The sequence below is a fragment of the Blautia sp. MSK20_18 genome, assembly GCF_020553125.1.
Taxonomy (GTDB): Bacteria; Bacillota; Clostridia; order Lachnospirales; family Lachnospiraceae; genus Blautia_A; species Blautia_A fusiformis.
In genome coordinates, this window is sequence record NZ_JAJCGR010000007.1 from 57672 (window position 1) to 115342 (window position 57671).

General features: G+C 44.8%; 52 protein-coding genes and 1 other RNA gene (2 of these 53 cut by a window edge). 7 read left to right on the forward strand and 46 right to left on the reverse strand.

The genetic code is table 11. From position 1 onward, the window contains the following. The 19 genes from LI091_RS06200 to LI091_RS06290 form a co-directional block, all read right to left on the reverse strand. A protein-coding gene (locus tag LI091_RS06200; protein ID WP_021650696.1) for a stage III sporulation protein AG crosses the window boundary here: on the reverse strand, positions 1-102 show its beginning. 213 nt of this gene lie to the left of the window's left edge; the window shows 102 of its 315 coding nt (coding positions 1-102); its start codon is at positions 100-102; its stop codon lies beyond the left edge, outside the window. Next, positions 71-640, reverse strand: coding sequence for a stage III sporulation protein AF (locus tag LI091_RS06205; RefSeq protein WP_059085479.1), 570 nt, complete (start codon positions 638-640; stop codon positions 71-73). Before LI091_RS06205 ends, LI091_RS06200 begins: the two co-directional genes overlap by 32 nt. Continuing rightward, complete coding sequence (locus LI091_RS06210; protein WP_265190940.1) at positions 637-1779, reverse strand: stage III sporulation protein AE; 1143 nt, start codon at positions 1777-1779, stop codon at positions 637-639. Before LI091_RS06210 ends, LI091_RS06205 begins: the two co-directional genes overlap by 4 nt. After that, positions 1776-2162, reverse strand: coding sequence for a SpoIIIAC/SpoIIIAD family protein (locus tag LI091_RS06215; protein WP_021650699.1), 387 nt, complete (start codon positions 2160-2162; stop codon positions 1776-1778). The genes LI091_RS06210 and LI091_RS06215 overlap by 4 nt, the downstream gene beginning before the upstream one ends. A gap of 15 nt (positions 2163-2177) precedes the next feature. After that, positions 2178-2372: a stage III sporulation protein AC gene (gene spoIIIAC / locus LI091_RS06220; RefSeq protein WP_021650700.1), complete on the reverse strand. Its 195-nt coding sequence runs from the start codon at positions 2370-2372 to the stop codon at positions 2178-2180. A gap of 58 nt (positions 2373-2430) precedes the next feature. After that, on the reverse strand, positions 2431-2949 hold the full coding sequence (locus LI091_RS06225) for a stage III sporulation protein AB (protein WP_021650701.1): 519 nt from the start codon (positions 2947-2949) through the stop codon (positions 2431-2433). Next, positions 2934-3866 (reverse strand): stage III sporulation protein AA, encoded by a 933-nt coding sequence (gene spoIIIAA, locus LI091_RS06230; RefSeq protein ID WP_015524435.1) that lies wholly within the window; start codon positions 3864-3866, stop codon positions 2934-2936. The genes LI091_RS06225 and spoIIIAA overlap by 16 nt, the downstream gene beginning before the upstream one ends. An 84-nt stretch (positions 3867-3950) precedes the next feature. Continuing rightward, positions 3951-5099 carry a YncE family protein gene (locus LI091_RS06235; protein ID WP_022426373.1) on the reverse strand — a complete coding sequence of 383 codons (1149 nt, stop codon included), beginning with the start codon at positions 5097-5099 and terminating at the stop codon, positions 3951-3953. A 17-nt stretch (positions 5100-5116) separates the two neighbouring features. After that, entirely contained in the window at positions 5117-5665 is a 549-nt protein-coding gene (locus LI091_RS06240) for a 4'-phosphopantetheinyl transferase family protein (protein ID WP_022426374.1), read from the reverse strand. Then, positions 5662-7488, reverse strand: coding sequence for an ATP-dependent helicase (locus tag LI091_RS06245; protein ID WP_059086858.1), 1827 nt, complete (start codon positions 7486-7488; stop codon positions 5662-5664). The genes LI091_RS06240 and LI091_RS06245 overlap by 4 nt, the downstream gene beginning before the upstream one ends. 22 nt (positions 7489-7510) lie before the next feature. Then, positions 7511-8965 (reverse strand): glutamate--tRNA ligase, encoded by a 1455-nt coding sequence (gene gltX, locus LI091_RS06250; RefSeq protein WP_015524432.1) that lies wholly within the window; start codon positions 8963-8965, stop codon positions 7511-7513. Positions 8966-9138: 173 nt separating this feature from the next. Then, the gene (gene acpP, locus LI091_RS06255; protein WP_015524431.1) at positions 9139-9372 is read right to left on the reverse strand and encodes an acyl carrier protein; all 234 of its coding nucleotides are present in this window, start codon (positions 9370-9372) and stop codon (positions 9139-9141) included. A 141-nt stretch (positions 9373-9513) separates the two neighbouring features. Then, positions 9514-10674 carry an FtsW/RodA/SpoVE family cell cycle protein gene (locus LI091_RS06260; protein WP_265190941.1) on the reverse strand — a complete coding sequence of 387 codons (1161 nt, stop codon included), beginning with the start codon at positions 10672-10674 and terminating at the stop codon, positions 9514-9516. Positions 10675-10790: 116 nt separating this feature from the next. After that, positions 10791-11136, reverse strand: a transfer-messenger RNA (tmRNA) gene (gene ssrA, locus LI091_RS06265). Between the two features lie 260 nt (positions 11137-11396). Continuing rightward, the gene (gene efp / locus LI091_RS06270) at positions 11397-11954 is read right to left on the reverse strand and encodes an elongation factor P (protein WP_015524430.1); all 558 of its coding nucleotides are present in this window, start codon (positions 11952-11954) and stop codon (positions 11397-11399) included. A gap of 86 nt (positions 11955-12040) precedes the next feature. Next, the gene (locus tag LI091_RS06275) at positions 12041-12550 is read right to left on the reverse strand and encodes a shikimate kinase (RefSeq protein ID WP_015524429.1); all 510 of its coding nucleotides are present in this window, start codon (positions 12548-12550) and stop codon (positions 12041-12043) included. Next, the gene (locus LI091_RS06280) at positions 12547-13053 is read right to left on the reverse strand and encodes a YqeG family HAD IIIA-type phosphatase (protein WP_265190942.1); all 507 of its coding nucleotides are present in this window, start codon (positions 13051-13053) and stop codon (positions 12547-12549) included. The genes LI091_RS06275 and LI091_RS06280 overlap by 4 nt, the downstream gene beginning before the upstream one ends. 21 nt (positions 13054-13074) lie before the next feature. Then, positions 13075-14436 carry a citrate/2-methylcitrate synthase gene (locus LI091_RS06285; protein WP_129974431.1) on the reverse strand — a complete coding sequence of 454 codons (1362 nt, stop codon included), beginning with the start codon at positions 14434-14436 and terminating at the stop codon, positions 13075-13077. A gap of 247 nt (positions 14437-14683) precedes the next feature. Next, entirely contained in the window at positions 14684-15901 is a 1218-nt protein-coding gene (locus LI091_RS06290) for an aminotransferase class I/II-fold pyridoxal phosphate-dependent enzyme (RefSeq protein ID WP_129974430.1), read from the reverse strand. A gap of 220 nt (positions 15902-16121) precedes the next feature. Here LI091_RS06290 and gdhA point away from each other — a divergent pair, with 220 nt between their 5' ends. Continuing rightward, positions 16122-17456 carry an NADP-specific glutamate dehydrogenase gene (gene gdhA / locus LI091_RS06295; protein ID WP_021650707.1) on the forward strand — a complete coding sequence of 445 codons (1335 nt, stop codon included), beginning with the start codon at positions 16122-16124 and terminating at the stop codon, positions 17454-17456. A gap of 191 nt (positions 17457-17647) precedes the next feature. Here gdhA and nrdR read toward each other — a convergent pair whose 3' ends face one another. Further along, positions 17648-18097, reverse strand: coding sequence for a transcriptional regulator NrdR (gene nrdR / locus LI091_RS06300; protein WP_021976805.1), 450 nt, complete (start codon positions 18095-18097; stop codon positions 17648-17650). 138 nt (positions 18098-18235) lie between these two features. On the opposite strand from nrdR, the gene LI091_RS06305 reads away from it, so the two are divergent. Both LI091_RS06305 and sigG read left to right on the forward strand, forming a co-directional pair. Beyond that, on the forward strand, positions 18236-18490 hold the full coding sequence (locus LI091_RS06305) for a YlmC/YmxH family sporulation protein (protein ID WP_015524424.1): 255 nt from the start codon (positions 18236-18238) through the stop codon (positions 18488-18490). Between the two features lie 113 nt (positions 18491-18603). Next, complete coding sequence (gene sigG, locus LI091_RS06310) at positions 18604-19383, forward strand: RNA polymerase sporulation sigma factor SigG (RefSeq protein WP_015524423.1); 780 nt, start codon at positions 18604-18606, stop codon at positions 19381-19383. A 64-nt stretch (positions 19384-19447) separates the two neighbouring features. On the opposite strand, the gene pap is transcribed toward sigG, so the two are convergent. Continuing rightward, a complete protein-coding gene (pap, locus tag LI091_RS06315; RefSeq protein WP_178016266.1) occupies positions 19448-20920 on the reverse strand; it encodes a polyphosphate:AMP phosphotransferase in 1473 nt (490 codons plus the stop codon). Between the two features lie 269 nt (positions 20921-21189). On the opposite strand from pap, the gene LI091_RS06320 reads away from it, so the two are divergent. Continuing rightward, positions 21190-21558 carry a hypothetical protein gene (locus LI091_RS06320; RefSeq protein ID WP_015524421.1) on the forward strand — a complete coding sequence of 123 codons (369 nt, stop codon included), beginning with the start codon at positions 21190-21192 and terminating at the stop codon, positions 21556-21558. A gap of 20 nt (positions 21559-21578) precedes the next feature. Here LI091_RS06320 and LI091_RS06325 read toward each other — a convergent pair whose 3' ends face one another. Further along, positions 21579-22760 carry an ATP-binding protein gene (locus tag LI091_RS06325; protein WP_110103008.1) on the reverse strand — a complete coding sequence of 394 codons (1182 nt, stop codon included), beginning with the start codon at positions 22758-22760 and terminating at the stop codon, positions 21579-21581. Between the two features lie 214 nt (positions 22761-22974). On the opposite strand from LI091_RS06325, the gene LI091_RS06330 reads away from it, so the two are divergent. Both LI091_RS06330 and eutJ read left to right on the forward strand, forming a co-directional pair. Further along, positions 22975-25107 (forward strand): glycogen debranching protein, encoded by a 2133-nt coding sequence (locus LI091_RS06330; RefSeq protein WP_118368423.1) that lies wholly within the window; start codon positions 22975-22977, stop codon positions 25105-25107. 59 nt (positions 25108-25166) lie between these two features. After that, positions 25167-25991 carry an ethanolamine utilization protein EutJ gene (gene eutJ, locus LI091_RS06335; protein WP_059085472.1) on the forward strand — a complete coding sequence of 275 codons (825 nt, stop codon included), beginning with the start codon at positions 25167-25169 and terminating at the stop codon, positions 25989-25991. Here eutJ and rlmD read toward each other — a convergent pair. The 19 genes from rlmD to eno form a co-directional block, all read right to left on the reverse strand. Beyond that, a complete protein-coding gene (rlmD, locus tag LI091_RS06340; protein WP_265190944.1) occupies positions 25988-27160 on the reverse strand; it encodes a 23S rRNA (uracil(1939)-C(5))-methyltransferase RlmD in 1173 nt (390 codons plus the stop codon). The genes eutJ and rlmD overlap by 4 nt on opposite strands. A gap of 102 nt (positions 27161-27262) precedes the next feature. Continuing rightward, positions 27263-28108 carry a class II fructose-bisphosphate aldolase gene (locus LI091_RS06345; protein WP_265190945.1) on the reverse strand — a complete coding sequence of 282 codons (846 nt, stop codon included), beginning with the start codon at positions 28106-28108 and terminating at the stop codon, positions 27263-27265. A gap of 160 nt (positions 28109-28268) precedes the next feature. Beyond that, positions 28269-29168 carry a myo-inosose-2 dehydratase gene (iolE, locus tag LI091_RS06350; RefSeq protein ID WP_015524415.1) on the reverse strand — a complete coding sequence of 300 codons (900 nt, stop codon included), beginning with the start codon at positions 29166-29168 and terminating at the stop codon, positions 28269-28271. A 25-nt stretch (positions 29169-29193) separates the two neighbouring features. Next, positions 29194-30207 carry an inositol 2-dehydrogenase gene (gene iolG / locus LI091_RS06355; RefSeq protein ID WP_015524414.1) on the reverse strand — a complete coding sequence of 338 codons (1014 nt, stop codon included), beginning with the start codon at positions 30205-30207 and terminating at the stop codon, positions 29194-29196. 785 nt (positions 30208-30992) lie between these two features. Then, positions 30993-32036, reverse strand: a complete 1044-nt coding sequence (locus tag LI091_RS06360; protein ID WP_237971435.1) for a LacI family DNA-binding transcriptional regulator — start codon at positions 32034-32036, stop codon at positions 30993-30995. A gap of 15 nt (positions 32037-32051) precedes the next feature. Beyond that, complete coding sequence (locus tag LI091_RS06365) at positions 32052-33638, reverse strand: response regulator transcription factor (RefSeq protein WP_265190946.1); 1587 nt, start codon at positions 33636-33638, stop codon at positions 32052-32054. Further along, positions 33638-35377: a cache domain-containing sensor histidine kinase gene (locus LI091_RS06370; RefSeq protein ID WP_265190948.1), complete on the reverse strand. Its 1740-nt coding sequence runs from the start codon at positions 35375-35377 to the stop codon at positions 33638-33640. The genes LI091_RS06365 and LI091_RS06370 overlap by 1 nt, the downstream gene beginning before the upstream one ends. Before the next feature lie 134 nt (positions 35378-35511). Continuing rightward, positions 35512-36879 (reverse strand): MFS transporter, encoded by a 1368-nt coding sequence (locus LI091_RS06375; RefSeq protein ID WP_015524410.1) that lies wholly within the window; start codon positions 36877-36879, stop codon positions 35512-35514. A 304-nt stretch (positions 36880-37183) separates the two neighbouring features. Beyond that, positions 37184-38131, reverse strand: a complete 948-nt coding sequence (locus tag LI091_RS06380) for a substrate-binding domain-containing protein (protein WP_015524409.1) — start codon at positions 38129-38131, stop codon at positions 37184-37186. Between the two features lie 119 nt (positions 38132-38250). Further along, on the reverse strand, positions 38251-39402 hold the full coding sequence (locus tag LI091_RS06385) for an iron-containing alcohol dehydrogenase (RefSeq protein ID WP_265190949.1): 1152 nt from the start codon (positions 39400-39402) through the stop codon (positions 38251-38253). A gap of 138 nt (positions 39403-39540) precedes the next feature. Beyond that, the gene (locus LI091_RS06390; protein ID WP_015524407.1) at positions 39541-40326 is read right to left on the reverse strand and encodes a 5-deoxy-glucuronate isomerase; all 786 of its coding nucleotides are present in this window, start codon (positions 40324-40326) and stop codon (positions 39541-39543) included. 16 nt (positions 40327-40342) lie between these two features. Continuing rightward, on the reverse strand, positions 40343-42274 hold the full coding sequence (gene iolD, locus LI091_RS06395) for a 3D-(3,5/4)-trihydroxycyclohexane-1,2-dione acylhydrolase (decyclizing) (protein ID WP_118608902.1): 1932 nt from the start codon (positions 42272-42274) through the stop codon (positions 40343-40345). A gap of 18 nt (positions 42275-42292) precedes the next feature. Beyond that, positions 42293-43327, reverse strand: a complete 1035-nt coding sequence (gene iolC / locus LI091_RS06400) for a 5-dehydro-2-deoxygluconokinase (RefSeq protein ID WP_015524405.1) — start codon at positions 43325-43327, stop codon at positions 42293-42295. 408 nt (positions 43328-43735) lie between these two features. Continuing rightward, a complete protein-coding gene (locus tag LI091_RS06405; protein ID WP_022426319.1) occupies positions 43736-44764 on the reverse strand; it encodes a LacI family DNA-binding transcriptional regulator in 1029 nt (342 codons plus the stop codon). Positions 44765-44902: 138 nt separating this feature from the next. Continuing rightward, complete coding sequence (gene larC, locus LI091_RS06410) at positions 44903-46279, reverse strand: nickel pincer cofactor biosynthesis protein LarC (protein ID WP_129974426.1); 1377 nt, start codon at positions 46277-46279, stop codon at positions 44903-44905. Then, a complete protein-coding gene (larB, locus tag LI091_RS06415; RefSeq protein ID WP_022426321.1) occupies positions 46280-47023 on the reverse strand; it encodes a nickel pincer cofactor biosynthesis protein LarB in 744 nt (247 codons plus the stop codon). A 149-nt stretch (positions 47024-47172) separates the two neighbouring features. Continuing rightward, on the reverse strand, positions 47173-47910 hold the full coding sequence (locus LI091_RS06420) for an ABC transporter ATP-binding protein (RefSeq protein ID WP_021651749.1): 738 nt from the start codon (positions 47908-47910) through the stop codon (positions 47173-47175). A gap of 12 nt (positions 47911-47922) precedes the next feature. Next, positions 47923-48699: an ABC transporter permease gene (locus LI091_RS06425; RefSeq protein ID WP_044961662.1), complete on the reverse strand. Its 777-nt coding sequence runs from the start codon at positions 48697-48699 to the stop codon at positions 47923-47925. Between the two features lie 139 nt (positions 48700-48838). Continuing rightward, on the reverse strand, positions 48839-50134 hold the full coding sequence (gene eno / locus LI091_RS06430) for a phosphopyruvate hydratase (protein ID WP_044961624.1): 1296 nt from the start codon (positions 50132-50134) through the stop codon (positions 48839-48841). Positions 50135-50622: 488 nt separating this feature from the next. Here eno and LI091_RS06435 point away from each other — a divergent pair, with 488 nt between their 5' ends. Then, positions 50623-51114 (forward strand): DUF2798 domain-containing protein, encoded by a 492-nt coding sequence (locus tag LI091_RS06435; protein ID WP_110103019.1) that lies wholly within the window; start codon positions 50623-50625, stop codon positions 51112-51114. Positions 51115-51238: 124 nt separating this feature from the next. Here LI091_RS06435 and LI091_RS06440 read toward each other — a convergent pair whose 3' ends face one another. The 5 genes from LI091_RS06440 to gnpA form a co-directional block, all read right to left on the reverse strand. Then, positions 51239-52570 carry an MATE family efflux transporter gene (locus LI091_RS06440; protein ID WP_173739544.1) on the reverse strand — a complete coding sequence of 444 codons (1332 nt, stop codon included), beginning with the start codon at positions 52568-52570 and terminating at the stop codon, positions 51239-51241. 11 nt (positions 52571-52581) lie between these two features. Beyond that, complete coding sequence (locus LI091_RS06445) at positions 52582-53571, reverse strand: guanosine polyphosphate pyrophosphohydrolase/synthetase (RefSeq protein ID WP_022426324.1); 990 nt, start codon at positions 53569-53571, stop codon at positions 52582-52584. 83 nt (positions 53572-53654) lie between these two features. After that, complete coding sequence (locus tag LI091_RS06450) at positions 53655-54515, reverse strand: alpha/beta hydrolase (protein WP_015524395.1); 861 nt, start codon at positions 54513-54515, stop codon at positions 53655-53657. Between the two features lie 152 nt (positions 54516-54667). Beyond that, on the reverse strand, positions 54668-55504 hold the full coding sequence (locus tag LI091_RS06455; protein WP_022426325.1) for a YitT family protein: 837 nt from the start codon (positions 55502-55504) through the stop codon (positions 54668-54670). A 193-nt stretch (positions 55505-55697) separates the two neighbouring features. After that, positions 55698-57671: the 3' portion of a 1,3-beta-galactosyl-N-acetylhexosamine phosphorylase gene (gene gnpA / locus LI091_RS06460; protein WP_022426326.1), read on the reverse strand. Its footprint extends 189 nt past the window's final position; only the last 1974 of its 2163 coding nucleotides appear in the window; its start codon lies beyond the right edge, outside the window; its stop codon occupies positions 55698-55700.

Here is a 57671-nt window from a genome sequence, read left to right on the forward strand (position 1 = left end):
ATTGGAAAGCAGTTCCTCAAGGCGGCTCTCCAGGCGGGTTTTCTCCGCATTCTGATCCTCTGCCGTTTTACTATTCTTTCGGGTTACCGGAAGTCCTGCCACCAGAAGAAGGATTCCCAGAAGAAGGAAAACTCCCCACTCCTTCCATCCCATCCTCAGAAGCCAGGATCTGATACTGTCCTTTCCTGAGTCCGCAGATTCTTTCGAGCTCATTTTTCACCGCCTCCCTCTGTTTTTCTGTGACTGTTCCATAAAGTGTTATGGTCAGCTGAAGCTCTTTCTCCATATCTACTTCTGTTTTTGCCGAAAAAACCCCTTCTTTCCTGAGGATACCCTGAACCTGATCCTTCAGTTCCTGTTCATATGCTCCTTTAAGAAATGTTTCCCTTATTCCTTCTGCTTCTGTCTCCATACGTACCTGTTCTTCTCTCCCATAATTATTGCTGAATCCGGACAGAAGTTCTTCACTTTTTCCCACTACGGCAAATATAGGTGTACAGATCAAAAGCACCAACAGAAGCCCCATAAACAGCCGTATATACTGCTCATAACGCTTATCAGGCAGAATATGCAGAAGTGCTGTAGTAAGTACATGAAAAAAAGCCAGGCTTTTCATCCACTGATAAAGTTCTGTTCTCATCCCAAGCCTCCTCCTGCCATCAGGATCAGAAATGTAAGCATACATAAAATTTCCGCAGCAAACAGGATTCTCATCAGAAGTGCACATCCCTCTGCCATGGTGCCAAAGGCTTCTACCAGCCGTTTGTCTGATACAGGCTGCGCCGCAGCCGCCAGAAAGCGATAGGTCAGTGACAAAAGTCCATATCGGACCAACGGCCCCGCCCCCACCGCCAGGATCACCAGTAAAAGCGCAATGCCCAGACTGTTTCTTACAAGAACAGCTGTGGTAAGGACCAGTTCCGTAACTGCATTTACCGCGCTCCCGATCCCAGGAAGAGCACCTGCAGTTTTTCCTACAGCACTCCGCTTCAGAGAATCCATTACCGGAGCTACAAGCCCACGCACCACCTGCAGTCCTGCTGCCCCTCCAAGTAATGTCCGAAGCCCCCAGGAGATCACCGTCTCGATCAGCTCAGCCATTTTTCCCAGCATTTCTTCCCTGGAAAGATGATTTACAAATTTCAGAAGAATATATAAACTCACTCCGGGAAGCAGTACTCGTTCCAGGATCCATTGAAAAAGCCACACCAGAAGCAGTACTCCCTGATAAAAAGCAGCTGCACTGGATGCACCTGACGCTGCTGCCACTGCCATAAAATACACCGGTGAGAGTTCCTTCATAAACTCCGTGATCCACGCAAGCATTGAAAGCAGTGATGCACTCAAACCGGAAAAACTGTTCATCAGAAGAGTAAAAACAAGAAGATACACCACATAAAAACTGATTTCTCCCACCTGCCCGTTATCAAAGGCACCGGCAAACCCGGAAAAAACGGCAGCGAACAACAGCAGAAGCAGCAACTTCACGATCAGCTCTTTTTCTCTTTCAATACCATAAAAAAGGAGACTGTGCAAAAATTCCCGCACACTCTCCTCCGAAAGCACCTCTTCCCCTGACAACAGTCTGTGAAACGCTTCTGTAACAGAAAATGTTTTTTCTCCAAGCATCTCATCTACCATGGACTGCAGGTCGGTAAGCTCCATCTGATCTGTGATCTGTTGTTCCGCCGAAGAAGCATAAACGATCACACCGCCAAAACAGTTTATAACTACAGCCAGAAACAGGGCTGCACAAATCTCTGACCAATATCTTTTCATGCAAGAAATCCCTGTATGGTATCCAGCAGTGCCAGAAGAACCGGCATACTTAAGACCATTACAGATAACCGGCAGAACAATTCGATCTGTGCACCAGTGGAGGAATATCCTGCATCTCTGCATATACCGGATGAAAATTGTCCGATATAGGTGATCCCGATCATCTTCAGCAAAGTAGTGATATAGCTTCCATCAATCGGGAGACTCTGTTTCAGTCTCTCCAGGGACTGGAACAGATAGCTGATCTTCCCTACCGCTAATCCCAGTATCACAAGACCTATTCCCATCGTAACAAGGCTTACATACTCCGGTGCGCGGTCTTTCAGAAGAATCCCCAGAAGAACCCCTGCCGCTCCCAGAACAGAAATCTTCAGAATATCCACGGTTCTTTCCCTCCCCTACAGTACAAAAAGCTGCTGGATATTTTTAAAAAGTTCATAAATATACGGCACGATCCAGAACAGTACTAAAAGAAGTCCTGAAAAACTCACCAGAAAAGCCTGTTCCTCCCTTCCGCTATGTTTCAGGATCTGAGAAAGAACAGAGACCAGGATCCCTACTGCACCGATCTTAAATATGATACTGACCTCCAAATGATCCCTCCTTTTCTTCTGAAAGCCTGTCCTTCTTACTACTGTCTGATAAACAATACTATACCAGGAGAACCGCAAGCAGCAGGCCTCCAAGAATCCCAATTCCCTGGTACAGTTTTTTCTTTCCGGAAACCTCCGCTTTCCGCTTCAATATCTCTGCTTCCAGATTATTTTCATACAGGGAAAGCTGTCGCATCTGCATTTCCAGATCCATATAGCCCAGATATTCTCCGAAAGAAAAAAAAGCGTCCTTTTCCCCATGGGTAAGGCAGCTTTTTTTCAGGGCGCTTTCCGCACATTCCCTGCATATCTGTGAAAGTTTTTCTCCTGTTCCCGCTTTCATCCTGTCCGCGGCACTGATAAGAAACTCTCTGTATTTTCCATTCATTCTTCCTGCTGCTCCATAAAAAGCATCCGGCAGTGATGCATTCCCGCAGCGGATCTCGCCTTTCAGGCAGATCACCATCTGAAGCAGTTTTTCCAGTATACGAATCTGCTCCGAAAGTCTCATACTTCCGGAAAATCCCATTCCGGCTCCTGCCGCCACTACCAGAATACATCCTACAATCCGGTACATAGGCATTTCCCATTTTCATCATAGATTCCTTCCACGATTCCTGCACGTTCATGCTTTCCCAGAAAAATATATCTCTGGAAAACCCGCGCTTCCCACAATTTCCGGAAAAACGGCTGGGATAATGTTTCTTCCATGGAAGCTCCATGTGCAGTTGCGATCAGACGACATCCACAGTGGATAACTGATTCCACAGCCTTGAAATCTTCTTCTTTTCCAAGTTCATCCACAGCAACCACAACCGGCGACATTGACCGGATCAGCATCTGCATCCCTTCTGCTTTCGGACAGCCGTCCAGGATATCCGTACGCATCCCAAGGTCATTCTGAGGGATCCCCTGATAGCATCCGGCCAGCTCACTGCGCTCATCGACTACTCCTACCGTAACACCGGAAATATTTCCCCATCCATTACTCATCTGCCGGATGATATCCCGAAGAAGCGTGGTCTTCCCACATCTGGGGGGAGAAACGATCAAGGTATGCATGATCTGCTCTCTTGTCTGGATATATGGCAGCACTTCTTCTGCACATCCCTGGATTTCATGTGCCAGACGGACATTGATGCAGGAAATATATTTCATCCCACGGATACGGTTTCCGTCCAGGATCACCTTTCCGGTAACTCCTACACGGTGCCCACCCTGTACACTCAAAAAACCCTGGCGTATCTCATCTTCATAAGCATACAGGGAATAGCCACTGACATACTCCAGTGTTTCCTTAAGATCTTCCCGCGTAACCAGATAAGGTTCTGTATCTTTTTGCCGGAGGAAACATTCTCCCCCATCATAAGTGAGGAACAGAGGTCTTCCTACGCGGAGACGTATCTCATATAATTTATCATAATCAAGGTCTGCATCCACCAGAAGCTGGCGGACATTACTGGCAAACAGGTTCTGGATCTGGTTTGCGTCCATGTTTTCACCTCTTACACTTAAATATATTGCGGACATGCCGGATTTAGTACCTGTTGTCTTTTTTGATGCTCTCTCGTTTTTTCTTTATTCCGACAGAAAAAAAAGACTTTCTTCTTCGTCATAGGTCTCCATCTTCGAAAGATTCAGCTTCAGGACCCGATCCACAATATTTACGGAGGACGCACGGTATGCATAGGCACAGGATTCAAACATCACATAAAGACTGTCACCCTCCACCACGATCTGTTCCAGTCGTTCCGGAAAACGATAAGTTCTGGCAGAATTCTCGTTTACATACAAACGCTTATCGGATTGTTCATAAAACACCAGCCTGGATGGCAGGATTCCAAAAGAATGAGAGATCAAAAGCTTATCATTATAAAAAGCAATTCCCTGAACCTGCTCCGATATGGTGGAATAATCCAACGGAACTGCCATTTCAAAATCCATGCCCAGTTTCTCGTCCATGGTATTGATCAGTTTTCCCTCTTCGTCAACTCCGTATCGTGCAATTACACTTTCGTTATATTTTTCAAAGCAGCCTACATACAGACACCCCTCATAAAAGGTCATAAAAGAATCTCTCACGATCCCATAAAGACTGACTATCTGGAAAGTATCCACCGGCAGATGGCTGTCATCATAATCGTAGGCTTCTATTGTATCCATCTTTATACTCACTGCCTGTGCGATCCCGTTGATATTGGAGGAATACCATAATAACTTATGCTCCGGGTCATAGGCAAGTCCTCCCACATGAGGCTGTCCAGGCAGTATCACTTCTTTAATAAAATTATGCTTTTCCTTATCGATCACATAAATGACCGAATTATGTTTCTGTGTGCTGCAGTAAGCGCTGACCAGCACATAATCCTCTGTAACCGCCAGTCCCTGAGGCGTCATGGATGTACACATGGCAGGAGTGGCACCTTTTTTTGTGAGCAGCGTCCTGGTATTCTTCAGCCCGGGAATGACATATGTTCCATATTCCTTCTCTTTTTCTCTCCCATCAAAGGCAAAATAAGAAAAATCCTCTTTCTGGGAAAGCATCTGTTTCTGTCCCCGCAGTGTATACACTGCAGCACCTCGGTTTGTCACCACAGCTTTTGTGGGCAGCTCAGTTTTTGCACGGTAAACAAATGCATATAAAAAATAACATATGCACAGCACAAAAACAACTGCCAGGATCTTCAGAATGAAAATCCTGAAGCTGTGTTTCATCTCTTTGTTCATTTTATCGTCTCTATTTGCTATTTCAAAATGATGTCTTCGTATTCAAATCGTAATTCCAGGCTGTCCCTGGACCAGATCGCACCACTGTATCCCGGTTCCAGCTCCAGCATTATGTAATTTCCCTTATCCATGGAAATCGTACGCAGATCCCTGGACAATCCCTCTCCGGTCCATTTGATATATGCCTCTCTCAAAACCCACTGGGCAAAAAAGGCTTTCTCCATATCATCTGCATCCAGGATTTCCCGTATCATATCTGCCGGTACCATTCTTTCAAGGAGCCGTTCGTAATTTACCTTCTTGTGGATCTGCACATCAATGCCCACCTCTTCTCCGGCAAACAGACACATCACATATTTTCCGGAATGTGTGATATTATAATGAATTCTTGGAAGCAGGGTAAAAAACGGTTTCCCATGTTCCCCCTTTGACCGAGGCTCAAAAGCAAGCTTCCGTCCAAATTCCCGCTCAAGTCCGATTTCCAGAAGCTTTTCCCCGATCATATGCTCCATGTTCTTGCTGTTATATTCATCTCTGATCTTCGTATAATAAATAATCCCATTCATAATCCGGCCTCCTCAAGAAAACGGGACGGTTCCCGTTCCTTCTCATACTGCTGTCTTACATAATACAGGCAGAGTTTCTTCTTTGCCCGTGTCATACCAACGTAGAAAAGCCTCCGTTCTTCCTCCAGATGTGCCTCCAGGACTGCCTTCCGATAAGGCATGCTGCCTTCATTTACATTCATGATATATACATTGTCATATTCCAGACCTTTGACCGCATGAAGAGTGGATATCACCACTCCTTCCCGTTTCACATCCTGTTTCTTCGCCTGTTCTTCCAGCTTTCTGGTATACTCGTCCATATAGGCCATCCATTCTTCCAATGTTTTCATTCCTCTGGCACTTTCATGGATCCGGTTCAGGGTTTCCATAAGCTCTTCCGGTTTTATTTTACGATACCTTGCATATTCCTGCAAGTATTCTTCGTATCCCATGCCATTCCGGATAAAATTAATAGCTGCATAAGGGGCCATAGTCTTTAAGATCCGAAGATGTGTCTCCATCGTTGTGATCCTGTCACACATCCAGTCTTTGTCTTTGTAAAACTCTCCCAATGCTTTAAAATCAACGTTTTTTTCTGTCAGAGCATCTCTGGCTATGTATCGGTTTGGCCGGTTCATGATCTCCAGAAATGTACTGCGGCTCCGGTCTCCTTCTGCCATTTTCAAATAAGCGATCATATTCCGGCAGATCCAGTGTCGGAACAGGTTGGGCAGTTTTTCCTTCATAGTGAAAGGAACCCCATACTCCATCAACGCAGCGACCAGTCCTTCGGTTTCCTGATTAGTCCTGAAAAGCAGCGCTGTATCTTCAATATTATCCCCTTCTTCCATCCGGTTCCGCAACAGGCTTGCAACTGCCATATATTCGTCTCTGGGATTTCGAAATTCTTTTATCTGCACCGGCTCTCCCGGTTCATTTGGTGTGGAAAGTTTTTTTGCATAACGGTTTTCATTGTAATTGATCACCTTCATAGCTGTATCCAGGATATTTCCACTGCACCGGTAATTGATATTCAGGATCACCGTCTCCGCATTTTTAAAATCTTCCGGGAAATTCAGCATGATCTCCGGGCGAGCGCCACGGAAATGATAGATAGACTGATCATCATCTCCCACCACAAACAGATTGTTCTCCGGTGCTGCCAGCATCTTCACGATATCATACTGAAGATGATTGATATCCTGAAACTCATCCACCAGAATATAGTGAAACTTTTTCTGCCATGCAGACAGGATATCTTTTCGTTTTTTCAGAAGTTCATAACAGCTCAACAGCATATCATCAAAGTCAAGTTTTCTTCTTTCATTCAGGACTTTTCGATATCCCTGAAAGATCTGTCGGAACACTTCATCCGGGCAGCAGGAAGAATAATAATGCTCCAGAGCGATCCTTCCACCCTTTACAACACTGATCTCCTTGGCAATATCTTCCACAAAATCCCCTTCCTGGGACTGTTCTGCAGCACAGTTTACCACCAGTTCTCTTAAGATCGCATATTTTTCTTCTTCTGACAGGATATTTCCTCCATTCAGACCATAAGCCTGTTTGAGGATCCCGTAAAACACTCCGTGAAAAGTCCCAAAAGTAACGCCGGTTCGCTGAACACCGGTAAATTTCAGAAACCGTTCTTTCATTTCCACTGCTGCTGCCCTGGAAAAAGTCACAACAAGAACAGAGGAAGCCGGTATCTTCCCTTCCTGGATCATATGTGCTGTTCTTTCTACTATGACGGAAGTTTTCCCCGAACCGGGGCCTGCCAGAACCATCATAGGTCCTGACAGGTGGGCGATTGCCCTTTTCTGAGATGGATTTCGTTTCATAACTGGATTATCGATCACACTCTTATTTATTTTCAAGCTTTTCGATTGCTGCATGTACACGTTTCAGTGTCTCTTCCTTGCCAATGATCTCCATGATCTCTGTTGCACCGGCCGGTGTCATCTGCTTGCCGGATACTGCTGTACGAAGCGGCCACATAACATAACCATTCTTATATCCGTGCTCCTTTACAAAAGCGCTTAAAGATGCATACAGCGGATCATTGGTATAATCCTCCTGTGCTTCCAGTACCGGAAGCACTTCCTTGAGAACTGCAAGAGAAGTCTCCTCTGTTGTTTTCATCTTTTTGTGGCGGTACATCGCACTGTCATACTCCGGAACTGCCTCAAAGAAATCTACAAGCTCCGGAATATCCGGGAATACTTCAATTCTGGTCTGAACCATTCCTGCGATCTTCTTAAGATCAAAGTCTTTTTTCAGAACTTCTTTCAGATACGGAAGTGCTCTCTCATAGAATGCCTCCGGATCCATCTTCTTGATATACTCACCATTCATCCATTTCAGCTTGGCAATGTCAAAAACTGCCGGTGATTTGTTGATATGATGATAATCAAATGCCTCCACAAGCTCCGGAAGAGAAAAGATCTCACGGTTGTCTGCCGGGCTCCATCCAAGGAGTGCAACATAGTTGATCACTGCCTCTGTCACAAATCCCTGATCGATCAGATCTTCATAGGAAGAATGTCCACATCTCTTGGAAAGCTTCTGATGTGTCTCGTCTGTGATCAGCGGACAGTGAACATAGGTCGGGATTTCCCATCCGAATGCCTCATAAATACGATTATACTTCGGTGAAGAGGAAAGGTATTCGTTACCTCTTACAACATGTGTGATTCCCATAAGGTGATCATCAATTACATTTGCGAAGTTGTAGGTCGGATAACCGTCAGATTTGATCAGGATCAAATCCTCCATCTCCTCATTGTTAACGGTGATATCTCCGTAAATAACATCATGGAATGTAGTGGTTCCCTCTGTTGGCATATTAAAGCGGATAACATGCGGCTCACCTGCATCCAGACGGCGCTGAACCTCTTCCTTGGAAAGATGGAGACATCTCTTGTCATAAATAGAGATCTCCTTACCTGCAACAGTACGTTTCATGCTTTCCAGTTCTTCCTTGCCGCAGAAGCAGTAATATGCATCTCCCTGCTCAATAAGCTGTTTGGCATATTTCAGATACATGCCTGTTGCCTGACGCTCGCTCTGTACATACGGGCCAAATCCGCCATCCTTGTCCGGTCCCTCATCATGGAGAAGTCCTGTTTTCTCAAGAGTACGGTAGATGATATCTACAGCTCCCTCCACATAACGTTCCTGGTCTGTATCTTCAATACGGAGGATAAAATCTCCGCCTTCATGTTTTGTGATCAAATAAGCATAAAGAGCTGTTCTTAAATTACCCACATGCATTCTTCCTGTAGGGCTCGGTGCAAATCTTGTTCTGATCTTTGTCATTTCTTTTCTCCTCGTTTTTGTTGTTTCTCTTTATAGGTGCTATTATATACCCAAATCCTTCAAAATGTCCATAGGTTTTCCGGCGGAATACCCTGCCATCCCTCTCATGTATCTTCGCATATACAAAAAAATCCTCTGAGACACTGTCGTCCCAGAGGATCCTAGATTTCTGCTTATGCTTCTACGCCTTTGTTCTTAAGATAATCGATCACATCTCCAACTGTGTTCAGATCTGTAAGCTCCTCTGCCGGGATCTCAACATTGTACTCATCCTCAAGAGCCATGACCAGTTCAAACAGGTCAAGAGAATCTGCACCAAGATCATCCTTGAAAGATGTCTCCGGTGTGATTGTAGATGCCTCACAATTTAACTGCTCTGCAAGCATTTCTTTCATTTTTTCTAACATGTCTTATTCTCTCCTTTAATCGTTACAGATCGAATCTGTTTCCTCTTTTTGAGCAAAGTATATAGTCTGCAAAAACAGTTGTCAAGAGGATTTTCCCAAAAAATGGCTCCAGAACAAAAATATTTTGATTTTAAAACTATTTTACTCTTGAAATTTTATCTGACGGGCCACGCTGAGAGCTATTGCCATCTCCAGCATCAGGAACACAATGGACGTTCCTCCGTAACTGATAAAGGGCAAGGTGACACCTGTATTGGGCATCAGATTCAGTACAACGGCAATGTTAAGGATCACCTGCAGCGCAATATGTATAAAAATCCCGGTAACGATCAGTGAGCCAAACAGATCCGGTGCATTCTGCGCAATAAAAAACAACCTGTACAAAAGATATCCGAACAGGATCAGTACAAAAATCCCTCCGAAAATTCCAAGCTCCTCACAGATAATTGAAAAGATCATATCATTTTGTGCTTCCGGAACACTTCCAAGCTTCTGGATACTATTTCCAAGCCCGCGGCCAAAAAGCCCTCCGGAGCCAATGGCATACAATGCCTGCAGCGTCTGATAACCGCCTTCATCGGAATATTTCTCAGGCTGAAGCCATACAAGTACTCGCATAACACGGAAGCTGTCACTATTCTTGGTCGTCGCAACCAGAAAAAGTACTCCGATCACAATAAGGATCACTCCTGCCGCTGCCACAGCAATAAACGGACGCATATCCGGATGTGCCACAAACACCATTCCAACTGTTATTCCCAAAATGATCATGGCTGTACTCAGATTATCTGTAAGTATATAAGCCGCAAGCGCAAGTCCTGCCCCCGGAAGTCCCAGGATCATACAGCTCTTTAAAGTTTTCACCTTTCGTCCCATTTTTCCGATCATGTAAGCCATCATGATAATAACCGCGATCTTTGCCAGCTCGGCAGGCTGGAAGTTGATCGGTCCGATATACAACCATCTGGTAGCACCATGAGAGGAATGTCCCAGCGGAGTCCGCACAAGTCCCATAAGGATCAGCGAAGCCACATACAACGCAGTTGTACAAGGAAGAAGGATATGATAATCCAGTATTTTTGAAATAAATAACGCTCCGATCAGACATGCTGCACTGATCAGTGCCTGTTTCTTAAAATAAAACATATCGTTGCCATAATTCACTTCTGCCATATATGAACTGGTGCTGTAAAGCATGACCAGTCCAAAGCACACCAGCAGTACAATAACAGCTACCAGATTATAATCATAATAATCAGATTTCTTATTCTGCTTTTTTCTGTTAAGCAGAGTTTTTTTCATTCTATCACCATCGCTTTCTGTATCTGCGAAGAATTTCCTGATATCCACGAGTAATAAAGAAAGTAAAAAAAATTCCCGGAAAGCCGCATAAATGCTGTCTTTCCGGGACGTTCCATAAATGGACCTGAGGGGAATCGAACCCCTGTCCGAAAGCCTATCCCTTAAGGCATCTCCCATCACAGTCGCTGATTTAACATTCCCTCAGCAGTACGCCCACCGACAGGCTTACTGCTTCAGTAGCTTCATGATACATCTACCGGGGCAAAGCTTACCCGGCAAGGTTTCTCACATGGTCGACGCCAGATTCCCGATGTGTGAGTGCAACGGGGCTGACGAGCAGCTTAGGCTGCTAACGCTAACTTTTCGTCTGCGTTTATATTTAGTTCCCGGTTGATACGCAGTCCAGGAGTCTGCGGATGGCTTCCCTAACTTCAAAGCCCCCGTCGAAACCAGTACAAGCCCTTAAAAGACTTCTGTGACCGGATCATTTCCGGTCATCTCTGGTGGACAGACGAACTTCTTAGTCAGTTTTTTGACTGGGTTTAATTATACCAGAATGATTTTTCGTGTCAAGGATATTTCAAAAAAAGTCCAGACTGTACAGTTTTTCTTACCTGTACAGTCTGGAATATGCATTCAAACTTTGGTATTTTAAATACTATCAAAATGATCTTTTAATTTTATGGCACAAAAAAACCCGCTTACGCGGGTTTTTTGCTGCATTATACACGTGAGAGATACTCACCTGTTCTTGTATCGATCTTCAGTTTGTCGCCCTGGTTTACGAACAGAGGAACCTGAACCTGTGCACCTGTCTCAACAGTTGCCGGTTTGGTAGCACCCTGTGCTGTATTTCCTGCGAATCCTGGCTCTGTCTCAATAACCTCAAGCTCTACAAAAAGAGGTGGCTCGATTGCGAATACCTCTCCGTTATGAGAGCAAACCTTAACCATCTCATTATCCTTAACAAATTTCAGAGAATCGCCAACCTGCTCCTCTGTAAGACCAACCTGATCATATGTCTCTGTATTCATGAAGTAGTATAAACCACCATCCTGATACAGATACTGCATATCTACACGCTCAATACGTGCTGCCGGGAATTTCTCTGTAGGACGGAAGGATTTCTCTACTACAGAGCCTGTGATAATGTTCTTGTATTTTGTTCTTACAAAGGCTGCGCCTTTTCCTGGTTTTACATGCTGGAATTCAACGATCTGACATACGTTTCCATCAATTTCAAGTGTGATACCATTTTTGAAATCACCTGCTGAAATCATAAATATTTCCTCCTTAATATATGCGGTTCTTTTTCGCTATGGATTATTCTATAATACCTTTTGCCATTTTTCAACTGTTTTTTTGTTTAAGCCTTCAATTTTTCTTCAATTTCTGCGATCAGCTCATCAAAAGGCTTCACTCCTGTGACAACTTTAATGTCCGCAAACTTCTCATAAACCGGATCTCTCTGTTTCAGAAGTTTCTTGATCTTCTCTTCTTTATTCTCAGTTCCTTCCAATGTGGGATTGTTACTTCCTTCCAGACGTTTGATCAACGTTGCAGCAGATCCCTTCAGATAGATGATCGTTCCCATACTCTGGAGATATTTCTGGTTCTGCTCCTGAAGAGGCAATCCCGCACTTACAGAGATTACCTTCCGTTCGCTGTCTGTGGACAGTTCCTTGACTGCCATAGTCTCCAGCGCACGGTAAAATGCTTCTCCAAAGCGTTCAAATACCTCCTTTACTGACATGTTCATTTTTTTCACGATCAGTCTGTCCACGTCAATAAACGGAAGCCCCAGGTCCTTCGCCAGTCTCTTTCCAACTCGTGTCTTTCCTGAACCCATAAAGCCGATGATTACAATATGGTTCATGAATTCTTTCCCTCCTCTTTTTGGTAAAAATGTAATACTATTTTTTCCAGATATCGCTTCAGTACGATCTGGATCTCCTCTTTTGGATGAATCGGTTTCACAAGGATCGTCCGGATCCCTGCTCTCTTTGCTCCATAAATATCCGTAAACAACTGATCTCCTATAAAGATCGTCCTGTCAAGATCGATTCCGATCACCTGGCAGGCTTTTTTATAATTTTTCCCAGCCGGTTTATGGGCATTTTCTATAAAATCCCCCTCTACTGCTTTGGCAAAGGGCTCCACACGAGGTTTCTGGTTATTGGATACAAAGCAGTATCGAAACCCGAGAGCCCTCAGCTTTTCAAACAGTTTCTTTGCCCGGTCATCTGCCGGTGCACCGTGGGGAACAATGGTATTATCGATATCAAAGAGCAGCCCTCTGTATCCTTCTCTGTAAAGCTTCTCATAATCGATCCCATACGCAGAATCCAGATATTCATCCGGAAAAAAGCATCTGAACATCTATTCCACCTCAGTCCTTTCCTATCGCTCGCAAAGAGGAATATACTCTGCTTCCGGAAGGACATTCTTATATGCGGGACGGATGATCTTATCCACATTGATAAGCTCTTCCATACGATGTGCGCTCCAGCCTACGATACGTGCAATAGCAAACATCGGTGTGTAAAGCTCCAGCGGCAGATCCAGCATGCTGTAAACAAATCCGCTGTAAAAATCCACATTGGCACTGACACCCTTATAGATCTTACGCTCCTCTGCGATAACCTTTGGTGCAAGACGCTCTACTGCAGCATACAGCTGATAATCCTTCATTCTGCCCTTTTCTCTTGCAAGCTGTTCCACATAGCCTTTAAAGACTTCTGCACGTGGATCTGAAACAGAATAGATCGCATGTCCCATACCATAGATCAGTCCACGTTTATCAAAGGCCTCTTTATGAAGAAGCTTCTTAAGGTATGCACTGATCTCCTCTTCATCACTGTAGTCATGTACGTGTTTACGCATATCGTTAAACATTTTTACGACTTTGATGTTGGCACCGCCGTGTTTCGGGCCTTTCAGAGAACCTAGTGCTGCCGCGATCGCAGAATACGTATCTGTCCCGGAAGAGGAAACCACATGTGTAGTAAAAGTAGAGTTATTACCACCGCCATGCTCCATATGAAGGATCAGAGCAATATCAAGGATCTCTGCCTCCAGTGCCGTATACTTCTTATCCGGTCTTAACAGACGCAGGATATTCTCAGCTGTGGAAAGCTCCTTTTTAGGCTGATGGATATAAAGACTCTCGCCTTTCTCATAGTGGTTATAGGCCTGATATGCATAAACAGATAACAGCGGGAAAACGCTGATCAGGTTGATACACTGACGGAGCACATTCTCCAGTTCAATATTATCCGGGTCTTTGTCGTAGGAATAAAGTGTCAGCACGCTTCTTGACAGAGCGTTCATAATATCTCTGGATGGTGCCTTCATAATGACATCCCTTACAAAATTCCGCGGAAGCATACGCTGGTTCGCAAGAATCCCGGAAAATCCATTCAGTTCTTCCTGATCCGGAAGCTTTCCGAAAAGAAGCAGATAGGTTACTTCCTCAAAACCGAAGCGCCGGTCATTGATAAAACCATTTGTCAGATCCTTAATGTCATACCCGCGATAAGAAAGCTTACCTGCGCAGGGAACCTCTTTTCCGTCCACGATCTTCGTTGCCTGGACATTGGAGATCTGGGTCAGTCCTGCAAGGACACCCTTTCCATTCAGGTCACGCAAGCCTCGCTTGACATCGTATTTACCATATAAAGACAGATCCAGTTTGTCATTCTCACGACAGATCTGGGTAAGTTTCTCAATCTCAGGTGTCACTTTCATGTTGAATTTGCTCATCAGTTATTTCCCCTTTCGATTTCTGTTTTATTGCTGTTCGATAACGGTCCCTCCTCATTCCCCTCTCAAGCAATTCTGGTCTTATTTGTATATCCCGACGTAACTGGCCGGGATATTTCAGATATATTATAACATTTTTTTCGGTTCCGGTCTATGCCGAAAATATAACCGAATACCTGCTTTACAGTTTATCGGTTATGAGCAGACAGCGAATATAGATTGCAAATCTCCTCTTATCTATCTGCGATCAGACCTGTTTATATGTAGCAAAAAACTCTTTCATCTTCTTCATTGCCTTGTCAAGCTGGCGTATATCCGGCAGATAAACAATACGGAAGTGATCCGGCTGATTCCAGTTGAAGCCCTTGCCCGGAACAACAAGCACCTGTTTCTCATGAAGAAAATCCAAAGCAAACTGTTCATCATTGAAAATATTGAATTTCTCAGTATCGATCTTCGGGAATATATAAAATGCCGCATGTGGTTTTACAACGGAAATTCCCGGAATATCATTCAGTGCCTTGTAAATAAAATCTCTCTGCTCATAAACACGTCCGCCCGGCTGCGTATATTCATTGACACTCTGATATCCGCCAAGTGCAGTCTGTACAATGGACTGTGCCGGAACATTTGAACAGAGACGCATGGAAGAGAGCATATTGATTCCCTCTATATAACCCTTCGCCTTACTTTTTGCACCACTTAAAATCATCCATCCGATGCGGAAACCTGCGATCATATGAGACTTGGACAATCCTGAAAATGTTACACAGAACACATCGGGTGCAAGGGATGCAATCGATGTATGTTTATATCCATCCATAACAAGACGGTCATAGATCTCATCAGAAAAGATGATCAGCTCATTTTCTCTTGCAATGTCTGCAATCTGTTCCAGGATCTCCTTCGGATATACTGCACCTGTAGGGTTATTGGGATTGATGATAACGATCGCCTTGGTCCTTGGTGTGATCTTGCTCTTGATATCCTCAATATCCGGATACCAGTCAGACTGTTCGTCACAGATATAATGAACTACATTTCCGCCTGCCAGTGTTGCAGTAGCTGTCCACAGCGGATAATCCGGAGCCGGGATCAGGATCTCATCCCCGTTATCAAGCAGCGCCTGCATACAGAGGTTGATCAGTTCACTGACACCATTTCCCGTATAAATATCATTAATGGTAACTCCCGGGATCCCGCGAAGCTGTGCATACTGCATGATCGCTTTTCTTGCAGAAAAAATGCCCTTGGAATCGGAATATCCCTGGGAAGTACGAACATTACTCAGCATATCCAGGATCACTTCCTGAGGTGCTGAAAACCCAAATGGATACGGATTACCAATATTCAGCTTCAGAATCTCCATTCCATCTTCTTCCATTCTGGCAGCCTCATCCACAACCGGTCCGCGCACATCGTACAGCACGTTGTCAAGCTTTGATGATTTCCCGAATGTTCTCATAAAAACCACTCCTCTTCTAATTTTCACTATTATTTAACCATTTTAATTTCATAGTCAAAAAATATTTATTCTATATCATCTCACATTTAGGCTTTCAACGCAAGAAATAAAAATTTAAAAAAATTAAATTTAGCACTTCCCTTTTTTAGCATGTTAATGTATAATAGCACTCGAATTTAGTTTTCAACGCAATTTAATATGTGATGAGGAGGAAACAACAATGTCTTACACAGAAGAAGTTTATGAAAGAGTTGTAGCACAGAATCCTGGCGAGCCAGAATTCCATCAGGCAGTTAAGGAAGTTCTCGATTCCCTTAAAGTCGTAATTGACAAAAATGAGGAAGAGTATCGTAAACTTTCTATCCTTGAGCGTCTTGTAGAGCCAGAGAGGATCATCTCCTTCAAAGTACCGTGGATCGATGATAACGGAACTGTACAGGTTAACAAGGGATATCGTGTTCAGTTCAACAGCGCCATCGGACCATACAAAGGCGGCTTAAGATTCCATCCTTCTGTAAATCAGGGTATCCTGAAATTCCTTGGTTTTGAGCAGACCTTTAAAAACTCTCTTACAGGCCTTCCGATCGGCGGTGGAAAAGGTGGCTCCAACTTCGATCCTAAGGGTAAATCTGACAGAGAGGTTATGGCATTCTGCCAGAGCTTTATGACAGAGCTTTGCAAATATATCGGCGCAGATACAGATGTTCCGGCTGGTGACATCGGTGTCGGCGGACGTGAGATCGGTTATCTCTTCGGACAGTATAAGAGAATCCGTGGCCTTTATGAGGGTGTCCTTACAGGAAAGGGTCTTTCCTTCGGAGGTTCCCTGATCCGTACAGAGGCTACCGGTTACGGTGTTGTATACATGCTCAACGAGATCGCCAAAGCTCACAATGATTCCGTAGAAGGAAAAACAATCGTTGTAACAGGTTCCGGTAATGTAGCTATTTACGCTGTTGAGAAAGCTACTCAGCTTGGTGCCAAGGTTGTTGCAATGAACGACTCCAACGGATATGTCTACGATCCGAACGGAATCAACCTTGACGTCGTAAAGGATATCAAAGAAGTAAAACGTGGACGTATCAAAGAATATGCAGACCGTGTTGAGGGTGCTACCTACACTGAGGGACTTGGCATCTGGAATATCAAATGTGATATCTACCTTCCATGTGCTACTCAGAACGAGCTTGGTCTTGACGGAGCTAAAACACTGGTTGCAAATGGCTGCAAATACGTCGTTGAAGGTGCAAACATGCCTACTACTCTTGATGCAACAACATACCTTCAGGAGAACGGTGTTCTCTTCATGCCTGGTAAAGCCGCAAACGCTGGCGGTGTTGCCACATCTGCACTTGAGATGAGCCAGAACTCCATGAGACTTTCCTGGACAAGAGAAGAGGTTGATGAGAAACTCCACCACATCATGATCGATATCTTCCACAAAGCTGATGACGCTGCTAAACGTTACGGTATGGAAGACAACTATGTTGTAGGTGCAAACATCGCCGGCTTCGAAAAAGTTGTTGACGCTATGAAAGCTCAGGGTATTGTTTAATTAAGTTTCCTGAATCATTAATGTATATTTATAGCAGGGACCGCAGAGGATTTTTCCCAGGCGGTTCCTGTTTTTTTGTATCCACTTTTACGATCTCTGAAAAATCGAACATTCATGTTTCAAAAAAGGCCGGTTGTCTTTTGACAATCGGCCTGAAATCTCCTGCATTTGCGGTCTATTCATTTAATCTCTTAATTGATCAGCTTCTTCAGCTCATCCATAAAGGTACTGACATCTTTAAACTCTCTGTATACAGACGCAAAGCGTACATACGCCACCGCATCCAGATCCTTCAGATGCTCCATAACGATCTCTCCGATCTTGGTACTGCTGATCTCACGGTCTTCTGACCGGAAAATATCTCCTTCTATGGAATCGATCATCTCTTCCACTCTCTCAATGGGAATGGGGCGCTTATAGCAGGCACGAAGAACACCATCCTGGATCTTGGAACGTTTATAGCTTTCCCGGTTCTGATCCTTCTTGATCACAGTCAGCGGAATCGTTTCCACCTTCTCATAAGTTGTAAAACGCTTTCCGCAGGCATCACAGAGACGGCGGCGGCGGATGGAATTGGTATCCTCTACAGGTCTGGAATCTACAACTCTTGTATTATCCTGGTTACAGAACGGACATCTCACGGAACTCTCCCCCTTTCCGGATCAGTAAATCATTACTAAATTCGTTTTTATTATAAAATAAATGCACATAATGTGTCAATAATCGGACTTGCATAAATTTTACAGATTTTCCATAAAATCATACCAGGTGATGAATTTATGCGCATCTGTGAGCTGAAACAAAAAGAAGTGATCAATATCCATACCTGCCGCAGTCTTGGCTGCCCTCTTGATGTGGAATTCTGCTGTGAAACCGCACGTCTGAAAGCCCTGATCATGCCGGAACCGGGAAAATTTTGCTGGTGTTTTTCCAAAGAAAATGAATATTCCATTCCATGGGACTGCATCCGCCAGATCGGCGAAGATATCATCCTTGTTGATTTCCGTAATGAAAAACTGCTGTCCGGAGAATAAATACCTCCTTATTGTCAAGGCCCTTTATTTTTTATATTTTCCCTGAAAAAGTATATTTCAACCGCCCTCTGAGAATCATCTTAATGTACTGACAAGACAAGGAGGATTCTAAGATGGCACTGAATAAAGTTGAAATCTGCGGAGTAAATACCTCAACCCTTCCCGTTCTCGATCAGGAAGAAAAGGCGGAGCTCTTTAAAAGAATCAAAGCTGGCGATGAAGAAGCCAGGGAATTGTACATCAAAGGCAATCTGCGGCTTGTTTTAAGCGTGATCCGGCGTTTTCAGAACAGCAGTGAAAATCCGGATGACCTTTTTCAGATCGGTTGCATCGGCCTGATCAAAGCGATCGATAATTTCGACACCACTCTTCAGGTAAAATTTTCCACCTATGCAGTTCCCATGATCATCGGAGAGATCCGAAGATATCTCCGTGATAACAACAGCATACGGGTCAGCCGTTCTCTGCGGGATATCGCTTACAAAACCATCTATACCCGGGAAAACTATATGCGGCAGCATCTCAAAGAGCCTACCATTGCAGAAATCGCTGATGAGATCGGTATCGACAAGGAAATGATCGTCTATGCCATGGATGCGATCCAGAGCCCGGTAAGCCTTTTTGAGCCCGTGTATTCCGAAGGCGGAGATACCCTATATGTTATGGATCAGATCAGTGATAAAAAGAACCTGGAAGAAAACTGGGTGGAGGATATTTCTCTTCGAGATGCCATGAACCGGCTTGGAGAGCGTGAACGTCACATTATCGATCTCCGCTTCTACGAGGGAAAAACCCAAATGGAGGTAGCTGATGAGATTGGTATCTCCCAGGCTCAGGTCAGCCGACTGGAAAAACATGCTCTTCGCAGTATGCGAAACTATCTCCGGAATTGATTCATCTCTCTTCAGACAAAAAGCTGCAGCAGAATATCTGTTATCCTGCCGCAGCTTTTATCTCTTATTTCAGCGCTTTCTCAATTTCTTCGATCACGATCCGAAGCGCCTTCAGCCTTGCATATTTCTTATCTACGGATTCCAGAATGTGCCATGGTGCATAAGCAGTGCTGGTTTTCTGAAGCATCTCATCTACTGCTGTTTCATACTGATCCCATTTTTCACGGTTTCTCCAGTCCTCATCCGTGATCTTCCACTGTTTTTCCGGATTGCTCTGGCGGTCGTTGAACCTGGCAAGCTGGGTGTCCTTATCAATGTGGACCCAGAATTTCACGATCACAGCGCCCCAGTCAGAAAGCTCCTTCTCAAATTCATTGATCTCATTGTAGGCACGTCTCCAGTCATTCTCGCTGCAGAAGCCCTCCAGACGTTCTACCATCACTCTTCCGTACCACGTCCGGTCAAAGATGGCAATGTGACCATCCTTGGGAAGCCTTGTCCAGAAACGCCACAGATAATGACGGGCTTTTTCATGAGGCTCCGGACTTGCGATAGGATGTACCTCAAATCCACGGGGATCAAGAGCCTCCGTGATCCTCTTGATATTTCCTCCCTTTCCGGCAGCATCCCAGCCTTCATAGGTGATGATCACAGGCACTCTTTTTCGGTAAAGACGGTTATGCAGACTTCCAAGCTTTGCCTGCAGTTCCTTAAGCTCTGCCTTGTACTCTTCATCCCCCACTTCTTTTCCATCCAGAGGAATCTCGCTTAATCTGGGCATCTCCACCAGAGGAAAAACATTCTGCAGGATCGGCACTGCATGTTTGCTGTTTTCCATGGCAACCTCTATATTGCTAATCATGGTTTCCAGTACCTGCAGTTCTGCCCACTTCCGGTCACCGGCATCGACAATATACCATGGAGCCGCAGATGTATTGGTATCCTGCATATACTGGTCGAAAATCTTTCTGCACTTCTTATAATGATCATTCTGCCAGAGATCATATTCATTGACTCTCCATCTGGTATCCTTGCTTTCCAGAAGGATGCCCATACGTTTTTCCTGTTCTTTCCGGTCGATCTGCATAAAAAATTTCAGGAGTACATATCCATTATCCGTCAGCTGACGTTCAAATCTCCGGATACTGTCAATCCGTTTTGAATAATTGTCACCCTTCAGCTTTTTATCCATACGTTCACGACAGGTCTGATCCATCCATCCTGAATCCAGGAATGTAAACTTGCCCGCTTCCGGGATTTCCCTGAAATATCGGTAAAGAAATGGTTTCCGAAGTTCTTCCTCTGTAGGTGCTGACATAGTCGCAACTTTGAAGAAACGAGGATCGATATTCTTGATCACCTTACTTATGGTACTTCCTTTTCCGGAAGCTCCCCAGCCTTCAAACAGCACGATCACCGGAATCTTATGCTCTTTCAGAGCCATCTGCAATTCATATAATCTGGTTCTTGCAGCACTTAAACGCACTTTGATATCCTCTTTTTCCGGAATCTGTTCCGGGTTCCAGTTTTTCAACATCTGCATCGTCCTTCCTTGAATTTTTTGAATATTCATATTATACCACAGAAGATCTTATTTTACGATAATTTTTACATAATTTTAACCTTTAGCCTCACAAAAGCAAACAAATTGCACAACAAAAATCATTCATAAGCATCGAAAATCTTTTTAACCTCTTGACATTTTTGTCGCCGCTTCATACAATAGACGCTGATTGTTATTTTTTTAACTTCATAAAAAAGCAGTGCCTGAAAACTGTTGAAATAATAAAGATCAAGGAGCCGATCATGAAACTCACAGAAAAACTTCTGCAGAAAATGGAACAGAAAAAAGAACTCTATGGCGATGGCATCATCATGCCGGACGGGGATTACCGTCTGATCCAGGATGGACACTTAAAAACTCTCATGTCCCTTCTTCCATATACAGAAAACGAAATCTGGAAAATGATCCCCGATGATGATTCCGCACTTTTCTGGCTGGTAGAAAAAACAAGCTGCGTACTGACCGATGTCAATTCCACAATCGGAATGAAGATGACCCCCGCACAGCAGAAAACCTACGAAGCACTTTCCAGTCGCGGGATCATCTCTGATGAATATTATGATCTTACCAAACAGCGGGAAAAAGTAAAAGCTGCCCGGGCTAACGCCTGAGCAGCTTTTATTTATATCTGTCAGTCCTCATACCCTTCCAGAAAAGAATGTTTCACTCCATCTTTTTTGTATGCGATAACTGTATGAAGATTAACATTTTCCACACTTCGGAAAATATTACTTTCTACATGTGGATTTACCTTCTTAAGTTCTGCGATCAGATTCTTGATCTCCATTCTCTTGGAAACACTGGTACCATCTGTACGGCAGGTAGTACAGGTATCGGTAAATTTACATGCACACTGGATAAAATGAAGGTCATTATAATCTCTCCAGTGTTTGATATCTGCCTCCCGGATCAGATACATAGGACGGATCAGCTGCATTCCCTCAAAATTTGTACTATGGAGCTTCGGCATCATAGTCTGTACCTGCGCTCCGTAAAGCATTCCCATCAGGATCGTCTCGATCACATCATCATAGTGATGTCCAAGAGCGATCTTGTTGCAGCCAAGCTCCTTTGCCTTGCTGTAAAGATAGCCCCTTCTCATACGGGCACAGAGATAGCATGGGGATTTTTCTATATTATAAACCGCATCGAAGATCTCAGTCTCAAACACTGTGATCGGAATCCCGAGAAGCCTGGCATTGTGCTCGATCACCGCACGGTTTGCCTCATTATATCCCGGATCCATCACAAGAAACACCAGTTCAAAGGGAAACTTGTTATGACGCTTCAGTTCCTGGAACAGTTTGGCCATCAACATAGAGTCCTTACCACCGGAAATACAGACTGCTATCTTATCTCCCGGCTTCACCAGCTCATAATCGTTGATTCCCCTGGCAAATCTGGAAAACAGCTGCTTATGGAACTTTTTGCGGATACTCAGCTCGATATCCTTCCGCCGCTGTTCCATTGCATCATTTTCCTCTTCTTCACTGTTCTCTTTACCGGATTCTTTCTGCATCTGCTGAAAAAGCCATCCTGTATATCCACCTTTCAGGCTCAGTGCGGGAATTCCTTTTTCCCGGAGCATCTCTGCACCCTCCTGGCTGAAAAGCCCTCTTGTACAGTAAAGGACCGGTATCTTATCCCCCTTCAGTTCTTCTGCCCGCTCTTCCAGTTCCTGTTCCGGAACAGAGATTGCTCCCGGGATCATTCCATATTCTACAGTTACTTTATCACGGGTATCTATCAGAAGATATTTCCCCCGTTCTTTCTCTATCTGGTCAAAAGAAATCTCCAGTGTTTCTTCATTCATACTGCTATTATTCCTTTCCTTACATTTTCAAAGTTTCTGGTTCATATTGTAAGCCTTCCCGTCAAAAACCTCAAGAAGATTTTCCCGAAGGTTCCCGCGTTATTGGAATGCTGCTGTTCACTTTGTTCTCAACAACCCAGCCTGTACTTTTTTCTGAAAATCAGTTATAATATTTTTGTTTGTAAAAAAATTTTCACCAAGGAGGATACCGGAAATGAAAACACAGAATCAGACTATGCTCTCTGAGAATACACTGACATCCCGGCCCACAGATATTATTGCGGGATTTCCTGTACGTCCCGGGTTTTTTGAATTAAATGGCGCTACTCCTCTTTCCAACGGAGTCAACTTTACCGCACATACCCGCCACGGTACATCCTGCGAGCTTCTTCTTTTCCACTACGGAGAAGAGGAACCCTTCGCAGTCCTTCCTTTTCCCAATGCCTGTCGTATCGGTGATGTCTACTCCATGATCGTCATGGGACTGGACATCGAAGATCTGGAGTACGGCTACCGCATTGACGGTCCTTACGAACCGGAAAAGGGTCACATCTTCGATAAGACAAAGGTTCTTCTTGATCCTTATGCCAAAGCCGTTGCCGGTCAGCGTGAATGGGGCCAGCAAAAGATCGGAAGCTATCATGCCCGTGTGGTACGTGATTCCTTTGACTGGGAAGACATGCCGCAGTCCACCCGTAAGATCAGTGACCTGATCATCTATGAGCTTCACGTCCGCGGCTTTACACAGGATTCTTCTTCCGGTGTTATGCACCCGGGAACCTTTGCCGGTCTTCGTGAAAAGATCCCTTATCTCAAGGAACTGGGGATCAACGCCGTAGAGCTGATGCCGATCTTCGAGTTCGACGAGAATATGAATGCCCGTACTGTAAATGGCAAACGGCTTCTGGAATACTGGGGATACAATTCTGTCAACTTCTTTTCTCCAAACACCAGCTACGCTTCCAAGCCGGAGCATAACTGTGAGGGAACTGAGCTGAAAGAGCTGATCCGTGAGCTCCACGAAAATGGCATCGAAGTAATTCTTGATGTTGTATTCAATCATACCGCCGAAGGAAACGAGCTGGGAAAAACCTTCTGCTTTAAGGGCTTTGACAATAAGGTTTATTATATGCTGACTCCAGAGGGAAATTACTACAATTTCAGCGGATGTGGAAATACTCTGAACTGTAACCATCCCATTGTACGTCAGATGATCCTTGAATGCTTACGTTACTGGACCATCAACTACCGTGTGGACGGCTTCCGCTTCGATCTTGCCAGCATTCTCGGACGCCATGAGGACGGTTCTCCACTTAACAATCCGCCCCTTCTGGAGCTTCTCGCTTACGATCCGGTCCTTAGAAATGTCAAACTGATCGCAGAAGCCTGGGATGCCGGCGGGCTGTATCAGGTTGGTTCTTTCCCTGCCAGCCGCAGATGGGCTGAATGGAATGGCCGTTACCGTGACTGCCTCCGTTCCTTCCTGAAGGGAGATTTCTGGAATGCTTGGGACGCTGCATGGAGTATTTCCGGTTCCGGTGATCTGTACGGAGGCTTTTATTCTGATCATAATGACAATTATGCAGGATACAATTCCTGTGTCAATTTCCTTACCTGCCACGATGGCTTCACCATGTATGATCTTTATTCCTACAATGAAAAACACAACGAAGCAAACGGCTGGAATAACACCGACGGTTCCAACGATAACCGCAGCTGGAACTGTGGAGAAGAGGGCGATTCCACCAACCCCGAAGTGCTCTCCCTCCGCTTCCGCATGATACGAAATGCCTGTGCTGTACTGATGTCCAGCCGCGGAACCCCGATGTTCCTTGCAGGTGATGAATTCGGAAACACAAAACACGGAAATAACAATACCTACTGTCAGGATAACGAAACCTCATGGATCAACTGGAAGCTTCTGGAGAAAAATCACGATCTTTTTGAATTTTTCAAATTTATGATCCGGTTCCGTAAAGACCACCCTGTTATCTCCCGGAAGCTTCCCAACGCAGTATGCGGTATGGAAAATATCCACACTCATAACATTGACGCAAGGGATGTGACCATTCCAAGAGATGCCCACACCTTCGCTGTAAGCTTTGCAGGCTATGATAAGAGCAAAGGCACTGATGACCTGATCTACATTGTGATCAACGCATACTGGGAGGACGTAACGGTCACACTTCCGGAGCTTGCCCGTCCCGGTGCATGGTATCTCTGTGTCAACACGTTCGGTGACGGAAATGGCCGTTATTTCTACGAAAAAGGCCAGGAGCCACGCATTGAACACGATTTCTGCATGCGGCCCAGATCCGTTGCCATCTTTACCGGCCGCAATTATTAGAATTTATATCAGGGGCAAAATTCTTTTTGTCCCTGTCTGAAAGAAATGGAGTATTTTGAATGGAATTAAAAAACAGAACTTTGTCCAATTTTGCAGAACTTGTAGAAACAGGTGAATGTAAAAAATTCCGCGGTCGTCTGAAGACAGGCATCGACCTTGGTACTGCCAATACCGTTCTTGCCGTTGTCGACCGGAATAACCGTCCCATAGCCGGAATTTCCGCACCATCCCATGCGATCCAGGATGGAGTGATCGTCAATTACTATGAATCTGTCCAGCTTGTGACAAAGCTTAAAAATGAGCTGGAGGAAAGGCTTGGCACAGAACTTATTTACGGTGCTGCTGCCATCCCTCCAGGAGTTTCTGAGGGCAGTGTCAAAAGCATCGGCTATGTTCTGGAGGGTGCCGGTTTCGAGGTTACAAATATCGTGGACGAGCCTACTGCCGCAGCTGCTGTCCTTAAGATCACAGACGGTGCTGTTGTGGATGTGGGTGGCGGCACAACCGGTATCAGCATCCTGAAAGACGGAAAAGTTATCTACACCGATGATGAGGCTACTGGCGGCAGCCATATGACCATGACAGTCGCCGGTCACTATAAGATCCCTTATGAGGAAGCCGAAGTATTGAAAACTACTCCGGAAAAAGAAGACGAAATTTTCCCTGTGATCAAGGCCACTGTAGAAAAAATGGCTGTGATCACCGAGAAATTTCTAAAGGGCTATCAGGTTCCGGCTGTTTATGTAGTTGGCGGTTCTTCCATGTTTAAGGAATTTACTACCGTTTTTGAAAAGAGGCTGAAGCTTCCGGTATACCGTCCGGTCCATCCGCTTCTTGTTACGCCCCTTGGCATCGCATATCACTGTGAGCTGCCAAAAATCTAAGCTCTTCCCGGTCTGGTCCTACGATTCTCCAGAAGGCAAACAACCTCCACTGAATCGGTGAGCGGGAACATATCAACCGGCTGCATCTTCTTTACCAGGTAATCTCTCTTAGTAAGGTAGGCAAGATCTCTTGCTAGGGTTTCCGGGTTGCAGGATACATAAACAATTTTTTCCGGTGAAAGAGTCAAAAGGGAGTGAAGGAATTTACGGTCACTTCCGGAACGTGGCGGATCCATGAGAACAACCTCCACCTTCTCTCCCTCTGCTGCCATTCCTTCCATAAACCATCCTGCATCTCCCGGAACAAAACGAACATTACGGATCTTGTTTTCCCTGGCATTCATTCTGGCATCACGGATAGCATCACGGTTCAGTTCTACACCAATGACATCCCTGGCATTCCCGGAAGCGATGATCCCGATAGTACCTGTGCCGCAGTAAGCATCGATCACCCTCTCTTTTCCTGTCATTGCCGCAAACTCCATAGCCTTTCCGTAAAGTACTTCTGTCTGCACAGGATTTACCTGATAAAAAGAAGATGGAGAAATACGGAAGGTCAGTCCCATAAGTCGATCTTTGATGAATCCCGGTCCGTAAAGTACGATATTGCGGTCTCCAAGTACCATGCTTGTCTGTCTGTCATTGACATTGAGAACCACCGTAGTGATCTCCGGATGCTCTTTACGGAGAGCTTTTACAAAGTTATTCTTAGATGGAAATATTGGAGAAACCGTAACTAATACCACCATGATCTCTCCTGTGGAAAAGCCTCTCCGCACAAGCACATGGCGGAGAAGTCCATATCCTGTATCCTCATCATAGGTCTTGATCTTAAAGGATTTCAGCATACCACGTATGGTACGGATGATCTCCTGACTTTTTTTATCTTCGATCATACAGTCATCTACGGAAACGATCCTATGACTCTTCTCCTCATAAATCCCGGAAATTACGTTTCCCTTCCGGTCACGGCCAAAAGCTGCATGAACTTTGTTTCTGTAATAATAGGGATCTTCCATTCCAATGATCGGCTCTACTTTTCCGAATTTTTTCAGAAGGCCTTCTGTAATTCTCTGTTTCCTGCGAAGCTGCTCCTGATAGGATACACCCTGATAACGGCAACCGCCGCATTTCTTCGCAACTGAACAGACAGTCTCTTTCTGTTCCATTTTTATCTCTCCTCTTTTATGGGCACAAAAAAGATGTTCCCAGTTATTTTCACTGAGAACATCTTATCAGACCTTTTCTTTTTTTACAAGAAAATCCTTGACCTACTCCTGATATGGCTCATTAAATACAAGAATATGTTTCTTCACATTCTCGTAAGTACCCTGGACCATAGCCTCATTGAGGTCAAAGAAATTATGCTTATCTGTTGATTCCATATATTTCTCCACATGAGCTGTCAGGCTGTTAAAGCTTGCTGTGGCAATATTCACCTTACGGATGCCAAGAGAGATTGCCTTCTGGAAATCTTTATCAGTGATGCCACTGCCGCCATGAAGAACCAGCGGAATATCCACTCTCTCATGGATCTTCTCCAATACATCAAAAGCAAGCGTCGGCGCTACCGGATAATTACCATGGGCATTACCGATGGCAACTGCAAGCGCATCAATACCTGTCTCTCTTGCGTAAACGACCGCATCATCCGGATCTGTGCAGCGGATACCGTGGTCACAGCTTCCATCCTCACTTCCGCCCACAAGTCCCAGCTCAGCCTCAACTGTAGCGCCGTATTTACGTGCTTTCTCCACAACGGCCTTTACTCTGGCGATGTTTTCCTCAAAAGGAAGCGTAGAAGCATCCAGCATAACCGATGTAAAGCCAAGCTCCAGAGCCTTGTCAACCGTCTCAAAAGTAAGACCATGATCCAGATGGACAGCCACATCCACCTTAGCCTCCTTTGCAGCCTGTACCATCATCGGTCCCATCAGGTGAAGCGGAGAATTTTTCAAACGCACCTCCGCGATCTGAAGGATGATCGGAGTATCCAGTTCTTCTGCTGCACGGATCGCACCTCTTACCATTTCCATATTACCAACACTGAAAGCACCGCAGCCAATATTTTTCTCTTCGGCACGTCTCAGCAGATCTTTCATTTTCACAAGTGCCATGATTCGGCCCTCCTGTCCTGTTTATCGTACACTGTTTGCATCTTCTTACAGAAAAAAGCGGTGTCAAAGCACTACTGGCTGATACCGCTTTTTCTATGCAAAGCGGACATCTTTATTCCGCTTAACTGTACATCAGCATGCACCTATTTCCCTGTCGTAATTATAAGCCTGTCTTCTCAGCAATGAATTTTCTTGCACGGATCGCATACTCAAGCGGATTAGCCTTAGCCGGATCCTGCTCAGCCTCAACAACCATATATCCCTCGTAGCCTGCATCCTCGAGAACCTTGAAGATTGGATCATAGTTGATGCATCCATCTCCCGGAATCGTGAAGGCACCGGCTCTTACGCCTGCAAGGAAGCTCATGTTTTCTTTCTTAACCTGCTCAACAACTTCCGGACGGATATCCTTCAGATGAACATGTTTGATCCTGTGAACATATTTCTTTACAACCTCAAGAGGATCCTCTCCACAGTATGTAAAGTGACCGGTATCAAAAAGAAGACTTACATATTCAGGATCTGTATTCTCCATCATACGGTCAACCTCAGCAAGGCTCTGTACAACAGTACCCATATGATGATGGAAAGTAAGAGCAATACCATACTCCTCTTTTGCGATCTTACCAAGCTTGTTCATACCTGTGCAGAAGGTATCCCACTCTTCGTCATTCATCTCATATTTATGTCCGAAAATCGGAGTATCCATCTGGCCCTGAACACTGTGGCTCTGCTCAGATGCGCCGATCACTTTCGCACCCATAGCTTTCAGGAAAGCAAGCTGTGCACGGAACTCCTTCTCAACCTCCTCAAACGGTTTGGTGATCAGGAAGCTTGAGAACCACTGGTTACAGATCTCAACACCACGAAGCTCAAGAGCCTTCTTAAGAACCTCAGGATCCTTCGGATACTTGTTACCCACCTCGGAGCCTGTGAAACCGGCAAGAGCCATCTCACTGACGCACTGCTCAAAAGTATTCTCTTTGCCAAGATCCGGCATATCATCATTTGTCCATGCAATTGGTGCAATACCAAGCTTTACTTTATTCTTATCAAACATTGGTCAATTCTCCTTTTTATTTGAATTATTCCATAATCTCAGAAATCTTAACCGGTCTGTGCTCCTCGCTGGATTTCTTAGCTGCAAGACCCATTAATACCGGCTTCAGACCATCATAAACATTAAGAGGTGTCTCTTTGTCATTAACGATCGCATCAATAAATGCTGCAACCTCTTTACCATAAGCGTCCATGTATCTCTCAAGGAAGAAGAACATCGGCTTCTCGCCTGTAACACCCTCAGCATTGCTGATCACTGTGGAAGACTGGCTGTCATTGGAAATAGCAGCCATACCATCAGAACCGAAAACCTCAGCTCTCTGATCATAGCCATAGGAAGCTCTTCTGCAGTTATCGATAACAGCAATAGCACCATTCTCCATCTGAAGAGTGATAACAGCTGTATCAACATCCCCAGCCTCACCAATAGCCGGATCAACCAGATTTGCGCTCTGAACATAAACCTCTGTAGCATCGCAGCCTGCAAGATAACGAACCATATCGAAATCATGAATTGTCATATCCAGGAACATGCCACCGGAAACCTTAACATAATCAATGCTAGGCGGCTCAGGATCGCGGGAAGTGATCTTGATGATCTCCGGTTTACCAACCTTACCAGCTGCAACAGCCTGCTGAAGAGACTCAAAGTTATGGTCGAATCTTCTGTTAAAACCAACCTGATATTTCAGATTTGTGCCCTCAAGAGCATCGATAACCTCTTTGATCTTGGCAATGTCATGATCGATCGGTTTCTCACAGAAAACATGCTTGCCAGCCTTGATAGCCTCTACAGAAATCGGAGAATGAGTATCTGTAGAAGAACAGATCAGAACTGCGGAAATCTCAGGATCGTTGATAATCTCCTTATAATCCTTAGTCGTGTGCTCAACACCCATGCTCTTAGCCCATGCAGCAGTCTCATCATTTAAGAAAGGATCTGCAACCGTCTTGATCACCGCATCCGGCACCCTTGTTGTGATACTGGTAATATGAACTCTACCAATTCTACCTGCTCCGATAATACCAACTTTAATCATAGTTTTGATCTCCTTTTGATTTATTTTCCCAATGTAATCTCTTTGCGTGTCCGAACACGCTCTTTATGCTTAATATAATATCATCGCAACACACAAATCGCAACCCCTAATATTGTACAATATTACCATCTTTTTTCTATTAAAAATGACGAGAACTATTTTTAGCCACAATATGTAATATTTTTAGGTCAACTTCACCAAAAACATCTCCAACACATTCCCATACAATCACCCTAATCATCCCACACGCCACCCCCTCCAAACATCCAACACAGCATCACAGCTCACATCCACTCAAGCATCCAGCACAGCATCACAGCTTACATCCCCTCAAGCATCCAGCACAGCATCACAGCTCACATCCACTCAAGCATCCATCACAGCATCACAGCTTACATCCCTTCAAGCATCCAGCGCAGCGCCGATGCCCACAACTCTCCCGGCAAACAGGCGCAAACTCAGCCCTTGCAGTCGTCCAGCGCAGCGCTGACGACCCACAACCTATCGTCAAACGACATTTTTTCTCGCTGGAAACACCAGCCGCGGAAGGGGATGCTGTCTGGCTCTGCTTCTGCAGGAGGGGAGCTGATTCTTGGACGGCGGGAATCTGCGTTGTTTTTCAAAAGTCCGCTGTCTGAGCGGCAACAGGCCGCGAGTTCGGACTTTTGAAAAACGCTTTTAGCAGATTTCCGGCGTCCTAGAAGCCAGCCCCCGACGAAGCCGCAGACCAGACAGCATCCCCTTCCGCGGCGTCCCTCCGCACAAAAAAAAGGAGACACCCCACTTCAGTGTCTCCCCTCCGGAATCGTATACTCATTCCTTATATATATTTCCGTAAAAATCTTCGCCCTCTCCGGCGCTTCCCCATTAAACAGCAGCCGGAACAAAATCATCACCGGCTCATACCCCTGTATCCTGGCATCCTGCCCGATCAGGAAATGAATAAACCCTTCCCTCATCAGCTCATAATTCCGCCCCATAAAATCATTGGCAACCATCTTCACCCGACCAGCTTTCCCCGCTCCGGCGATTGCCTCACACACCCCCTCCTCACCATGAGAAGTAAGATATATCCCGTCAAGATCCGGAACATCCTTAAATATCCCTTCCGTAATCTCCCTGGCCCTGCCATTCTCCTCAAAGCAATACTCCGGCCCAATGATCTCAATCCCAGGATACTTCCGCGCAATTTCCTCACGGAATCCAACCACCCTGCTGCTCAGAGAAGTATTGGTACTATAGCCGGAAATCACAGCAACCTTTCCTTTTCCACCGGTCAGCTCCCCCATAAGCCCCGCAGCCGCACGGCCACACTGCACACCGTTCTGCCCTACAAAGCAAAGCCGTTTCGTATCCTCCACATCCGAAGTAAACGTCACCACCGGGATCCGAAATTCCTCCACAAACCGGTCAATTTCCCTTTTCACACGTTCCTCATCCAAAGGAACCATGGCAATACCACGAACCTCTTCCATCCGCATCTTCTCCATGGCGAAAATAACATCCTCCGCATTCTGATGCTCGATCTTATGGACCAGGACTGTACCACCAAGATTATCCACCTCAGCGCACGCCTCCTGTATCCCCTTCAGAACTTCTTTCATAAAAGGTGTTTCCGCACCCTGCAGGATCACGCCGATCTTAATATTATTTCTGCTCATGGATAGAGCACGGCCCAGTTGATTCGGCTTATACCCCATCTCATCAGCGATGGCACGGATCCTCTCAGCAACCTCCGGACGGATCCTGCCCCTGTTATTTAACGCTCTGTCAACAGTACCTCTGGAAACACCGGCAGCTTCCGCGATCTGCCTTATAGTAACTCCCATACTAAGCACCTCTTTCTATGATAATCCGGATTCTTTTCTGTATTCCGCAGGACTTAAGCCCGTAAACTTCTTAAATGTCTTGGAAAAATAATGATAATCTCCAAAACCGGAACGCAATGCCACATCCTTCACTTTACAGTTTGTTTCTGAAAGAAGCTTCTTTGCACAGTCGATCCGAAGCTCCTGCACATAATTGGAAAAACCGATCTTCATCTCCTGTTTGAAAAGATAACTGAGATAAGCAGGATTTACCTCCGCCGCATCTGCTGCATCCTGGAGGCTGATCGGCGCTTCATAATGTTCCCGGATAAACTCCAGTGCTTTTTTCACAGCAGCAGAGATTCCCTCCGGAACAGCATCCTCTTCCCCCACAAAAAGCTGTGAAATACAGGCATTGCCCTTTTCCCTGAATTTCTCAAAGCTTTCGATATCTCCATACCAGATGGGCTCTTTCTCAATTCCGGCTGTCTGATTCAATTTCTTAAGCCACTGTACCAGAAGTCTTCCATCGGTATAGCGATCCTGACAGTCAGCGAGAACCTGTGTCCAGAGTTCCTCCGCTTTCTTTCGGTCTTTCCCTGCCTTCAGCCTGGAAATCTGCCCTTCCAGCTTCTCAGCACTTTCCGGCAGAACACTGTCCGCTTTCTTCCGCCCTTCAAAATAAAGGATCTCTTTTTTCTCATAAAAATGCAGCTTCATCATTTCTCTGGCCTGCTGATAAGCCTGGCGGATCCCATCCTCTCCCATGCAGACACTGCTGACACTGATACCAAAATCACAAAGATCCTCCTGACAGTGCCGGTAGCAGATCGCTGCTGCCTCAGTCAGTCTCTGCTGCATAGCCGATGTCCTGCAGTCTCCGGAAAGATCAAGAAAACAGCAAAAAATCCCTGCGCCAAGATAGACCACTTCCGCAAATTCACTTTCTGTCCCAAGAAGCTCCTCCGTACGTTCCAGCAGTCTGTGACGGAAATGATGGGAATACTGTTCCACTTCCAGCGGCGTCCATTGTCTTTCCCTCTCTGCCCAGTTCTCCATAAACATACAGATCACAGCACTGTTAAAATATTTCCCGGCGATTCCGGCTTCCACACGCTTTTCCTCACGTGCCTGATTTTTCAGCATCCCCGAGATCAGTCCGTTAAAAAAATAATACTTCAGAGCGTGACTTCCCAGATGGATCAGCTTTCTCGTCCGTGCCTGTTCCTGACTTTTTTCTCTGCGCTTCTCGATCAGCCGGGCTGATTTTTCCAGAGTATCATAAAGACTATCCTCATCCAAACTGTTCTTTAATACATATTCATCCGCCCCAAGGCGCATGGCCTCTTTTACATATTCAAAATCATCATGACAGCTGAGCACGATAATATAAATATCCCTGTTTTCCTCACGGATCTTTCTGATCAGCTCAATTCCATCCATCACAGGCATGGTAAGATCCGTCACAAGAACATCGATTTTTTCTTTCTGAAGGAATCCATAAGCTTCCTCCCCGTCTTCTGCATCATCCACGATCTCATATCCTGCTTTTTCCCAGGAATCCAGGGTTTTGAGATAGCTCCTTACAAGAAAATCATCATCTGCCACCAGTGTTCTGTACATTAATTTTTTCTCCCTTCTTCAGGCATATCATAGATCGCAGGCAGAAATACCGTGACCTCCGTACCGTTTCCACTGCTTACGTATTCCATTCCTCCCTGTGTCCCGTAATAAAGCTCCAGGCGTTCTTTTACATTTGGAATCCCTACTGCGGAAAGTCCGTTTGTTTTTTTTGCATGACTGTTAAAAAGATCTCGGATCTGCTCTTTTGTCATTCCTCTGCCGTTATCCTTTACTATGAGGATCAGCTTTCCTTCACTTACGTTTCCGCTGATCCAGATTTTTCCTGTTTGCCGTTTGATGTCGATCCCGTGAAGAAGAGCATTCTCCACAAGCGGCTGAAGGATCAGTCTTGGAATATAGCACCGGTATGCTTCCTCAGAGATCTCATATTTCACCTGAAAGCTTCCCTGATAGCGAAAATCCTGCAGATGGATATAATTTTTCAGTATATGGATCTCATCGGCAACAGAAAGGAAGCTTCCCTTTTTGTTGATACTGGCCTGCAGAAGCTCCACGAAATCTCCAATAAGCCCCGCCAGCTCTTTTTCCCCTTTCAGAAATGCCGCAAATTTGATGGAGTTCAATGTATTATACATAAAATGCGGTGTGATCTGATACTGCAGTGCTTCCAGCTCTGCATCTTTTTTCTGCTGTTCCTCTTCAATCACCTGGGCGATCAGAGCTTCGATATAATCCAGCATGTGGTTGAATTCTTTTCCGAGGGTTCCGATCTCATCAGCAGTAGTCACTTCTGTACGGAGGCTCAGATCTCCCTCACCAACCTTCTCAACCGTGCCAGTCATGGATCTGAGCGGTCCGCAGACTACTCTGGAGAGCCACAGTGCCAGCAGCACAGCTGCCACAAAAACTGCACCAAATATTCCGATCAGAAAGAGCCGCATCCGGGAAAGTCCGCTTAAAACTTCTTTTTTCGGTACCTCCAGATATAAGCCGCAGTCTGAAAAGCTACCTCTGCTAAAAAAAGAGATCACACCGTTTTTTTCTGCATAGCCTTCCATTTTAGGAACATTCTGGTCTGTAATCTCCGGAAATGTTTTTCCAATGTCACTGTAGTCTCCGGATGTCACGATTTCATCATTTCTGTCTACCAGAACTATTCTGGTGATCTTTTCATCATTGACAGCTTCCAGATATTCGTAATAAATTGCCCGTTCCCTGATGTCTGCGACAACATACCCCAGAATCTCTCCGTTATCATCCTCTACCTTCTGGATCACAGAAAGAAAGCTGCCGCCTTCATGGATCGGAGATTCCACAAGAACCGGAAAGGAATCCAGTTCCTGTATTTTTTCCAATTCCTCAATATGTTCTCCTGAAATCCCCTGCTTGTTTACCGGAAATTCCTCAGAAGTCACAGCCATTTTTTTGTCTGGAAAGACAAAGTAAAGGGAGTTGATATCTTTATATTCCCGACTGTGTTCCCGGAGAAGCCCGGCCATATTTTCCAGGCTGTTTTCATTTTCTGTACAGCTGTAGTCCTTCGCATTATTCCGTATATCTGTATCCCAGGCAGTTCTCGTATTCACATAATAAATCTCTTTCAGGGATTCGTCCAGCTCTTTTATAGTCTGCTGCATCCGTCCATACAGGATACCTGAATAATTTTCTTCGATCATCCCTGCTGCCCGAAAATAAAATACCACCGTAAGAGAACAGGCAGTAAACATGGTTACTGTCAGGATCGCCAGTAATATCTTTGCCCGGATACTTTTTAACATAGAACTCCTCCCTTCCGTAAAGCGGATATACGCCTCTCTATGCTATATGCCCATAAACGCAGGAAACAGCAGGAGTATCCTACCCCTGCCTGATTTCCTATTTGCGGTTGAATATATGTTTTACAATAAAATGTTTATAACTGTCCATGTGCCTCGCGCTCGGTAAGCTCCTGCATGATCGCCGGATACATTTTGTCAAGCTTATATCCGAAAAGCGTTACAATGATCACTGCTGCAATGAGGATCGGTCCAAATTTATAAAGAGAAACGATCATCTCCAGTGCTGTTTCCGGCTGTGCAGTTATTCCTGCAGATGAGCTTACATATCCGGAACTGCTTAAAAGACCTGTGATCACTGCGGAGGCAAGACCTGCGCCAACTTTTGTTCCGATGGAACCGCCTGCAAAGATCAGACTTTCCTGACGGATATGGTTTTTCCACTGTCCGAACTCTACTACATCACCAACCATACTGAATACAACTGCGTTCAGTGGAGCAAGTCCGATGGCACGTGTGACACAGCTCATAACCATGAAGCCGAAGCTGTATGGATTCAGGAAAAACAGAATCTGGCCGCCAAGTGCAACAAATCCACCGACAAATGCGATATTTCTTTTTCCGAATTTCTTGATCAACGGTGAGCAGATGAAGATTCCCACTACCAGAACCAGGGTTTCTGTAAGGAACAGTGCGCTGTACATCCATGTATCATTGTTGAAAATATATTTACAGTAGTACGGAAGAATGGTTCCTGTGATCGTAAAGGATACACTCTGCACTGTCCACAGAAGCATTACTGCCCAGAAATACTGATTTGCAAAAAGTGCCTTCAGCATTGTCGGAATCGGAAGCTTCTCATCTTTCTTTCTTGCTTCGATCTGAACCTTTTCCTCACATCTGAAGAAGCAGAGAAGCAGAAGTGCAAGTGCAAGCACTGCCCATACACTCATAACCTTGATCCATGCAGCCTGATCATTTCCAAGAAGCTTTACAAGCGGCAGTGTACAGGTTGCTGCAACGATCTTTCCGATAGGTGACAGTCCCATTCTCAATACACTGAGTTTATCTCTCTCTGATGATTCGCGGATCATCATTGAAGAAAGGCTTCCATATGGAAGATTGATCGCTGTATAGCATATGGTCGTACAGAAGTTATAGGTTACAAAGAGATACAGAAACTGAAGCATCCCTGTTGTACGCGGCACTGTGAAAAGCAGTACTGCTGACAGCGCAAACGGAATGCTCATCCACAGAAGCCAGGGTCTTGATTTTCCCCATTTGGAATTGGTCCTCTCTACAATGACACCCATGACCAGATCGGAAAATCCATCAAAGCATCTGGAAAGTAACATTACCAGTCCTACTGTTGCTGCGCTTATCCCTACATAATCTGTGTAAAACAGCGTCAGCAGTGTTCCGATCATTCCGAACACGATATTACATCCTACATCTCCTCCAGCATAACACAGCCCTGTTGATACCGAAAGTTTTTTCTTCTCCATCTTATTATCCCGCCCTTTCATTTCTTTTCGTTTTTTATTTTCGCTTTCCTTTTGATGATTCTATTTTATCGAAAATACAGGATTATCATAGTATGAGAAATTTTAGTTTTTTCGGTATTATTTTTACCTGACTGTTAAATCTGTACCAAAGTTTTTCTGATTCTGATATCTCTACATCCTTCTTTTGTCCTATTTTTATGTTTCGTGTTTTATTTTTGGATACCAGCCTGACTTTTTACCGAATCAGTCAATGCCTCTGCCGGATTGTAAAAAATAATAAGCAGCGGACGGAAACCTGCTTGTATCAGGGATGAGAATGTCCGTCATCCTTCATATATGTATCAATATTTTCTTCGGTAAGCACCTGGGAATCCAGAATCTCATCTTCTCCTGTTCCCTCTCCCTCCAGATCCTTCACAATATACCGGATGGTTTCATAACCGATCTGATAACCGGACTGCGCGCCAAGCGCCACAATACGCCCATCCTGAACCGCTTTCAAGGCATCTTCCTGAGCATCTACGGAAACAATAGAAATCTCCCGTCCTTCAGTTGCCTCTGAAAGCCCCAGGGCCGTCACTGCACTTGTGGCCATGATTCCGTTAAGATCCGGATACTTCACCAGGATCTCATCCACATCCTTCTGGGAAACCCGCATATTGCTGTATCCGTTCCGAACCATTTCAATGGTGATCCCTGGCTCTTTTTCCATATATTTTTCAAATCCGGCAACACGCATCCGGTGTCCAGCCTGCTTAAAATCACCGGCGATCACGCCAATCTTTCCTTTATGATCCAGAGCCTTTGCAAGCTGCTCGCCCAGCTCATAGCCTAGTTTTTCATTGTCAATTCCAATATAAGGGATTTCTGAATCCTCTATGGGAGTATCACAGGCATATACAGAAATCCCCTTTTCTCTTGCGAAATTTAAATAATCTTCGCATTCATAGGAATCTATAGGAGAAACTGCCATCGCCTGGATATCGGTTTTCAGAAGATCCCGGATCATATTTTTCTGAACCTCTTCTTCTGTTTCGGAATCCGGAGACAGAATCACCACATCTGCATGATATTTTTCTGCCGCATCTTTCATTCCGTCGCAGACAGACAACCAATATTCACTGCTTTTAGATTTTGTAACAACACCGATCGTTACCTGCTCTTCTTCTGTTTTCTTTGCAGAAGACCCGCATCCGGAAAGGCTGCAAACTCCTATGACTGCCACCAGAATACAGATATACTTTTTTCTCATGAAGGATACGCCTCCTTTTCTTTTGCAGCTATATTTGCCACGGGAAAAAAGACTCCGGAGCCTTTTTCTCCGGTCCGGAGTCTTTTCCTATCTGGCAATGCAGAGTTTACATTTACATTTTACCAGAGTTTTCTGTAGATTTCTTTTACTTCCTCTTCTGTTACATCACGCATGGTATTCTGAGGACTTCCACTGTCCATGGCATCATGTGCCATTTTGTCGATGACGTTGAAGAACTCTTCTTTATTGATACCGAACTGCTCCAGAGTCGGAGTATCCAGTTCATTTACAAGTGACTCTACTGCTTTCAGGAATTTCTCAGCCGCTTCCTGATCAGAATCAGTTGCATCCGCCACACCAATATCACGTCCCAACGCTCCGAATCTGTCGTATGTTCCGGGAAGCGCAAAGGTAAGGCACTCCTTCAGAAGCATGGCATTGGAAAGTCCGTGTGCTACATGGAACAGTGCTCCGATCGGACGGCTCATTCCATGGATAATGGTAACAGATGCATTGTTAAATGCGATTCCTGCCTCAAGAGCAGCGACAGACATCTGTACACGAGCTTCTTCATTCTTTCCGTCTTTATATGCAACCGGAAGATATTTAAAGATCCTCTTTACTGCAGATACTGCAAAAGTATCGGAAAGTGTCTGTGCTTTTCTGGATGTATAAGCTTCCACACAGTGGCAAAGTGCATCAAGACCTGTTGCTGCTGTGATCTTTGGAGGTGCAGTCATAGTAAACTGCGGGTCGATAATGGCAAGATCCGGCATGAGAACTTTGCCTTTAAGAAGCATCTTGATGTCTTTTTTGGTATCCGTGATAATCGTGAACTGTGTTGCCTCAGATCCCGTTCCTGCTGTGGTAGGGATCGCCGCCATTGGCGGCATCTTTACATCGATCACTTTTCCCATGTAGTCGGAAATGCTTCCACCGTTTACTACCAGTGAGCCGATGGCTTTCATAGAGTCAATAGGGCTTCCGCCTCCCAGAGCTACCAGGAAGTCACAGTTCTCATCTTTATAGATCTGTAAGCCTTTTTCGATCATGGTATCTGTTGGCTCACCACAGATGTCAGAATAAATGCTGTATTCAATGCCCTGATTTGTCAGCGCCTTCTCAACTTTTGCACAGTTTCCCAGGTCGATCATTACTTTATCGGTTACGATCAGAGCTTTTTTACCAAGGAGTTTCAGTGCTCCTTCTGCCATGTCCAGTGCTCCGGAACCGGAAATAATTTCTCCAGGTACAATAAATTCTCTTGCCATTGTCAAAATCTCCCTTCAGTCAGTACAATTTTTTTCATAATAGCAGCAGGTCTACTGCTGTCCGCTCCTCACGAACAACAGCATTCTCCTATTCCTGCTGCCTGTTATTTACGATCCAGTATCAGTATCTCCGAATCCTTAAAACTCGGCGTCATGAAGCCAGGTATATCTCTCATCCTCGCAGCGGTCTGTCTGCAGCCACGGATTTCCGTCAATGTGGCGGATCATCCAGCATGTATACATCTGATATCCAGGTGCAACTGCCTGCGGATGAAGCTCTCCTCCTGGAATTGCGGAAAAGCTCTCGTCTGTACTCTTAAATACCTGATCACCGACAAAGCTTGCTCCAAACCCTTCCGGATGATCAAATTTGAAAAAGTATGTCTCAGGCTGCGGATGTCTGTGCGGCAGGTATCCGGACCAGTTTCCTCTGTCATTGAGAACCTCACCAAGAACCATATTGGACTCCGGTGAAATGTCATGATCGAAGATGGTGTTTACTCTTCTCTTCGCAACATTTCCGAACTTGCCTACGCAGGAATATCCCCACGGAGCATCTTCCGGTTTGTAGAGTTTTGCACCGAAATCTTTCTCGTTCTTTGTGCACTGAACAAGGATCTGTGACTCTGCATTTGCTACGACTGTAATCTCAGTTCCTGTGCATCCGTGAACACACCATGGTCCCTCTGTGAACACGTCTTTTCTGGTTGCTGCAGCTTCGTTTCCGTTCCATTTATAGGTAATGTTTCCGGAGAGGAGGAGAACTGCTGTCTCCTCACCCTCTCTTAAAAATGTTCTTGTCTCTCCTGCTTTCATACGGTAAACACGGATGTCCATCATCATGGCCTTGTACTCATTATCGTATGTTGTAAGAATCTTTTCGCCTTTTTCGTCATATTCCGGATAACCAAATACTTTACTCATTTTCTTACCTCCCAGATTAGTACAGTCTTGCCTCTTCACGGCCTTTCATAACTCCCTCGCAGGCCTTTCTTACGCTTTCTTTCTCAGATGTTGTTGCGATTCCTACATCCCACCATGACTCATATCCGTCTGTCATGGTCTTCGGGATAACTTTGAGATCAAAGAGGCATGCGATCTCCTGCTTTTTGGCATCTTCCAGAGCATCTACCAGCTCCTGGATTGTGCGGCAGGTATAGGTCTTCAGGCCATAGCCTTCGCCGATCTTTGCATAATCTACAGGGATCAGATCTCCGGTCGGTTTCTTGCCGTCTGTATAACGGAACTCTGTTGCAAGGCTTCCGATTCCGTGGTTCATCTCAAGGTTGTTGATGCAGCCAAATCCGCAGTTATCGAATACCATGATATTGACTTTCTGTCTCTCCTGCATGATAGTCATGATCTCACTGTGGAGCATCTGGAAGCTGGAATCTCCAACTACGCAGTATACTTCATTATCCGGCTCAGCAAATTTCACACCGAGGGTAGCGGCAACCTCATATCCCATGCAGGAATATCCGTACTCTGCATGATATCCGCCACGTTTGTCTGTTCTCCACATACGCTGCATACAGCTTGGAAGGGAACCGCCTGCTGTGATGATGGTTGCATCTTTGTCGATAGTTCTGTTGATTGCTGCAAGTGCTGCTGTCTGTGTGATCTTTCCGTTTGTAAGCTTTACATATTCCGGAATCGTACGAGGATCTCTTGCCTTGATCAGCGGCTCAAAATCATCTCCTGTGTACTCAATGCTTCCAAGGCGCTCCATCTCTTTATCCCATGCAGCTTTTGCTTTCTCGATCTCATCTGTGTATGCAGATTTATATCCTCTTGCACGAAGCTTTTCTGCTAGTGCTTCTACGGTAGCTTTTGCATCACCCACTGCTTTTACTGCATCCATCTTGTATGCGTGGAATCTGCAGTTGTTGATACTTACAAACTGAACATCCTCATTCTGGAACAGATGCTTGGAGCTTGTTGTAAAGTCAGACATTCTGGAACCGATAGAAATTACCACGTCTGCGTCTTTACCGATGATGTTGGAAGCGTAGGTTCCTGTTACACCGATACCGCCAAGACAGTACGGATTGCCAGACTGGCAGGCACTCTTTCCGGCCTGTGTCTCGCCGAATGGGATCTTGAACTCTTCACAGAATTTCTCAACAGCTTCTCCAGCTTCTGAGTAACGGACACCACCACCAACAACGATAAGCGGTTTCTTCGCTCCTGCGATGACCTCTGCCACATCCTCAAGCTCTTCCTCTACTGCAACCGGTCTTGTGATCCTATGCACTCTCTTCTTGAAGAAGTACTCCGGGAAGTCAAAGGACTCACCCTCAACATCCTGGCAAAGCGCGATGCAGCATGCACCTGTTTCAGCCGGATCTGTAAGAACTCTCATTGCATTGATCAGAGCGGTCATGACCATCTCCGGTCTTGTGATCCTATCCCAGTATTTGCAGACTGGCTTGAATGCATCGTTCGTACTGACGGCAAGGCTGCTGCTCTGCTCCAGCTGCTGGAGAACCGGGTCAGGCTGGCGAGATGCAAAAGTATCTGCCGGGAATACAAGAAGCGGAATATTATTTACAGTTGCTGTTGCACATGCTGTTACCATGTTTGCAGCTCCAGGTCCGATGGAGGAAGCGCATGCAATGATTTTTTTGCGGTTGCTCTGTTTTGCAAAAGCGGTAGCAACGTGACACATACCCTGCTCATTTCTTCCCTGAAGAACCTTCAGCTGTCCCGGATTTGTATCCAGTGCCTCACCAAGTCCTACAGCAATACCGTGTCCGAAGATCGTGAAAAATCCTTCTACGAATTTTGTCTCCACTCCGTCCATGGAAACATACTGATTATCCAGAAATTTTACAATTGCCTGTGCAGTTGTCATTCTTACTGTCTTTGCCATTTTTCCCACTCCTTTTCTTTATACTCTTGCGATCATTTCGCCGAATTTTTCTTTTTCATCTTTAATGAATGCGTGAACTTCATCCGGTCCCGGAAGGGAATCGGAGCAGTTGTTGCTTTTAACCATCATGGATGCCTCAGCAGAACCAAACTCCAGGCAGTCAATGATCTCCCAGCCCTGATACAGTCCATACAGGAATCCGGAGCCGTATCCGTCGCCGCCGCCGAAGCCTTTTCTTGCCTCAACCGGGAATGGCTTGATGCTGAACTTCTGTCCATCAACTGTGTAGGCTGTGGAACCCTTCATACCGTGTTTGATGACAACGATCTTTGCATTTTTTGCCTGCCAGTAAGCTGCACTCTCCTCATCAGTCATGCCTTCTTTGATCAGTTTCTCTGTAAGGTCAAACTCTTCTCTGGAGCCCATGATGATGTCAGCTTCCTTAGCTACGATGGAATAGTAGATGGAAATCTCATCTGCATTCTTCCAGTTGTACTCTCTATAATCAATATCAAAAATGATCTTTGTGTTTACTTTCTTAGCAAGCATAACCGCTTTGATCGCTGCTTCTCTGGAAGGGCTCTCTGCAAGAGCAGTTCCGGAAATGAGGATCGCTTTTGCATTTTTGATATAATCCTCGTGGATGTCGTCTACATGAAGCTGCAGATCTGCGATACGGTTACGATACATGAGGATACTGCTTTCCTTTGGAGAAAGCATCTCGGTAAAGGTAAGTCCCAGCTTCTCTCCGTTTGTACATTTTGTGATCTGTGAGGTATCGATTCCTCTCTCATCAAAATAATCTACAACATACTCACCGAACTGATCATCCGAAACCTTTCCGATAAATCCTGCTTTCAGGCCATGCTTGGTAACACCTACAGCGATGTTTGCAGGAGATCCTCCTACAAATTTCTCAAACATATGTACCTTCTTCAGGGGTTTGAACTCCTCCTTTACCTGATCGTTGTAAGCAGGATTAAAATCAATGGCAACTCTTCCAAGGAGCACCAGGTCCATTGGTCTGGATTCATCAAATTCGATATACTTCATGATCTTACCTCCGTTTGTTTGATGGTTTATTTTTTACTTCTTTTTTGTGTGCTTTTTTACTTTGCGTGCTTTTTCTTTTATTTAGCGTGCTTTCTTGCGTGTTTCTTATGATGTTAATATAGCACTGTTTTACAATTTGGGCAAGTACTTCTTTTCATTTTTCTTTTTTTCAGTTATTCTATACAATTTTTGTAGTTTTGTTTTGTTCAAAGTAGCTATTATCTGCATGTGCATTTGCGTGTTGATATTTTTAGCACGCTATTAACACGCAATCAAATGTATCCAGACAGTCGTTTTCTTGGAATCTATATTTCATATCGTAGTATCTTACAGATTTCCTGTAATATAAAAAAGCCTGCAGTTTTCATCCTGCAGACTATTTTATATGATACTTTGCCCAATACATGTTCAAAGGTTATATTTTGTTTTGATCTTGATATCTGTAAAGAGATATTCTCTCTCCGGCTCCTGTCCTTTTGTCAGGATATCCGCCAGGATCCTTGGCGGTTCATACCCCTGGACATATCCATTCTGGTCGATCAGAAAATCCACATGATCATTCTTCAGTGCCCGTTCATTCTTCGGAGTCTGATCGTAGATCACAACGTAGGGCCTGCGGTCAAGTCTCAGCTTTTCAAATGCCTTACCCACTCCTGCCTGGCCTCCGGATACCACCAGGATCCCGCTGATCCCTGAAGTACTCATCATGGCATTTTCTATAATGTGCTCCACCTCAGCTGCTTCATCAAAGCTTCCGTGAACACCGGCGATCTCCAGATGTGGAAAAGCCCGCTTGGCTTCCTCCACAAAGCCATCCACTCGCTGATTGTCAACATGATTGCTGAAATATCCGGTGATGATCAGGATCTTTCCATTTCCTCTTGTCAGCATTCCAAGAAGTCCGGCTGCGGTACGTCCGCTCTTGCGGTTATCCATTCCCACAAAACAGGTTCTTCTCGTTCCTACAATATCAGAGTTAAAGGTTACTACTGGGATATTCTTCTCTTCGATCAAAGCATTCAGTTTCTCCCGGACAGTCTCACTGTCTACCGGCATGATCGCAAGTCCCCGGATTCCTTCCTGTTCCAGTTCCTCAATGGCCTGCAGCTGTTCCTCTTCATCAACGGAAAGACCCTCTTTCAGGATCAGCTGGATCCCTTTTTCTTTCAGTTCCACGGCTGCCTTCTCAATACCACGGTTTACTTCCTGCATAAAAGAAGATCTGGCAAGCTGTGTCACCACTCCGATCTTCAGTCTTTCATCTTTAGCTGTTCTGGAATGTTTCCGTTCTTTCTGTACATATCCCATCTCGTCCGCCAGACGGCAGATTCTCTCTGCCACCTCCGGATTGATCCGTCCTCTGTGGTTCAATGCTCTGTCCACGGTTCCCCTGGAAACCCCTGCCTGTTCTGCAATCTGCTGTATTGTTACCGCCATAAATCCTTCTCCTGCCTCTGCCTTACTGTGTCGTTGCCAACTGTTCCGTCCGGCAATAATCTTTCTATATACATTTATATAGTTTTTTCGAAAAGGTGTCAATATGTAAGTGCATTATACAAGGCAACCAACCCGATCTTATCCCCGCACAGCCATATGATATACTTCTTTATAAGAAATCCCTGTTTTTTCACAAAGTTTTTTTACGCTTTCGTATTCCGGATAATAATATTCCTGTCCGTCAAAAGTGCAGACCTTCACTTCTACATTTCCCAGCGGGGTTGTAACCGTTCTTTTCTCTCTTTTCAAAATGGTTCTCCCCATCTCCTGGCGACGAATCCCAATGGTTGTCGTTTCTCTGAAAATAATCTGCTCCATCGCTGAAACCTGTTCTTTTTTACATAGAACGGTAAGCAGCCATGCCGGACGGTTTTTCTTCATAAATACAGGCATGTAATTGGCCTCTCTGGCTCCTGCCTCATACAGAAGCTCCATAACATAGCCAAGCGTTTCTCCTGTACAGTCATCAATGTTGGATTCCAGCTTTATAATGGTGTCTGTTTCCGTACAAGTATCATTGCCTGAAGCCTCCTCCTCGGATTCCCGGATCAGCATGGCACGGAGAATTCCCGGGCACTCATACTGGCGCTTGCCTGCTCCGATACCGATCTTCTCCACCGTAAAATCTTCAGGCAGTTTTTCTGATGTAAGGAATGCCGCCACAATGGCTGCTCCTGTAGGCGTTATCAGTTCACCCTGCACCGATGTGATATGCAGCTTCAGCTGATGAGCACTTACAATATTACTTACCGCCGGTACCGGCACCGGAAGGATTCCGTGCTGACAGCGAATCGTTCCGCTACCCTCACAAAGTCTTGGAACGATCACTTCCTCCACATCCAGATCATCCATACAGATTGCAACAGAAAGAATATCCACAATGGAATCCACTGCACCCACTTCATGGAAATGGACCTGATCCACCGGTACATTATGGGCTTTTGCTTCTGCCTCGGCAAGAATCTTAAAAATTCTTTTTCCATAGGATTTTGCACGATCTGTCATATCTGCATGGTCGATAATCTCCATGATCTCGTTAAGGCCACGGTGTTCATGGTGATGGTGTCCGTGGTGGGAATGCATCGTTTCTGTATATATATGACTGTTTCCATGGGTTTCCTGTACATGATGTTCATGAGAATGGGGATGCTCATGGGCTTCATGACTATGTTGATAATGATGTTCCTCATGATCCTGGCTGTGAGAATCTCCATCATGCCCATACAGATATTTCATATCATGATCATGATTCTCATGATCCAGTAGTACATCAAAATCACAGGCATCGATCCCTGATTTCATCACACGGCTGATCTTTATGTCGAAACCTTTTACCGGCAGACTTTTAAGAATTCTCACCAGTTTTTTCTGATCTGCACCCAGATCCAGAAGAGCCGCAACTGTCATATCCCCGCTGATCCCGGAGGTACACTCCAGATATAATTTGTTTCTCATTTATTTTCCCTCCGCAAGCCGATTGATCTGGGTTGCCAGATATCCTGCCCCAAATCCGTTGTCAATATTTACTACTGCAATTCCGTTGGCACAGGAATTGATCATTGTCAGAAGCGCTGACAATCCATGAAAGCTGGCGCCATATCCCACAGAAGTAGGTACCGCGATCACCGGACGTTTCACAAGACCACCCATAACACTTGCCAGCGCACCCTCCATTCCTGCTACCGCAACCACACAGTTAGCCTCCTGGATGGTATCCAGCCTGGAAAAGAGTCTGTGCATACCACTGACTCCCACATCATAGATCCTCTCCACATGTGTGCCGAAATACTCTGCTGTCTGGGCAGCTTCCTCCGCAACAGAAATATCTGCTGTTCCGGCTGTACATACTGCCACCTTTCCGATATGCTCCTTCTCTTTTTCAATCTTCAAAATTCCGGAAACAGGATCATAAACCACATCAGGAAGAACCTTTTTTACCAGTTCATACTGATGTTCTGACGCCCTTGTTCCAAAGACTTCTCCATCTTCCTCATAAAGCTTCTGATAGATATTCAAAAGATGTTCGTCTGCTTTTCTCGCACAGTAAACTACCTCCGCAAAACCGGTCCTCGCTTTTCGGGTAGTATCCAGCTTCGCATAATCCATTTCTTCATATCCCTCTTTTTTCAGAAGGTCCTCTGCATGCTCCACAGAGAGCTGGCCTTTTTTTACCTTTTCAAGGATCTGCTGTAAAGTCATCTTTTTGCCTCCCTGTTTTCTTCGTAATATAATAACACAATAGCCAGACATTTGCATCATTTCCGCAAATCGTCTGGCTATCTGCTATTCAAACCGTTCACTGTCCGGTTCTTTTTATTTATGCGACTGCCTAGGCCGCCTTCTGTTCTTTATCTGATCATCTCCGTATATTTGGCCGAGATCTCATCAATATCTCCATATGCGATCAGTTTTCCTTTTTCAAGTATCATTGCTTTATTGCACAAGCGCTGTACCTGTTCCAGAGAATGGGATACAAACAGTACCGTAACGCCCTTATCAAACATACTTAAGACTTTCTTTTCACTCTTTTTCCGGAATTTGGCATCTCCTACAGAAAGGACTTCATCCAGGATCAGGATATCCGGTGATACCAGTGTGGCAATGGAAAATCCAAGTCTTGCCTTCATACCGGAAGAATAATTCTTAATAGGGACATCGATAAATTCCTTCAGTTCAGAAAACTCAACGATCTCATCAAATTTCGATTCCAGAAACTTCTTGGAATATCCGAGCATCGCACCATACAGAAAAATATTCTCACGTCCTGTATACTGCGAATCAAAACCGGCTCCCAGTTCCAGAAGAGGGACCAGACGTCCGTTTCGGACCACCTTGCCTTCGGTAGGCTTGAATACACCGGCAATTACTTTGAGCAGAGTACTTTTTCCCGCTCCATTAAGTCCCAGGATTCCTACACGGTCACCTTTTTTCACCTCAAAATCAACATTCTGAAGAGCCCAGAATTCATTATATTTAATTTCTTTTTTTAAGAATTTAATCACGTAATCCTTCAGGCTGTCTACCTTTTCTTTACTGAGATTAAACTTCATACTTACGTTATCTACAACTACTGCAGGTTTTTCCATATTTTTCTCCTGTTAAATATAAAGGATAAACTCATCCTGTTTCTTCTTGAAACAGAACATTCCGATGGCAATCGTCACAAGGCTGAATACCAGTGCGTATGCCGCATAATGCAGGTTCATCGGCTCCCCGAACATTCCTGAACGAAAAACATCGATGGTACAGTACAGCGGATTATATTTCAGGATCCATGAAAAACCACTTTTCAGCAGTCTGGACGGATAATAAAAGATCGCACAGGTATACATGATCAGCATCAGCGCTACTGACCACAGATATTCCATATCTCTGAAAAAAACGCCAATCGTAGCAAGGATCATTCCACAACCATAAGACAACAGAAATACCAGGATCAGCGCGATCGGGATCTGGAGCATATAAAGTGTCGGCTCCACACCAAGTACTGCTCCTACCGGAACCAGCACGATCAGTGAGATCAGGAAGATCACATAGTTAAAAAGTACACTTGACAGCGGATAGAGATATTTTGGCACATAAACTTTCTTGATCATTGCCGAATTCGCTCTTACTGATTTCAATGCCGCTTTTGTGGCACTGGAATAGAATGTGTACAAAAGACGTCCTGTCAGGATATATACAGGAAATGTCCGATCCTTGTTTCCAAACAGGGTACCGAATACGATCGTCAGTACGATCATGGTAAGCAACGGCTCAAGAAGAGACCAGATGATACCAAGATAGGAACGTCTGTACTTCAGTTTGATTCCTTTTTTTACAAGCTCTCCCAGAAGAAACCTGTAACGCATAAAAGTATTTACGTATTCTTTCATAGCATCTCCAATATTCAATTTTATTTTTTCACACGGCTGTAAATCATAATATACTATTTTGAGAAATCTGGCAACCTTATTTTCGCCAAAAAAAGGCACGCCAAAGCGTACCTTTTTGAGAAATGTGTTAGTTATGATCTTATCTCTTGATATTGAATGCCCGGAATCCCGGATATACTGCTGCATCACCAAGCTCTTCCTCAATACGGAGAAGCTGATTATATTTTGCCACACGTTCGCTTCTGGAAGGAGCTCCTGTCTTGATCTGGCAGGTATTCAGTGCCACTGCAAGATCTGCAATGGTTGTATCCTCTGTCTCTCCGGAACGATGGGAAGAAATCGCTGTATAGCCAGCTTTATGTGCCATTTTGATGGCTTCCAGAGTCTCAGATACAGAACCGATCTGATTCAGTTTGATCAGAATAGAATTTCCGCAGCCAAGGCTGATACCTTTCTCAAGACGCTCTGTATTTGTAACAAACAGGTCATCACCTACAAGCTGTACTTTTCCTCCAAGTTCTTTTGTCATGATCTGCCAGCCTTCCCAGTCTTCCTCATCAAGGCCATCCTCAATAGAGTAGATCGGATATTTTTCGATCAGATTTTTCCAGTGATCAACAAGCTCCGCAGATGTAAATTTCTTTCCGCATTTCGGAAGAACATACTCCCCCTTTTTGTTTCCTTTCCACTCACTGGATGCAGCATCCATGGCAAGTACAAAATCCTTTCCAGGCTCATATCCTGCTTTTTTCACTGCTTCAAGGATGTACTCAATGGCTTCCTCATCGCTTCCAAGGTCTGGTGCAAAACCACCTTCATCTCCAACGCTTGTTGCAAGGCCTTTTTCTTTCAGAAGTGCAGCAAGAGCGTGGAATACCTCCGTACACCAGCGAAGTCCCTCTTTAAAGCTTGGTGCTCCTGCCGGCATGATCATGAATTCCTGAACATCAACGGTATTCGCAGCATGTGCACCACCGTTTAGGATATTCATCATCGGAACCGGAAGTCTGTTTCCGTTCACCCCACCAAGAAATCTGTAAAGGGGGATGTCAAGAGAAATCGCAGCCGCACGTGCGCACGCAATAGAAACCGCAAGAATGGCATTTGCGCCCAGTTTTGATTTGTCCTTTGTTCCATCTGCTTTGAGCATGGCAGCATCCACTGCATAAATATCAGATGCATCCATTCCTGCCAGCGCATCATTAATTACTGTATTGATATTTTCAATGGCCTTCGAAACACCTTTTCCTCCAAAACGGCTTTTATCCTGATCTCTCAGCTCAAGTGCTTCGAATTCTCCTGTGGACGCTCCGCTTGGTGCTGCTCCTCTTCCGACCGTTCCATCTGCCAGATAAACCTCTGCCTCTACGGTCGGATTTCCTCTTGAATCAATGATCTCTCTTCCAATGACCTTCTCAATCTCTAAATAATCCATTTGATATTTATCCTCCTGTCTGGTCTTTTCGCCCTGTCCGTAACTCCTGTTCAGGCCGCATTTTGTCAGGGGATACGGCCCGCCACAAATTTTACGCATTAGTTAGAATCCGCTAACTGTTTACAAGTTTACTATATCTAACTTTAACGGTCAAGAGGAGTTATTGCCATTTTTTTCTCAATTACTCTTCTGATATTTCCATGTTTTTTCAGAACATTCCGCAGGATGTTGCGAATTTTACTTATTGACAAGGCTTTACTACTTATGATATCATAACCGCCGGTATCAAGCGGATATTCGTAAACCGCTCTGCTGCCTGCTTACAGCCAAATAACTGCTTCGCAGTTTGATTTGGTCAAAAAACCGAATATGGTTTATGACAAAATCCTGTCATATATTGGAAACGCACATTCTCCTGAATGATTAACGAACAACACATGCTCTGAGGTTTTACATTATCACTTAATCATTTTAAAGGAGGATTTTTTATGCCAAAAAACAAATTTCAGGAAGTTATCTTTACCCTTATCATGGTATTTTTCATGGTTTACGCCATGATTTGCTACAACATTTCCCTGAACACAGGGAGTATGACAAACCGTGTGTTCCTTGACGCTTTTCATGAACTGGTGATCATGGGACCGATCGCATTTATCCTTGACTTCTTCCTTGTATCCAAGCTTGCTTTTGGTTGTGCAATGCGCATGGTAGATTTCAAAAGCTGCCATCCGTTCAGCAGGATCCTTGCGATCTCCGTTCCTTCCGTTGCTTTCATGTGCCCGTTAATGAGCCTCGCGGCAACCATTCTCTTTAAGGATGCAGGAAATCAGTTTGTAGCTGTATGGCTTCAGACAACCGCATTCAACTTCCCGATGGCATTCTTCTGGCAGCTAATCTATGCAGGTCCGATCGTACGTTTTATTTTCAGACATATCTTTCCTGAAAAGGAAAACGTAAAAGAAGCGACAGAAACTATGTAAAATTAAAGAAAGCACATTGCTATGGTTGAACCACCCCAAAAGTCATACTTTCCGGTGGCGGCTCATTCCATACAATGTGCTTTTTATTTTTCACGCGAATCTTTCTCATCGGATCTTCGAATCCTCAGACTGTTTTCTTTAATTCAGGCATCTTAAGTATCTTCACGATCAGCGGGATCACCATAATGACCCAGACTATCGGTTCTGCTACGATCACGCCGGTATATCCGAGAAGTGGCACCAGAGTCACCGCGATCACTACTTTTCCGATCATCTCCAGCGCACTGGAAACCAGAGGGATCACCGTTTCTCCAAGGCCCTGCATAGCATTTCTGAGGACACTGATCACAGCCGTTACGAAATAAAAGATCGTATCAAATTTAAGATAATTGGCGGCATTGCGGATCACCGTTTCATTATGGCTTCCTGTGACCAGATAGATCAGCTGTTTTCCAATGGTAAAACTGAAGATCACAGTCATCACGGACCAGATACAGGTATACAGAACTGCAAGACCGATTCCATGGCGTACCCGGTCCATCCTCCCTGCTCCTGCGTTCTGGCCGCAGAAGATCGCCATGGTCTGGCCGAACACGCCAAACATGATCATAAACATCTCTGTGATCTTACGGGCTGCTGTATGTGCCACAATGATATCTCTTCCCAGCCGATTGATGGAGGTCTGAAGTGCCAGTGTACCAAGATTTACAAGAGAGCTTACAAGTCCCATAGAAAGTCCGGCACTCAGCATATTTTTCATCATATTTCTTTCGAGACCGAAAAAATCCTTTTTTTTCAGCCGTAGAATCTCATACCTGCGGATCATGTAAAACCAGCATATCAGAAATGCCAGCGTCTGTGAAAGTACCGTGGCAACGGCCGCTCCCTGAACTCCTGCTTTTACTACCAGAATAAAAAACAGATCTCCTGCGATATTTAAAGTTACAGACACCGTCAGGATCACAAGAGGCGTCACCGTATCCCCAAGTGCGCGCAGAGATGCCGCGCAGGTATCATAAAGAAACGTTGCCAGCATACCTGCGATAATAATAAAGATATACTGCCTGGCAGTTCCCGTCAAATGATCCGGAACATTCAGGAACCTCAGGATCGGATGCAGAAACAAAAGTCCCAAAACAGTCAGGATCAGAGAAATCACGCTGCCCATTACAAGAGACAGCGCAAAGGATTTTCGTACTTCTTCCCGGTTTCCGGCACCGAATTTCTGTGCGGTGACAATGGCAAATCCATTTGCAAGGCCCATCAGAAAACCGATGATCAGCCCGCTTAAAGGACTGGTGGCCCCTACTGCCGCCAGCGCATCTTCTTTAAGAAAGCTTCCCACGATCCGGGTATCTGCCAGGCTGTACGTCAGCTGCAAGAGATTTCCCAGAAATACAGGAAGCGCAAAGGACAGGATCAATGTGGAAGGCTTCCCTTTTGTCAAGTCTTTCATGTCATCCTCCCTCAGTCAACGATATCATTCTGAAAACGGGAAAGATGCTCATAAGGAAGGATCATCCTTCCGCGGAACAGTCCGCAGCCATCATTGATCAGGCTGTTGTTTACCGCACCAAACATATTAACGTCCAGCGCAGCAAGATCCAGTCCAAGAAGTCGCATACCCCGCTCATAAGCCTCATCAAAATAGATACATTCCCCCTGGGGAACCGCGTCCCTTCTCCTGCGTTCACTTTCCTGTTTTTTCTCATAGCTTAAATGGTTGGCGGAACCAATCTCCGCAACATCATCCATGTCTTTGGTCCGCAGCTGTACTTCCATATAGCTTCGGGAACTGTTATCATAAAACGTGATATGCAGGGACTGATAATCATCCTCACTGTTATTACAGATGTAATCCCTATAGTAAGGCTTTGCTTCCCTGCTGAGCAGTGGCGATGTACTTTCCTGCACTCCTCTAGCCGGCTCTGCGGTAAATCCTCTTTCTTCCAAAAATCCCGGAAGTATATTGGCGATCTCATAAAGATAACGAAGCTCTTCTTCTCTGACATTCTCACCATTTTTCAAATGACATCTGGGCATGGCGATAACGATCCTGTAGGCAATAAAATCGCGGAAACAGCTTAACCGTTCCTTGATCTGGGATACGGAAGGATATTCCCCATATTCTTTATAATAGTCATAAATAAACTCCACTACATATCCGTTAAATTTTTCCTCCGCACGGATCAGGGATTTGATCCTTCCCTTGAAGGTAAATGCCAGAAACGGATATTCCCCTGCCATATATTTATAAAATTCCCGGATCTTCTGAGACTGGGCAGTGAGGAAATCATTATGCTCCAGAAGCTCCTGGATCTGGATCAAAAAATTACAGTGTACCAGATCGATCTCATTATGTTTTTCCTTCGCCTCTGTCCTAAGATCCCGAATGTATTTCTTCAGTATCCGGAGAAGAGTATCTCCGGAATACAGATAATCGTTTAATGTTATCATTTGTGTTTCTCTTTTCTATTTTGGTCTTTTCAGGATCACATATTTACAACAACTGCTGGATGATCTGTGTTCCTGTCTTTTATTTATTTCAGTTTTTCATGGAAAAACTCTGCGATCCGGTTCCACACCTCATCCTGGAAAAACTGGATATCTGCATGGTCTGCACCATCCAGTGTCAGCAAAGTGACATCACAGTCTTTTTTCTCCAGAAGTCCGTATAAAGTTTCCGACTGAACATAAGGAACGACCTGATCGCAGTTGCCATGAATGATCAGAAATGGCGGTGCATCCTTCGTAACCTTGGAAACCGGACTGCTCTGGTATGCCTTTTCTTTATTTAACATGGAATTAAATCCAAGCAGAAGGGATTCTGCGGAAGAAGCACATTTTTCTGCAGATTCACATGGAAATGCGGAAAGATCCGTAGGCGGATACCATGGGCAGGCAGCCTGTACCTTACTGGATTCTTCCAGATACTCTCCCACATCCAGAGCCGGATCATTGTCCAGCGCAGCCATACAGGTAAGATATCCTCCGGCAGACTCTCCCATAACTCCTATCTGCTCTTTGTTGATGCGGAACCGGTCTGCATGGGCTTTCAGGTAACGGATAGCTGCCTTTACATCCTGCAGCGGCATGGGATACGGGCCCTGATTGGAAGTACGATACTCCACACTTGCCACTACAAAGCCACTGGATGCCAGTCTGCTCAGATAAAGATTATGTGCGGATTTATCCATCATCAGCCATGCGCCTCCACAGATCCAGAGGATGCAGGGATAGATTTTTCCATCTTTTGTTTCCGGGTAGATTATATCCAGTTTCAGATCCCGCCTGCAATGTCCGAACCAGGAATCCACCTGTGCGTAAGTAATATCATTTACTGTAATATACTGAGGCTTCTCTACCGAAAGCTTCAGTGTCTTTTTTTCTGCTTTTATCATAATCTATCTACCTCTTTTCTTCTGATCATTTTATCTTTGAAATATTTTTCTTTTATTTTATCACAATACTGCTTTTTCTGCTTTTATTTTTCGGAGAAAAAGCACTATTTTTCTGCAAAAGAAATATCTGCATTCTCATTTACAGACATGCCTTACCGCAGGATCGCGTCAATGGTGGAAACGGTACTGAAAGATCCTTTATTCCTTGAAATGATCTCTTTTACTTTCTGCAGTTCAAAATAATTTACATAGCAGATCAGGGTCTTGTTCTCTCCTGCGATCACGCCGGAAGAGTTGATGATGGTACAGGTTTTATTCAGTTCCTCCTTAATATCACAGATGATCGCATCAGGATCCTTTGTGATGATGGTCACCTGTTTCAGTGCCTCAAAATGATCTGTGAAATGATCAATGATGGAAGTCGCCACAATGTATACCAGAAGACTTAAAAGTGCGGAATCTCTGTCAAGAAGTACAAACACAGCTCCATATACACACGCATTAAATGCGATCAATATGTAGGAAATACTGTAGTCCTTTCCGGAATGATTGTAGATCTTTTTTACAATGATATTGGCAAAGATCTCAGAACCGTCAATACAGCCACCGTTTCGAAGGATCAGAGACAGTCCCACACCAAGGATCGTACCTCCAAAGGCTACTGCAATAAAATGCTCTGTATTCAGCTCAAAAGGGATTTTTTCAAAGTAGGAAAGACCTATTGTGTAGACAACAAAGCCCACGAACGTTTTTGCAAAGAAATACTTACCGATAAGAATGACCCCAGCTATGAGAAACGGCAGAAACACAAGCAGCACACATAACGACAGGTTATACCCTGTCAGCTTGCTTATGATAATGGCGATTCCGGCAGTTCCGTAATCGATGGCATCATTGGGAAGCAAAATACAGGCAACAGAAAAACTGGCCAGGATCGCTCCCACAATGATCATCAGATACGAAAACAGGGTTTTGATCTTTTTGTTCATAAAGTCCTCCTCTTTGTAAGTAAAATTGTTTGTCAACAATAACAAAAAGCTGTTATAATAGATTTTCTCTATTACAACAGCTTTGTTTTCCTACTTTTAGAATGGATTTATTATATTATAAGTTTTTTTCTCTGTCAACGCCCTCAGACAATTTCACAGCTTTTCTTTATCAGTAAACCTGTATCCTGCTTTCTCAGATCTGATACCAGCGGATCTCATTAGCTTCCAGATGAAGGTCAAAGCTCTTTCCATCCCCTGTGTAAACCGTAGTGTCCTGTGGCTCATAGGTGTTGTTTACCACACAATACTTTTTATTTTTCACATAAGCATGTACTTCCACATTATAATTGGAAGAAAACCAGCAGAAAAGCTCATTTTCTGCCGCTGCTGACCAGAGCACAGCACGATAAAGGATACGGCTGTTGCAGAAGCTGTACGGAAGTCCGCTGATGTAAACACCTCTGCCTTTTCCGAAGGTTTTTACTGCCATCTGGACTTCCTGATCTTTCTGGATAAGGATCTTCGTATCCGGAAGTGCGAAGATATTCTTTTTCCCCTCACCGAAATCTACGGTTCCGTCTGTATCCTTCAGGATAAAATGATCTTTATGCTCTTCCCAGTTGTATTTATCGGTATTAAGATTAAATCCTCTTTCTTCCTCTACACCAAGGATGTCATCCAGCTGGAAGAATTTTCCCTGCCACTGATGAGCTGCCGGTTCACCGACGCCAATAAATCCGCCGCCATTATAGACAAATTTCCGCACTGCTGTAAGGATTTCCGGATCTGCCCAGTTCTCACCACCGGACTGTGCAGTGTCCGCATCACCTACATTGATGATCACATCAAAATCATTCAGCAGCTCTTTATCCTCACGGATATCGTCAAAGCTGATAAAGGAAACATCAAAAGGCGCACCACTTAATGCCTCGATAATTCCGAAATAGGAATAATTCTGCTTGTAATAGATGGCATGATGTACCATATGGTTGCCCCAGGAGCGCATTTTTCCCCAGCAATTTAAAACTGCCACACGTTTTACGCAGTACGGTGTGGTTCCCTGGATATTGTCGTAGAGCACACGGAATTCCTGGCAGACTTCCTTGATATACTGTACAAAATCCGGAAATTCCAGAGCCAGCTTCAGATAACCGCCGTATCCAATTCTCTGGATCGGGCTTCGAAGGATAGCTCTTCTTGCAGTCACCCAGTTTACTTTTGCCTCTTTTACAGGATCCCCGCCCTCATGGAAGGTGTCCGGGAAAAAGTACGGCAGAAATCTTCCCTCTGTATATTTTACATGTTTAATATCACTGAACAAACGTAAGGTCGCTCCGTTTCCGACGCTTCCCACTACCGCATCCAGCCCGATGGAAGCAAACTCATCCATAAAGGGCTCCATACCGATCCAGTGATCGCCCATGAACATCATGGCCTCTTTTCCGTATTCATGGACAATGTCTACCATTTCCTTTGCAAGCTTCGCCACTTCCCGTCTCTGGAAAGCCTGGAAATCTTTAAATTCTTTCGACGGGATCCGATAAGTGTTGTTCATATATCCCTGATCAATGATAAACTCCGGGCGGAACTTATATCCCACTTCCTGCTCAAACTGTTTCAGGATATAGGGGCTCACCGAAGCGGAATACCCGAACCAGTCTACATATTTTTCCCGTGCCATCTCATCAAAGATCAGTGTGAACTGGTGAAAAAAGGTAGTAAATCGTACTACATTCACATAATCATGGGAATCCAGAAATCTGCGGAGGCGATCCATGGAATGTGCACGTGTTGCGGGCTGACGCACATCAAAAGTGATCTGAGGCTCTACATCCTTCCAGTCATTGACAACTGCATTGTACATATGTACCGGATCCCACATGATATATGCAAGAAAACTTACCGTATACTCATGAAACTCTTTCGCCGGCCTGATCACAACATTTCCGTTTTTTTCATCGTATGACCATTCCTCTGTACTGACAGCTTCCCCTGTAGTCCGGTCAATGACTTCCCACCATCTTCTGATATCATCTCTTGTATTCACCGCCAGCATATCCGGATACAGATGATCCATCAGATGGATTTCCAGAGTATCCGACACTGCCGTGTGAAAGGATGTCATGATATACATCTGCTGGATTTCTTCCGGATGGGCCTTTGCCCA

Excerpts from the sequence above, each read along its gene's own strand:
- LI091_RS06205 (WP_059085479.1), bottom strand. The coding sequence starts at position 640 with ATGAGAACAGAACTTTATCAGTGGATGAAAAGCCTGGCTTTTTTTCAT.
- LI091_RS06210 (WP_265190940.1), bottom strand. The coding sequence starts at position 1,779 with ATGAAAAGATATTGGTCAGAGATTTGTGCAGCCCTGTTTCTGGCTGTA.
- LI091_RS06225 (WP_021650701.1), bottom strand. The coding sequence starts at position 2,949 with ATGTACCGGATTGTAGGATGTATTCTGGTAGTGGCGGCAGGAGCCGGA.
- spoIIIAA (WP_015524435.1), bottom strand. The coding sequence starts at position 3,866 with ATGGACGCAAACCAGATCCAGAACCTGTTTGCCAGTAATGTCCGCCAG.
- LI091_RS06235 (WP_022426373.1), bottom strand. The coding sequence starts at position 5,099 with ATGAACAAAGAGATGAAACACAGCTTCAGGATTTTCATTCTGAAGATC.
- LI091_RS06240 (WP_022426374.1), bottom strand. The coding sequence starts at position 5,665 with ATGAATGGGATTATTTATTATACGAAGATCAGAGATGAATATAACAGC.
- LI091_RS06245 (WP_059086858.1), bottom strand. The coding sequence starts at position 7,488 with ATGAAACGAAATCCATCTCAGAAAAGGGCAATCGCCCACCTGTCAGGA.
- gltX (WP_015524432.1), bottom strand. The coding sequence starts at position 8,965 with ATGACAAAGATCAGAACAAGATTTGCACCGAGCCCTACAGGAAGAATG.
- acpP (WP_015524431.1), bottom strand. The coding sequence starts at position 9,372 with ATGTTAGAAAAAATGAAAGAAATGCTTGCAGAGCAGTTAAATTGTGAG.
- LI091_RS06260 (WP_265190941.1), bottom strand. The coding sequence starts at position 10,674 with ATGAAAAAAACTCTGCTTAACAGAAAAAAGCAGAATAAGAAATCTGAT.
- efp (WP_015524430.1), bottom strand. The coding sequence starts at position 11,954 with ATGATTTCAGCAGGTGATTTCAAAAATGGTATCACACTTGAAATTGAT.
- LI091_RS06275 (WP_015524429.1), bottom strand. The coding sequence starts at position 12,550 with ATGAACCATATTGTAATCATCGGCTTTATGGGTTCAGGAAAGACACGA.
- LI091_RS06280 (WP_265190942.1), bottom strand. The coding sequence starts at position 13,053 with ATGTTCAGATGCTTTTTTCCGGATGAATATCTGGATTCTGCGTATGGG.
- LI091_RS06285 (WP_129974431.1), bottom strand. The coding sequence starts at position 14,436 with ATGAGCAAATTCAACATGAAAGTGACACCTGAGATTGAGAAACTTACC.
- LI091_RS06290 (WP_129974430.1), bottom strand. The coding sequence starts at position 15,901 with ATGAGAACATTCGGGAAATCATCAAAGCTTGACAACGTGCTGTACGAT.
- gdhA (WP_021650707.1), top strand. The coding sequence starts at position 16,122 with ATGTCTTACACAGAAGAAGTTTATGAAAGAGTTGTAGCACAGAATCCT.
- LI091_RS06305 (WP_015524424.1), top strand. The coding sequence starts at position 18,236 with ATGCGCATCTGTGAGCTGAAACAAAAAGAAGTGATCAATATCCATACC.
- sigG (WP_015524423.1), top strand. The coding sequence starts at position 18,604 with ATGGCACTGAATAAAGTTGAAATCTGCGGAGTAAATACCTCAACCCTT.
- pap (WP_178016266.1), bottom strand. The coding sequence starts at position 20,920 with ATGTTGAAAAACTGGAACCCGGAACAGATTCCGGAAAAAGAGGATATC.
- LI091_RS06320 (WP_015524421.1), top strand. The coding sequence starts at position 21,190 with ATGAAACTCACAGAAAAACTTCTGCAGAAAATGGAACAGAAAAAAGAA.
- LI091_RS06325 (WP_110103008.1), bottom strand. The coding sequence starts at position 22,760 with ATGAATGAAGAAACACTGGAGATTTCTTTTGACCAGATAGAGAAAGAA.
- LI091_RS06330 (WP_118368423.1), top strand. The coding sequence starts at position 22,975 with ATGAAAACACAGAATCAGACTATGCTCTCTGAGAATACACTGACATCC.
- eutJ (WP_059085472.1), top strand. The coding sequence starts at position 25,167 with ATGGAATTAAAAAACAGAACTTTGTCCAATTTTGCAGAACTTGTAGAA.
- rlmD (WP_265190944.1), bottom strand. The coding sequence starts at position 27,160 with ATGGAACAGAAAGAGACTGTCTGTTCAGTTGCGAAGAAATGCGGCGGT.
- LI091_RS06345 (WP_265190945.1), bottom strand. The coding sequence starts at position 28,108 with ATGGCACTTGTGAAAATGAAAGATCTGCTGAGACGTGCCGAAGAGAAA.
- iolE (WP_015524415.1), bottom strand. The coding sequence starts at position 29,168 with ATGTTTGATAAGAATAAAGTAAAGCTTGGTATTGCACCAATTGCATGG.
- iolG (WP_015524414.1), bottom strand. The coding sequence starts at position 30,207 with ATGATTAAAGTTGGTATTATCGGAGCAGGTAGAATTGGTAGAGTTCAT.
- LI091_RS06360 (WP_237971435.1), bottom strand. The coding sequence starts at position 32,036 with ATGGGAGTTACTATAAGGCAGATCGCGGAAGCTGCCGGTGTTTCCAGA.
- LI091_RS06365 (WP_265190946.1), bottom strand. The coding sequence starts at position 33,638 with ATGTACAGAACACTGGTGGCAGATGATGATTTTCTTGTAAGGAGCTAT.
- LI091_RS06370 (WP_265190948.1), bottom strand. The coding sequence starts at position 35,377 with ATGTTAAAAAGTATCCGGGCAAAGATATTACTGGCGATCCTGACAGTA.
- LI091_RS06375 (WP_015524410.1), bottom strand. The coding sequence starts at position 36,879 with ATGGAGAAGAAAAAACTTTCGGTATCAACAGGGCTGTGTTATGCTGGA.
- LI091_RS06380 (WP_015524409.1), bottom strand. The coding sequence starts at position 38,131 with ATGAGAAAAAAGTATATCTGTATTCTGGTGGCAGTCATAGGAGTTTGC.
- LI091_RS06385 (WP_265190949.1), bottom strand. The coding sequence starts at position 39,402 with ATGGCAAGAGAATTTATTGTACCTGGAGAAATTATTTCCGGTTCCGGA.
- LI091_RS06390 (WP_015524407.1), bottom strand. The coding sequence starts at position 40,326 with ATGAGTAAAGTATTTGGTTATCCGGAATATGACGAAAAAGGCGAAAAG.
- iolD (WP_118608902.1), bottom strand. The coding sequence starts at position 42,274 with ATGGCAAAGACAGTAAGAATGACAACTGCACAGGCAATTGTAAAATTT.
- iolC (WP_015524405.1), bottom strand. The coding sequence starts at position 43,327 with ATGAAGTATATCGAATTTGATGAATCCAGACCAATGGACCTGGTGCTC.
- LI091_RS06405 (WP_022426319.1), bottom strand. The coding sequence starts at position 44,764 with ATGGCGGTAACAATACAGCAGATTGCAGAACAGGCAGGGGTTTCCAGG.
- larC (WP_129974426.1), bottom strand. The coding sequence starts at position 46,279 with ATGAGAAACAAATTATATCTGGAGTGTACCTCCGGGATCAGCGGGGAT.
- larB (WP_022426321.1), bottom strand. The coding sequence starts at position 47,023 with ATGACTTTACAGCAGATCCTTGAAAAGGTAAAAAAAGGCCAGCTCTCT.
- LI091_RS06420 (WP_021651749.1), bottom strand. The coding sequence starts at position 47,910 with ATGGAAAAACCTGCAGTAGTTGTAGATAACGTAAGTATGAAGTTTAAT.
- LI091_RS06425 (WP_044961662.1), bottom strand. The coding sequence starts at position 48,699 with ATGAAAGAATACGTAAATACTTTTATGCGTTACAGGTTTCTTCTGGGA.
- eno (WP_044961624.1), bottom strand. The coding sequence starts at position 50,134 with ATGGATTATTTAGAGATTGAGAAGGTCATTGGAAGAGAGATCATTGAT.
- LI091_RS06435 (WP_110103019.1), top strand. The coding sequence starts at position 50,623 with ATGCCAAAAAACAAATTTCAGGAAGTTATCTTTACCCTTATCATGGTA.
- LI091_RS06440 (WP_173739544.1), bottom strand. The coding sequence starts at position 52,570 with ATGAAAGACTTGACAAAAGGGAAGCCTTCCACATTGATCCTGTCCTTT.
- LI091_RS06445 (WP_022426324.1), bottom strand. The coding sequence starts at position 53,571 with ATGATAACATTAAACGATTATCTGTATTCCGGAGATACTCTTCTCCGG.
- LI091_RS06450 (WP_015524395.1), bottom strand. The coding sequence starts at position 54,515 with ATGATAAAAGCAGAAAAAAAGACACTGAAGCTTTCGGTAGAGAAGCCT.
- LI091_RS06455 (WP_022426325.1), bottom strand. The coding sequence starts at position 55,504 with ATGAACAAAAAGATCAAAACCCTGTTTTCGTATCTGATGATCATTGTG.